Origin of the sequence: Bradyrhizobium sp. GCM10028915, assembly GCF_042666195.1 — a bacterium.
In the GTDB taxonomy this organism is placed as follows: domain Bacteria; phylum Pseudomonadota; class Alphaproteobacteria; order Rhizobiales; family Xanthobacteraceae; genus Bradyrhizobium; species Bradyrhizobium canariense_D.
In genome coordinates this window covers 1-57671 of the sequence record NZ_JBHTFN010000009.1, presented here as the reverse complement: position 1 = coordinate 57671, position 57671 = coordinate 1, and the positions used below count along the sequence as shown (strand labels likewise).

General features: G+C 64.6%; 48 protein-coding genes and 1 pseudogene (1 of these 49 running past the window's edge). 21 read left to right on the top strand and 28 right to left on the bottom strand.

The features are described from left to right. The 5 genes from hpnC to ACFQX9_RS08020 all read left to right on the top strand — a co-directional run. Positions 1-775, top strand: the 3' portion of a protein-coding gene (gene hpnC / locus ACFQX9_RS08040; protein WP_018456924.1) for a squalene synthase HpnC. Its footprint begins 110 nt before the window's first position; the window shows 775 of its 885 coding nt (coding positions 111-885); the start codon falls outside the window, past its left edge; its stop codon occupies positions 773-775. Next, positions 765-1604 (top strand): presqualene diphosphate synthase HpnD, encoded by an 840-nt coding sequence (hpnD, locus tag ACFQX9_RS08035; protein WP_018456923.1) that lies wholly within the window; start codon positions 765-767, stop codon positions 1602-1604. Before hpnC ends, hpnD begins: the two co-directional genes overlap by 11 nt. Next, positions 1604-2857, top strand: coding sequence for a hydroxysqualene dehydroxylase HpnE (hpnE, locus tag ACFQX9_RS08030; protein WP_085352235.1), 1254 nt, complete (start codon positions 1604-1606; stop codon positions 2855-2857). The genes hpnD and hpnE overlap by 1 nt, the downstream gene beginning before the upstream one ends. Positions 2858-2933: 76 nt before the next feature. Next, complete coding sequence (gene shc / locus ACFQX9_RS08025) at positions 2934-4901, top strand: squalene--hopene cyclase (protein WP_377787664.1); 1968 nt, start codon at positions 2934-2936, stop codon at positions 4899-4901. Then, on the top strand, positions 4898-5647 hold the full coding sequence (locus tag ACFQX9_RS08020; protein ID WP_377787661.1) for a phosphorylase: 750 nt from the start codon (positions 4898-4900) through the stop codon (positions 5645-5647). The genes shc and ACFQX9_RS08020 overlap by 4 nt, the downstream gene beginning before the upstream one ends. A gap of 81 nt (positions 5648-5728) precedes the next feature. On the opposite strand, the gene hpnH is transcribed toward ACFQX9_RS08020, so the two are convergent. Then, entirely contained in the window at positions 5729-6889 is a 1161-nt protein-coding gene (gene hpnH, locus ACFQX9_RS08015) for an adenosyl-hopene transferase HpnH (RefSeq protein ID WP_007593619.1), read from the bottom strand. A gap of 35 nt (positions 6890-6924) precedes the next feature. Then, on the bottom strand, positions 6925-7851 hold the full coding sequence (gene ispH / locus ACFQX9_RS08010; RefSeq protein ID WP_035993095.1) for a 4-hydroxy-3-methylbut-2-enyl diphosphate reductase: 927 nt from the start codon (positions 7849-7851) through the stop codon (positions 6925-6927). A gap of 461 nt (positions 7852-8312) precedes the next feature. Here ispH and ACFQX9_RS08005 point away from each other — a divergent pair, with 461 nt between their 5' ends. Further along, positions 8313-10901, top strand: coding sequence for an MMPL family transporter (locus ACFQX9_RS08005; RefSeq protein ID WP_377787657.1), 2589 nt, complete (start codon positions 8313-8315; stop codon positions 10899-10901). Here the strand turns inward: ACFQX9_RS08005 and ACFQX9_RS08000 are convergent. Beyond that, positions 10869-11501: a DUF2147 domain-containing protein gene (locus ACFQX9_RS08000; RefSeq protein WP_204510664.1), complete on the bottom strand. Its 633-nt coding sequence runs from the start codon at positions 11499-11501 to the stop codon at positions 10869-10871. The two genes, ACFQX9_RS08005 and ACFQX9_RS08000, sit on opposite strands and share 33 nt — an antisense overlap. A 141-nt stretch (positions 11502-11642) precedes the next feature. Here ACFQX9_RS08000 and hpnO point away from each other — a divergent pair, with 141 nt between their 5' ends. Both hpnO and ACFQX9_RS07990 read left to right on the top strand, forming a co-directional pair. Continuing rightward, positions 11643-13034, top strand: coding sequence for an aminobacteriohopanetriol synthase HpnO (hpnO, locus tag ACFQX9_RS07995; RefSeq protein ID WP_377787653.1), 1392 nt, complete (start codon positions 11643-11645; stop codon positions 13032-13034). A 115-nt stretch (positions 13035-13149) separates the two neighbouring features. Then, on the top strand, positions 13150-13554 hold the full coding sequence (locus ACFQX9_RS07990; RefSeq protein ID WP_377787650.1) for a GFA family protein: 405 nt from the start codon (positions 13150-13152) through the stop codon (positions 13552-13554). A gap of 15 nt (positions 13555-13569) precedes the next feature. Here the strand turns inward: ACFQX9_RS07990 and ACFQX9_RS07985 are convergent, their stop codons facing one another. The 5 genes from ACFQX9_RS07985 to ACFQX9_RS07965 form a co-directional block, all read right to left on the bottom strand. Beyond that, positions 13570-14325: an anti-sigma factor family protein gene (locus tag ACFQX9_RS07985; protein WP_377787647.1), complete on the bottom strand. Its 756-nt coding sequence runs from the start codon at positions 14323-14325 to the stop codon at positions 13570-13572. Further along, complete coding sequence (locus tag ACFQX9_RS07980) at positions 14322-14870, bottom strand: sigma-70 family RNA polymerase sigma factor (protein WP_018456913.1); 549 nt, start codon at positions 14868-14870, stop codon at positions 14322-14324. Before ACFQX9_RS07980 ends, ACFQX9_RS07985 begins: the two co-directional genes overlap by 4 nt. Before the next feature lie 157 nt (positions 14871-15027). After that, on the bottom strand, positions 15028-15363 hold the full coding sequence (locus ACFQX9_RS07975) for a cupredoxin family copper-binding protein (protein ID WP_085362349.1): 336 nt from the start codon (positions 15361-15363) through the stop codon (positions 15028-15030). 23 nt (positions 15364-15386) lie between these two features. After that, complete coding sequence (locus ACFQX9_RS07970; RefSeq protein WP_247371055.1) at positions 15387-16331, bottom strand: metallophosphoesterase; 945 nt, start codon at positions 16329-16331, stop codon at positions 15387-15389. A 187-nt stretch (positions 16332-16518) separates the two neighbouring features. Then, the gene (locus tag ACFQX9_RS07965; protein WP_377787643.1) at positions 16519-18138 is read right to left on the bottom strand and encodes a GMC family oxidoreductase; all 1620 of its coding nucleotides are present in this window, start codon (positions 18136-18138) and stop codon (positions 16519-16521) included. A 200-nt stretch (positions 18139-18338) separates the two neighbouring features. Here ACFQX9_RS07965 and ACFQX9_RS07960 point away from each other — a divergent pair, with 200 nt between their 5' ends. Continuing rightward, complete coding sequence (locus tag ACFQX9_RS07960) at positions 18339-19511, top strand: M20 aminoacylase family protein (protein WP_085352241.1); 1173 nt, start codon at positions 18339-18341, stop codon at positions 19509-19511. An 87-nt stretch (positions 19512-19598) separates the two neighbouring features. Here ACFQX9_RS07960 and ACFQX9_RS07955 read toward each other — a convergent pair whose 3' ends face one another. From ACFQX9_RS07955 to ACFQX9_RS07945, 3 genes are all read right to left on the bottom strand, one after another. Further along, positions 19599-21227 carry an inorganic phosphate transporter gene (locus ACFQX9_RS07955; RefSeq protein WP_247394000.1) on the bottom strand — a complete coding sequence of 543 codons (1629 nt, stop codon included), beginning with the start codon at positions 21225-21227 and terminating at the stop codon, positions 19599-19601. A 98-nt stretch (positions 21228-21325) separates the two neighbouring features. Next, complete coding sequence (locus ACFQX9_RS07950) at positions 21326-22768, bottom strand: UdgX family uracil-DNA binding protein (protein ID WP_377787640.1); 1443 nt, start codon at positions 22766-22768, stop codon at positions 21326-21328. Next, positions 22768-24003 carry a putative DNA modification/repair radical SAM protein gene (locus ACFQX9_RS07945; protein ID WP_085352244.1) on the bottom strand — a complete coding sequence of 412 codons (1236 nt, stop codon included), beginning with the start codon at positions 24001-24003 and terminating at the stop codon, positions 22768-22770. Before ACFQX9_RS07945 ends, ACFQX9_RS07950 begins: the two co-directional genes overlap by 1 nt. Before the next feature lie 162 nt (positions 24004-24165). Between ACFQX9_RS07945 and ACFQX9_RS07940 the strand changes: the two genes are divergently transcribed. The 3 genes from ACFQX9_RS07940 to ACFQX9_RS07930 are packed head-to-tail and all read left to right on the top strand — an operon-like array spanning position 24166 to position 29808. After that, positions 24166-24954: an ImuA family protein gene (locus tag ACFQX9_RS07940; protein ID WP_204510671.1), complete on the top strand. Its 789-nt coding sequence runs from the start codon at positions 24166-24168 to the stop codon at positions 24952-24954. Beyond that, positions 24851-26443, top strand: coding sequence for a Y-family DNA polymerase (locus ACFQX9_RS07935; protein ID WP_377787637.1), 1593 nt, complete (start codon positions 24851-24853; stop codon positions 26441-26443). The genes ACFQX9_RS07940 and ACFQX9_RS07935 overlap by 104 nt, the downstream gene beginning before the upstream one ends. Beyond that, the gene (locus ACFQX9_RS07930; RefSeq protein WP_377787634.1) at positions 26440-29808 is read left to right on the top strand and encodes an error-prone DNA polymerase; all 3369 of its coding nucleotides are present in this window, start codon (positions 26440-26442) and stop codon (positions 29806-29808) included. Before ACFQX9_RS07935 ends, ACFQX9_RS07930 begins: the two co-directional genes overlap by 4 nt. A 39-nt stretch (positions 29809-29847) precedes the next feature. Here the strand turns inward: ACFQX9_RS07930 and ACFQX9_RS07925 are convergent, their stop codons facing one another. Together ACFQX9_RS07925 and ACFQX9_RS07920 are read right to left on the bottom strand one after the other, a co-directional pair. Then, positions 29848-30618, bottom strand: a complete 771-nt coding sequence (locus tag ACFQX9_RS07925) for an SDR family NAD(P)-dependent oxidoreductase (protein WP_085385865.1) — start codon at positions 30616-30618, stop codon at positions 29848-29850. A gap of 176 nt (positions 30619-30794) precedes the next feature. Beyond that, positions 30795-31082: a hypothetical protein gene (locus tag ACFQX9_RS07920; protein WP_007593600.1), complete on the bottom strand. Its 288-nt coding sequence runs from the start codon at positions 31080-31082 to the stop codon at positions 30795-30797. Between the two features lie 54 nt (positions 31083-31136). Here ACFQX9_RS07920 and ACFQX9_RS07915 point away from each other — a divergent pair, with 54 nt between their 5' ends. The 3 genes from ACFQX9_RS07915 (at position 31137) to ACFQX9_RS07905 (ending at position 37096) form a co-directional block, all read left to right on the top strand. Then, positions 31137-32549, top strand: a complete 1413-nt coding sequence (locus tag ACFQX9_RS07915) for a CoA transferase (protein WP_377787631.1) — start codon at positions 31137-31139, stop codon at positions 32547-32549. A gap of 145 nt (positions 32550-32694) precedes the next feature. Continuing rightward, positions 32695-33945: an efflux RND transporter periplasmic adaptor subunit gene (locus tag ACFQX9_RS07910; RefSeq protein WP_377787628.1), complete on the top strand. Its 1251-nt coding sequence runs from the start codon at positions 32695-32697 to the stop codon at positions 33943-33945. Between the two features lie 34 nt (positions 33946-33979). Further along, the gene (locus ACFQX9_RS07905) at positions 33980-37096 is read left to right on the top strand and encodes an efflux RND transporter permease subunit (protein ID WP_085352250.1); all 3117 of its coding nucleotides are present in this window, start codon (positions 33980-33982) and stop codon (positions 37094-37096) included. Between the two features lie 9 nt (positions 37097-37105). Here the strand turns inward: ACFQX9_RS07905 and ACFQX9_RS07900 are convergent, their stop codons facing one another. From ACFQX9_RS07900 to ACFQX9_RS07875, 6 genes are all read right to left on the bottom strand, one after another. Next, positions 37106-37474, bottom strand: a complete 369-nt coding sequence (locus tag ACFQX9_RS07900) for a hypothetical protein (protein ID WP_247454627.1) — start codon at positions 37472-37474, stop codon at positions 37106-37108. A gap of 54 nt (positions 37475-37528) precedes the next feature. Further along, positions 37529-38491 (bottom strand): amidohydrolase family protein, encoded by a 963-nt coding sequence (locus ACFQX9_RS07895; RefSeq protein WP_085362356.1) that lies wholly within the window; start codon positions 38489-38491, stop codon positions 37529-37531. A 51-nt stretch (positions 38492-38542) separates the two neighbouring features. After that, entirely contained in the window at positions 38543-39100 is a 558-nt protein-coding gene (locus ACFQX9_RS07890) for a hypothetical protein (RefSeq protein ID WP_085362357.1), read from the bottom strand. A gap of 24 nt (positions 39101-39124) precedes the next feature. Next, positions 39125-40522, bottom strand: coding sequence for a TolC family outer membrane protein (locus ACFQX9_RS07885; protein ID WP_085385863.1), 1398 nt, complete (start codon positions 40520-40522; stop codon positions 39125-39127). Positions 40523-40744: 222 nt separating this feature from the next. Then, entirely contained in the window at positions 40745-41524 is a 780-nt protein-coding gene (locus tag ACFQX9_RS07880; protein ID WP_085362359.1) for an enoyl-CoA hydratase, read from the bottom strand. Positions 41525-41686: 162 nt separating this feature from the next. Continuing rightward, complete coding sequence (locus ACFQX9_RS07875) at positions 41687-42352, bottom strand: hypothetical protein (protein ID WP_085362360.1); 666 nt, start codon at positions 42350-42352, stop codon at positions 41687-41689. 293 nt (positions 42353-42645) lie between these two features. Between ACFQX9_RS07875 and ACFQX9_RS07870 the strand changes: the two genes are divergently transcribed. Further along, entirely contained in the window at positions 42646-43191 is a 546-nt protein-coding gene (locus tag ACFQX9_RS07870; protein WP_085352255.1) for a sigma-70 family RNA polymerase sigma factor, read from the top strand. 2 nt (positions 43192-43193) lie between these two features. Next, a complete protein-coding gene (locus ACFQX9_RS07865; protein ID WP_085352256.1) occupies positions 43194-43832 on the top strand; it encodes an NrsF family protein in 639 nt (212 codons plus the stop codon). 10 nt (positions 43833-43842) lie between these two features. On the opposite strand, the gene ACFQX9_RS07860 is transcribed toward ACFQX9_RS07865, so the two are convergent. Next, on the bottom strand, positions 43843-44946 hold the full coding sequence (locus ACFQX9_RS07860) for a DUF2336 domain-containing protein (RefSeq protein WP_085352257.1): 1104 nt from the start codon (positions 44944-44946) through the stop codon (positions 43843-43845). 63 nt (positions 44947-45009) lie between these two features. Beyond that, positions 45010-46167 (bottom strand): GGDEF domain-containing protein, encoded by a 1158-nt coding sequence (locus ACFQX9_RS07855; RefSeq protein ID WP_085352258.1) that lies wholly within the window; start codon positions 46165-46167, stop codon positions 45010-45012. 433 nt (positions 46168-46600) lie between these two features. Here ACFQX9_RS07855 and ACFQX9_RS07850 point away from each other — a divergent pair, with 433 nt between their 5' ends. From ACFQX9_RS07850 to ACFQX9_RS07835, 4 genes are all read left to right on the top strand, one after another. Then, the gene (locus ACFQX9_RS07850) at positions 46601-47170 is read left to right on the top strand and encodes a sigma-70 family RNA polymerase sigma factor (RefSeq protein ID WP_007593582.1); all 570 of its coding nucleotides are present in this window, start codon (positions 46601-46603) and stop codon (positions 47168-47170) included. After that, complete coding sequence (locus ACFQX9_RS07845; RefSeq protein ID WP_026233260.1) at positions 47167-47862, top strand: hypothetical protein; 696 nt, start codon at positions 47167-47169, stop codon at positions 47860-47862. The genes ACFQX9_RS07850 and ACFQX9_RS07845 overlap by 4 nt, the downstream gene beginning before the upstream one ends. Before the next feature lie 15 nt (positions 47863-47877). Beyond that, entirely contained in the window at positions 47878-49575 is a 1698-nt protein-coding gene (locus ACFQX9_RS07840; protein WP_085352259.1) for a S8 family serine peptidase, read from the top strand. Positions 49576-50083: 508 nt separating this feature from the next. After that, positions 50084-50725, top strand: a complete 642-nt coding sequence (locus tag ACFQX9_RS07835) for a TIGR03809 family protein (protein WP_018456886.1) — start codon at positions 50084-50086, stop codon at positions 50723-50725. Positions 50726-50752: 27 nt separating this feature from the next. Here ACFQX9_RS07835 and ACFQX9_RS07830 read toward each other — a convergent pair whose 3' ends face one another. From ACFQX9_RS07830 to ACFQX9_RS07800, 7 genes and pseudogenes are all read right to left on the bottom strand, one after another. After that, complete coding sequence (locus tag ACFQX9_RS07830) at positions 50753-52123, bottom strand: TIGR03808 family TAT-translocated repetitive protein (protein ID WP_377787621.1); 1371 nt, start codon at positions 52121-52123, stop codon at positions 50753-50755. 103 nt (positions 52124-52226) lie between these two features. Next, positions 52227-52880 carry a pyroglutamyl-peptidase I gene (locus tag ACFQX9_RS07825; RefSeq protein ID WP_018456884.1) on the bottom strand — a complete coding sequence of 218 codons (654 nt, stop codon included), beginning with the start codon at positions 52878-52880 and terminating at the stop codon, positions 52227-52229. Next, entirely contained in the window at positions 52877-53866 is a 990-nt protein-coding gene (meaB, locus tag ACFQX9_RS07820; protein WP_018456883.1) for a methylmalonyl Co-A mutase-associated GTPase MeaB, read from the bottom strand. The genes ACFQX9_RS07825 and meaB overlap by 4 nt, the downstream gene beginning before the upstream one ends. A 51-nt stretch (positions 53867-53917) precedes the next feature. Further along, on the bottom strand, positions 53918-55432 hold the full coding sequence (locus tag ACFQX9_RS07815) for a tripartite tricarboxylate transporter permease (protein ID WP_085352261.1): 1515 nt from the start codon (positions 55430-55432) through the stop codon (positions 53918-53920). 4 nt (positions 55433-55436) lie between these two features. Beyond that, entirely contained in the window at positions 55437-55931 is a 495-nt protein-coding gene (locus ACFQX9_RS07810) for a tripartite tricarboxylate transporter TctB family protein (RefSeq protein WP_007608177.1), read from the bottom strand. A gap of 174 nt (positions 55932-56105) precedes the next feature. Next, complete coding sequence (locus tag ACFQX9_RS07805) at positions 56106-57098, bottom strand: tripartite tricarboxylate transporter substrate binding protein (RefSeq protein ID WP_377787616.1); 993 nt, start codon at positions 57096-57098, stop codon at positions 56106-56108. A gap of 366 nt (positions 57099-57464) precedes the next feature. After that, positions 57465-57671 (bottom strand): annotated as a pseudogene (locus ACFQX9_RS07800) (hypothetical protein); the annotation flags it as partial.

Genomic DNA, 57671 nt, shown 5'->3' with positions numbered 1-57671 from the left:
CAATTTCGTCCGCACCGCCGACGACATCGCCGACCACGCCACGCTGCCGCCGGACGAGAAGCTCGCTTATCTCGACCTGCTCGAGGCGGAATTGCTCGGCAAAGGCGACACCCAGGCCGAGGCCGTCAGCCTGCGGCACGCACTGGCCGAACGCGGCATGGCGTCGCGCCACGCGCTCGACGTGCTCATCGCGTTCCGTATGGACGTGACCAAGTTGCGCTACGAGAATTGGGACGAGGTCATCCATTATTGCCGCTACTCGGCGATGCCGGTCGGCCGCTTCATGCTCGACGTCCATGGTGAGAGCACCTCGACCTGGGCCGCGTCAGATGCGCTCTGCGCAGCGCTGCAGATCAACAACCACCTCCAGGATTGCGGCAAGGATTTCCGCGAGCTCAACCGCGTCTATCTGCCGCGCGATGCGCTGGCCGCGAGTGGCGCCTCGGTCGAGCAGCTCGGACTGGCGCAGTCGCCACCGGCGATGCTGGCCTGCCTTCAGGCTCTCGCCGTCCGCAACGAAGCGCTGCTCGCCGAGGGCAGGTCGCTAGCTGCGGAGATCCGGGATTTCCGCCTCGGCGTCGAGGTCTCGGTGATCCAGGCCTATGCCGACCGCATCGTGCGCCTGTTGAAGGTGCGTGATCCCCTGCGCGAGCGCGTGCACCTGAACAAGCTCGAGCTCCTCACCTTCAGCCTCGCCGGCATGATCGGCGAAGTCGGCCGCCGCACGGTCGGACGCAAGGCCATTTCCAGACCGGGGACTGCACATGACGCTTGAGGCGACCTCGCCCGGCGCCAATTATGGCTCGACCGCATCCGGCAGTTCGTTCTACGCCGCGATGCGCATCCTGCCGCACGACCAGCGTGAAGCGATGTTCCAGATCTACAGCTTCTGCCGCCAGGTCGACGACATCGCCGATTCCGATGGCCCGCGCGACGAACGGCTCGCCGCCCTTCAGGCGTGGCGCAACGACATCGATGCGCTCTACCAGGGCAATCCGCCGCCGCGGCTGAAGGACTACGTCACCTCGGTGAAGACCTTCGGCCTCAAGCGCGAGGATTTCCTCGCCATCGTCGACGGCATGGAGATGGACGTGCCGCAGGACATCCGCGCGCCCGACATGGCGACGCTGGATCTCTACTGCGATCGCGTCGCGAGCGCCGTAGGGCGGCTGTCGGTCCGGGTCTTCGGCTTGCCAGAAGAAGACGGCATCGAGCTCGCCCATCATCTCGGCCGCGCGCTCCAGCTCACCAACATCCTGCGCGACATCGACGAGGACGCGGGCCTCGGCCGGCTCTATCTGCCGCGCGAAGCGCTGCTGCATGCCGGCATCACCTCCAACGATCCGGACCGCGTGATCGTCGAGCGCGCGCTGCCGAAGGTCTGCCTGCCACTGGCGCAGCGCGCAAAAGTGTATTTCGAGAAGTCGGACGAGATCATGAACCGCAACCGGCGCCGCGCGGTGCGCGCGCCGCGGATGATGTCGAAATACTATCATGCCATTCTGGATCTCCTGATCGCGCGCGGGTTCAACGCGCCGCGCGAGCCGGTGCGTGTGTCGAAGATCACACGTATCGCCATCCTGCTCCGATACGCTCTCATCTGATGCAAAAAACAGCTCACATCATTGGCGCTGGAATCTCCGGCCTCTCCGTCGCCGTGCGACTTGCCAATGCCGGCTTCAAGGTCGCCGTGCACGAAGCGACGCAGCAGGCCGGCGGCCGTTGCCGTTCCTATTTCGACGGCGCCACCAATCTCACCATCGACAACGGCAACCATCTGCTGCTGTCCGGCAATAGCCATGCGCGCGCCTATGCGCGTTCGATCGGGACCGAGGCGGGCCTCGTCGGTCCGGAGCGCGCGCAGTTTCCCTTCGTCGATCTCAAGACCGGGCAGCGCTGGCAGATCGACCTCGGCGACGGCCGGCTCCCGACCTGGGTGCTCGACGAGAGCCGCCGCGTCCCCGACACTGGGCTGACCGATTATCTGAAGCTGGCGCCGCTGATCTGGGCATCGGAAGAGACGCTGGTCGGCAAGTCAATTCCGTGCGAAGGCGTTCTCTATCAGCGCCTGGTGCAGCCTCTGCTGCTCGCGGCCCTCAACGTCGATCCACCCGAAGGCTCGGCGGGGCTTGCCGGCGCGATCGTGCGCGAAACGCTGCTCGCCGGCGGGCAGGCCTGCCGTCCCCTGATCGCGCGCGACGGGCTCAGCGCGGTACTGATCGAGCCCGCCGTGACGTTCCTGCAGGGGCGCGGGCACAGCGTTCAGCTCGGCCATGAGCTGCGCTCGTTTGCGACCCATGACGGCAAGGTCGGCGCGCTGAATTTCGGCGGCGAGGATGTGATCCAGATCAGCGAAGGCGACGTCGTCGTGATGGCGGTGCCGCCGCGCGCTGCCTCCAACCTGCTGCCGGGCCTGAAGACGCCGACCGAATTCCGCGCCATCGTGAATGCGCATTTCCGCGTCGAGCCGCCGGCGGGATCGGCACCGATCCTCGGCGTGATCGGCGGCGTCGTGGAATGGCTGTTTTCGTTCCCGAACCGGCTGTCCGTCACCATCAGCAACGGCGACCGTCTGGTCGACATGCCGCGCGAGGAACTCGCGCAGGCGATCTGGAACGACGTCTGCAAGGCGGGCGGTGTTTCCGGCGAGCTGCCCCCTTGGCAGATCGTGCGCGAGCGCCGTGCCACATTTGCGGCGACGCCGGCGCAGAATGCCCTGCGTCCAGGGCCGGTCACTGCGCTGAAAAACCTGTTTCTTGCAGGCGATTGGACTGCTACGGGATTGCCTGCAACCATCGAGGGATCGGTCCGATCCGGTGATCGCGCCGCCGATCTGGTTCTGGCCGCCAAGGGATAGTGACAGGCGGCCCTGACGGGCATTTGTCCCAGTCAATTTCGGCCCATTCAATCGACTATCGGAGCAATCGAGCGAGATGGATTCCGTGAACGCGACCAGCCGCGAAGCCCAAGAATTCAGGAACTTGGAATCGAGCATTGCGTCGGCCACCGAAGGCGTCCTCGGCTTCCAGCAACCCGACGGCCATTGGGTGTTCGAGCTCGAGGCAGATTGCACGATTCCGGCCGAATACGTCCTGCTGCGCCATTATCTCGCCGAGCCGGTCGATGCCGTGCTCGAAGCCAAGATCGCCAATTATCTTCGCCGCGTGCAGGGCGCCCATGGCGGCTGGCCGCTGGTGCATGACGGCGAGTTCGACATGAGCGCCAGCGTCAAGGCGTATTTCGCGCTGAAGATGATCGGGGATTCCATCGACGCGCCGCACATGGTGCGTGCGCGCGAGGCGATCCATTCCCGCGGCGGCGCCATTCACAGCAATGTCTTCACGCGCTTCATGCTTGCGATGTTTGGCGTCGTGACCTGGCGCGCGGTACCGGTGCTGCCGATCGAGATCGTGCTGCTGCCGTTCTGGTCGCCGTTCCACATCAACAAGATCTCCTACTGGGCGCGCACCACCATGGTGCCGCTGATGGTCATCGCCGCGCTGAAGCCACGGGCGAAGAATCCCAAGGGCGTCGGCATCGACGAGCTGTTCCTGCAGGATCCGCGCTCGATCGGCATGACCGCCAAGGCGCCGCACCAGAGCATGGCCTGGTTCGTGCTGTTCCGCGCGCTCGACGGCATTTTGCGCGTGGTCGAGCCGATGTTTCCCAAGAGCCTGCGCAAACGCGCCATCGACGCGGCGCTCGCCTTCACCGAGGAGCGGCTGAACGGCGAGGACGGCATGGGCGCGATCTATCCGCCGATGGCCAACATCGTCATGATGTACGACGCGCTCGGCAAGGACGAGACCTATCCGCCGCGTGCGATCACGCGCCGGGGCATCGACAAGCTGCTCGTGATCAAGGACGACGAAGCCTATTGCCAGCCCTGCGTCTCGCCGGTGTGGGACACGACGCTGACCGCCCACGCGCTGCTCGAAGCCGGCGGCGACAAGGCGGTGCCGGCCGCCAAGCAGGGTCTCGACTGGCTGATCCCGAAGCAGGAGCTCGAGGTGAAGGGCGACTGGGCGGTGAAGCGGCCCGACGTACGCCCGGGCGGCTGGGCCTTCCAGTACAACAATGCCCATTATCCCGATCTCGACGACACCGCGGTGGTCGTGATGTCGATGGACCGGATGCGCCGGGAGCACGGTGCGGCCGGCTATGACGCCGCGATCGACCGTGCCCGGGAGTGGATCGAGGGCATGCAGAGCAACGACGGCGGCTGGGCCGCCTTCGACGTCAACAATCTCGAATATTACCTGAACAACATCCCGTTCTCGGACCATGGCGCACTGCTCGATCCGCCGACCGAGGACGTCACCGCGCGCTGCGTCTCGATGCTGGCCCAGCTCGGCGAGACCGCGGAGACCAGCAAGCATGTCGCGGACGGGATCGCCTACCTGCGCAAGACCCAGCACTCCGAAGGGTCCTGGTACGGCCGCTGGGGCATGAACTTCATCTACGGAACCTGGTCGGTGCTGTGCGCCCTCAACATGGCCGGCGTCCGCCATGACGATCCCATGATCCGGAAAGCCGCCGGCTGGCTGGCCTCGATCCAGAACCAGGACGGCGGCTGGGGCGAGGATGCCGTCAGCTACCGGTTGGACTACCGGGGCTGGGAGGCCGCCCCCTCGACCGCCTCGCAAACGGCATGGGCCTTGCTTGCCTTGATGGCTGCTGGCGAGGTTGATCACCCGGCCGTCGCCCGCGGGGTGGAGTACCTGATTGCAACACAGAACGAAAAAGGACTGTGGGACGAACAGCGGTACACCGCCACGGGCTTTCCCCGTGTATTCTATCTACGGTACCATGGTTATCCGAAGTTCTTCCCGCTGTGGGCGTTGGCGCGGTATCGGAACTTGCGGAACACCAACAGCAGGGTGGTAGGGGTCGGAATGTGACTTTGGGGACGGGGGACTATCTTACCGCGGGTCAAACCGTTGATCCGCGGCCGATATTGATCGTGACTGGACTGGTTCAGGAGGCCCGCATCGCGGCCGGGCCTGGCATGGCGGTCATCTGTTCGTCGAGCAGCCCCACCCAGTTGCGGGCGCTGTTGACGGTGCTGGATCCCGAGACGATTCGCGGTGTGATCTCCTTCGGCGTGGCCGGCGGGCTCGACCCGACGCTGCGCTCCGGCGACGTCGTGCTGGCGACCGAGGTGCTCGCGGGCGATACCCGCTGGGCCGCTGGCCTCTCGCTCGGCGACGACCTCATCGACCGCCTGACGTCGGGGCGCCGCCGCGTTGTGCGCGGCAGCCTCGCGGGTGCCGACGAAGTGGTCACGGGGCGCTCCTGCAAGGCGGCGCTGCATTCGGAGACGGGAGCGGCCGCCGTCGACATGGAAAGCCACATCGCGGCGGCCTACGCCGCCGAGGCCGGCTTGCCGTTCGCCGCGGTCCGCGTCATCAGCGATCCCGCCCATCGCGCGCTGCCGGCGCTCGCCCGCGCCGCCATCAAGCCGAATGGCCAGATCGACGTGCTGGCCGTGCTGCGCGGCATCGCGCGCAACCCGACTGCGCTGCACGGACTGGTCTCGACCGGCCTCGACTTCAACCGCGCGCTACGCAGCCTGCGCGGCTGCCGCGACTTCCTGATCGGCACCGAACTGGTCGACAGCGAGGCGCTGGTCTCCGAGGCGGCCTGAGCGGGTTCTGCGATCACTAAAAACAAAAGGCCCGGTCGCCATTGGCGATCGGGCCTTTTCTTGTTGGTGGGACTAGCGCGCTTACGCGGCGGTCGACGCCTTCCGTGCGGCCTTCTCCTGTGCGGCGGCGGCCTCGTCCTTGCGGATCTCCGACAGGCGCTTCTGCACTTCCGCGGAGAAGATGTACTGCGCAGGACGCTGCTTGGACATGTCGATCTCCGGCGCCATCGGACCCGTGGTCCTGATGCCGCGCAGCGACACCCACATCGCCTTCAGCGGGTTGTTGATGGCGGCGGTCGCCGCCGTCGGCTCGTAGCCGCAATGGGCCATACAGTCGGCGCACTTCTCGTACTTGCCGGTGCCGTAGGTCTCCCAGTCGGTGGTGTCCATCAGCTCCTTGAAGGTTTTTGCATAGCCTTCACCGAGCAAATAGCAGGGCTTCTGCCAGCCGAAGATGTTGCGCGCGGGCATGCCCCAGGGCGTGCACTCGTATTCCTGGTTGCCGGCGAGGAAGTCCAGGAACAGGCCGGAATGCATGAAATTCCACTTCTTGCCCTTGCCCATCGCAAAGACGTCGCGGAACAGCTTCTTGGTCTTGGTGCGGTTGAGGAAGTGCTCCTGGTCCGGCGCGCGCTCATAGGCGTAGCCCGGCGACATCGAGACGCCGACGCCGAGCTCGACGGTCAGGTCGAGGAATTTGGCGATCTCTTCGGCCGGGTGGCCGTCGAAGATGGTGGCGTTGACGTTGACGGTGAAGCCGCGGGCCTTGGCCGCCTTGATCGCGGAGACGGCGCGGTCGAACACGCCCTTCTGCGACACGGCCTTGTCGTGGTGCTCCTTCAGGCCGTCGAGATGCACGGAGAAGAACAGGTAGGGCGAGGGCTCGAACAGATCGAGCTTCTTCTCGAGCAACAGCGCGTTGGTGCAGAGCGAGACGAACTTCTTGCGCGCGACGAGGCCGCGCACGATCTCGCCGATCTCCTTGTGGATCAGCGGCTCGCCGCCGGGAATGGCGACCATAGGCGCACCGCACTCGTCGGCCGCGTCCCAGCACTCCTGCGCCGTCATGCGGCGGTTGAGGATCGCATCCGGATAATCGATCTTGCCGCAGCCGACGCAGGCGAGGTTGCAACGAAACAGCGGTTCCAGCATCAGCACGAGCGGATAGCGCTTGCGGCCAAGCAGCTTCTGCTTGATCAAATAGCCGCCGATACGCATTTCCTTGAAGAAGGGGATAGCCATTACAAGTTTCTTTCTGGGCTTGAAATTCGGGTGGGTCAGCTCGCAGCCAGTTCGGCCGGAAGCCGGAATTCGATGTTTTCCTCGCGGCCCGGGAGCACCGAGACCTTGACCGGTCCGATCCGCCGCATTGCTTCGATCACGTCATCCACGAGTACCTCGGGCGCCGAAGCGCCAGCCGTGACACCGACGGTTCTGGCATCTTTCAACCACTCCGGATTGAGCGCGCTGCCGTCGGCAATCAGATAACTCGCGACACCGGCCTCAGTGCCGATTTCGCGGAGCCGGTTCGAATTCGAGCTATTGGCAGCGCCCACCACCAAGATCACGTCGACCAGCTTGCTCAAGTCCCTTACCGCAGATTGGCGGTTCTGTGTCGCATAGCAGATATCCCGGATATCCGGGCCTTGAATATCTGTAAAGCGGGCCTGCAGGGCCGAAATGATGTCCTTTGTGTCATCCACCGACAGGGTGGTCTGGGTGATATAGGCCACTGGCGTATCCGCCGGCAGCTCAAGGGCCTTAACCTCTTCAACGCTTTGGACCAGCAGTACGGGGGCGGGAACCTGGCCCATCGTACCCTCGACCTCGGGGTGGCCGGCATGGCCGATCAGGATCAGGGTGCGGCCCCTGGCGATGTAGCGCTTCCCCTGATTGTGAACTTTCGTGACCAAGGGGCAGGTGGCATTGAGCACCGGAAGGTCGCGCGCGGCCGCTTCTTCCTCGACGCTGCGGGCGACGCCATGAGCGCTGAAGACCGTCACCGCCTTCGGCGGCACCTCCGACAGTTCCTCGACGAAGATCGCGCCCTTGTTCTTCAGGCTCTCGACGACGTACTTGTTGTGCACGATCTCATGGCGCACGTAGACGGGCGGGCCGTACTTCTCCAGCGCCCGTTCCACGATCTCGATCGCACGCACTACCCCCGCGCAAAAGCCGCGCGGTTGCGCCAGATAAACTTCCATTGGACGGCCATCACGCAAGTTGCACCAATCCGCTCTCAAGTTCAGGGGACACCCCGATACGAACCAATGAGTTGCAATATCCGCACCATCGGTTCGGCGCACGCGGTAGCCGCCCACCCCTGCCGGGGCCCCGGTGCATGGAGGTGCAGTACTTTGTGTCAAAAAATCGGCAGTAAGGAAAGGTGGAATGAACTTTGGTTCCCTGCCGGATCAGTTTCGCGGTATTATAGTAGAGGGTGCCCGTGGCAGCAACGTGGCGACATTTGTGCGCACACTTCGTCACTTTCCCGCCTCAACTCCTCGGCTATACCGATGGCCCGCATGATTATGCCATGGTCTTCCGCCGTTTACCTCGAAGCTTCTGACGGCGATAACCACTCAAAACAGCAATAGGTTTCGGCCGGGAACTCCGTTAAACAGCGGGCGTTTCCGGCAAGCTGTTAACCGCAGAAAGAAAAGTAGTGCTGCAAAGCGTCGTCGTTGCCATCGTCAGGGCCTGCACCCGGTTTGCCTCCCTCGTCGTCGTTCTCGGGCTCCTGCTGGCGGTGGGGGCGGGCTATTACACGTCCCAGCATTTCGCCATCAACACCGACATCAACTCGCTGATTGCCCAAAATCTGGACTGGCGCCAACGCGACCAGCAGTTCGATCGCGCCTTCGACCGCGATGCGACGATTACGGCGGTGGTCGAAGCCAAGACGCCGGAGATGGCGACCGCGGCGTCGGACGCGCTCTATGCCAAGCTGAAGGACAACAAGACCGAATTCCAGTCGATGCAGCAGCTCGGCACCGGCGAGTTCTTCGAGAAGAATGGTCTGTTGTTCCTGCCGACAGAGGAAGTTGCCAAGGTCACCGGCCAGTTCGAATCCGCAGCACCCCTGATCGAGATCATGGCGGGCGATCCCTCGATCCGCGGCCTGACCGGCGCGCTCGAGACGGGACTTGCCGGCGTCAAGCGCGGGCAGGTCAAGCTCGACAACACCGAACGGCCCTTCAACCAGATCGCGCAAACGGTCGAGACCGTGCTCAACAAGGGCAATGCGACGTTCTCCTGGCGCCAGCTCGTCAGTGACGAGCCGCTGACGGATTCGGACAAGCGCGCCTTCATCGAGTTCAAGCCGATCCTCGACTACAACGCGCTTGAGCCCGGCAAGGGCGCAACCGACGCGATCCGCAAGGCCGCAGCCGATCTGGATTTTGCCACCAAATATCAGGCGCGAGTCCGGCTGACCGGGCCGGTCCCGATCGCCAACGAGGAATATGCAACCGTCCAGGAAGGCGCCGTCGTCAATGGCGTCGGCACGGTCCTCGTCGTGCTGCTCATCCTGTGGCTGGCGCTGCATTCGGCGAAGATCATCTTCGCGGTGTTCGTCAATCTCTTCGTCGGTCTTGCGCTGACCACCGCCGCCGGCCTGATGATGGTGGGCTCGCTCAATTTGCTGTCGATCGCATTCGCCGTGCTGTTCGTCGGCCTCGGCGTCGATTTCGGCATCCAGTACAGCGTCCGCTATCGCTCCGAGCGCTACAAGCACAACGATCTCTCGGGTGCGCTGATCCTGGCCGCCAAGCGCTCGGCAATTCCGTTGTCGCTGGCGGCAATGGCGACCGCGGCTGGCTTCCTCTGCTTCATCCCCACGGACTACAAGGGTATCGCCGAACTCGGCCAGATCGCCGGCGTCGGCATGCTGGTCGCGTTCCTCACTAGCATCACCGTGCTCCCGGCGATGCTGAAGCTGTTGAACCCGCCCGGTGAGAAAGAGCCGGTCGGCTATGCCTTCCTGGCGCCGCTCGATCACTTCCTGGAGAAGCACCGCGTGCTGGTCGTCGGTGGCACCATGTTTCTGGCGGTCGCCGGCCTGCCGCTGCTCTATTTCATGAAGTTCGACTTCAACCCGATGAATCTGCGCAACCCGAAGGCAGAGTCGATCGCGACCTTCCTCGACTTGCGCAAGGATCCCAACACGGGCGCCAATGCCATCAACGTGATGACCACGTCGGAAGAGCAGGCAAGGCAGGTGGAGGCGAAGCTGGAGAAGGTGCCGGAGGTGTTGCGGGTGATGTCGCTCAACAGCTTCGTTCCTGAAGACCAGCCGCCGAAGCTGAAGCTGCTCGCGCAGGGCGCCAAGGTGCTGAACCCCGCGCTCAATCCCGACCAGATCGACGCCGCGCCGTCGGACAAGGAAAACGTCGATGCGCTGAAATCGTCGGTCGACAATCTGCGCCGGACCGCAGGCGATGCGAAGGGCCCGGGTGCGGTTGCCTCGCGTCGGCTCGCGGATGCGCTGGAAAAGCTCGCCAATGCCGATGAAGCCACACGGAACAAGGCGCAGGACGTGTTCGTCGCGCCGATGAAGATCGTGTTCGACCAGCTCCGGAACGCGTTGCAGGCCGAGCCGGTCACCCTGAAGTCATTGCCGGCAGATCTCGTCAGCGCCTGGAAGAGCAAGGACGGTATCATCCGCGTCGAGGCGCTGCCGAAGGGTGATCCCAACGACAACGACACGCTACGCAAATTTGCGGCGGCGGTGCTCGTTGCCGAGCCGACCGCGATCGGCGGTCCGGTCTCGATCCTGAAATCCGGCGACACCGTGGTGAAGGCGTTCATCCATGCCGGAATCTATGCGCTGCTGGTGATCGGCCTGTTGCTGTGGATCACGCTGCGCCGGTTCGTCGACGTGTTGATGACGCTGGTGCCGCTGTTGGTGGCAGGCGCGGTCACGCTCGAGATCTGCGTGCTGATCGGCTTGCCGCTCAACTTCGCCAATATCGTCGCGTTCCCCCTGCTGCTCGGCGTCGGCGTGGCCTTCAAGATCTACTATGTCGTGGCCTGGCGCTCGGGCAGGACAAACCTGCTCCAGACCAGCCTGACGCGCGCGATCTTTTTCAGCGCGCTGACAACGGCCACCGCGTTCGGCAGCCTTTGGCTGTCGAGCCATCCCGGCACGTCCAGCATGGGCAAGCTGCTGGCGTTGTCGCTGGTGACGACGCTCGCCGCCGTGCTGCTGTTTCAGCCTGCCCTAATGGGCAAACCCCGCAATCTCAGGGAGTAGGCAGATGTCGCCGACCTGGTCGGCGGCGCCCTTCTGACCGGGTTTGGCGGTGCCGGCGGCCTTCGGGGCTGCGGGCGCAGGCTGCGCCACCGTAGCGCCGGTCGTTCCCGGGGCTTTCGGCGCCGCGCCGGTGGGCTTCGGCGCGCCCTTGGCCATGGCGTTGGCGGAGCTCAAGGGAATCGGGGGGCTGACCCGGGTCCAGGTCTCGCCACCGCACAGGAACCCCATCACGCAGCCCTTGATCTCGAGCTGGTCGGTGCCAACCGGCGTGATGGTTGCGCTGTAGAGCTGGCCGTCCTTGGCATTGTAGACCTGACCTTCCCATTGATCGGCGCCGGGCTTTTTCTTCATGTCGATCAGGGTCGCCATGCCCAGCGTGGGCCGGGTCTTTTTCGACGCGTCCGGATTGTTCTCGTCGCGGCCCCCGGGCTGTTTTTCCCAGGAAACCGCGCCCCACATGCTGCCATTGCATTGGGCGACACGAATGTTGGCGACGCCGTCGGCAACCCGCCAGTCGCCGGTCGGATCGGCCGCGAGCGCCGGGTTCAGGCAGGTGTAACCGCCAGCCAGTATTAGTCCGGTGTAAAGGGCTAAACGCATGATAGTTCCTTGGCAGTGCAACATGGTCTAAAGCTCTGCTTGCGAAGATGGTCCGAAAAAGGGCAAAAGGCCGCACAGACCGTTTTCAGCGACGTTCCGTTTTCAGTTGACGAGACGGCCCTCAACCGAAGTATGTAGCGGATGCACAGCCCAAATCCAGACATGTCTCAGCTGTTCGCGGACCGCCAGGCCCAGCGCAGCGCCCTGCATAATCGGCATCTGAACGAGCAGTTCGTTCGGGTTCTGAAGACCATCGGCTACGATGTCGGCTTCCAGAAGGGGCAGGGACAGTATCTCTACGACCGCGACGGGGCCTGCTATCTCGACCTCTTGTCCGGTTTTGGCGTGTTTGCGATCGGGCGCAATCATCCTGTCATGCGTGAGGCGCTCAAGAGCGTGCTCGATGCCGACCTGCCCAACCTCGTCCAGTTCGACGTCTCGGTGCTCGCCGGCGTGCTCGCCGAGCGGCTCCTGAAATACGTCCCCTATCTTGATAAGGCGTTCTTCGCCAATTCCGGCGCCGAATGCGTCGAAGCGGCGATCAAGTTCGCCCGCGGCGCCACCGGCCGTCCGGGGATCGTCTATTGTGCCCACGGCTATCATGGCCTGACCTATGGCGCGCTGTCGCTGACCGGTGATTCGAACTTCCGCACCGGCTTCGAGCCGCTGCTGCCGGGATGCACTTCGATCCCGTTCAACGATCTCGCCGCGCTCGAAAAGGCGCTGGCCTCGCGCGAGGTGGCGGCCTTCGTCGTCGAGCCAATCCAGGGCAAGGGCGTCAACATGCCCACCGACGAGTTCCTGCCGGGTGCAGCTGCGCTCTGCAAGAAATACGGCACGCTGTTCGTCGCCGACGAGATCCAGACCGGCATGGGCCGCACCGGCCGCTTCCTTGCGGTCGAGCACTGGAACGTCGAGCCCGACATGGTGCTGCTGTCCAAGTCGCTGTCCGGCGGCCACGTGCCGGTCGGCGCGGTGCTGACGCGCAAGAGCATCTTCGACAAGATCTTCAACCAGATGGACCGCGCCGTCGTGCACGGCTCAACTTTCTCCAAGAACGACCTGGCGATGGCCGCCGGCATTGCCACGCTTGACATCATGGAGTCCGAGAAACTGATCGAGTCCGCCGCCAAGCGCGGTGCCGAGCTGCGCCTCGCGCTCACGCGCATGGTGCCTGGCTACGAGCTGTTGAAGGAAGTCCGCGGCAAGGGCCTGATGATCGGCGTCGAGTTCGGCCCGCCGAAATCGCTGCGGCTGCGGGCGTCCTGGAACGTGCTGGAGGCGGCCAATAAGGGCCTGTTCTGCCAGCTCATCACCGTGCCGCTGTTCAAGGACCACAAGATCCTCACGCAAGTCGCCGGCCATGGCAGCCACACCATCAAGCTGTTGCCGCCGCTCACCATCACCGAGGAAGATTGCGGCTGGATCGAGCGCGCCTTCGACGACGTCATCGCCGGCAGCCACAAGGTCCCCGGCGCGATTTGGTCGCTCGGCAAGACGCTGGTGGACAATGCGGTGCGAAGGTCTGCGTAAGGCCTCTGCTGCGGCCTGATGTCGCGACGTGCGACCTGCTGAAGCAGTCCGTCTCCCGAAATTCCAAATCGACGCTTATTTCCCGGCATTGACCTGACCGGGAGAGGAGTGGGCGATGCCTTTGACGGGCGGCTGTCATTGCGGCGCCATCCGCTATGAAGTGAACGGCGACATGATGGTGCATGCGCTCTGCCATTGCGCGGATTGCCGTCGTCACTCCGGGGCACCGATGGTTGGCTGGGCGATGTATTCGCTCAAGGCGGTCAAAGTCGTGCGCGGTCAGCCGAAGATCTATCAATCATCCGAACATGGACGACGTCACTTCTGCGCCGATTGCGGCACGGGGCTGTTCTACATCAACGAAAACCTGATGCCCGATATCATCGATATCCAGAGCGGCACCTATGATGACCCTGATGCCGTTCCGGCGACGATGCACATTCAGGTCGCCGAGCGGATTGGCTGGATGGTGCGGGCTCACGAACTGCCCGTCTTCGAACGATTTCCTCCGCTCGAATGACGGCATGCGCAGAAGCTAACCGTTCATCGCCGCCTCGAACTTGTCGACGAATTCGGCAAGCTCGTCTGCGCCGAGATCGCTGACGGCCCAGAAGTTCAGGCCGCGATTGCCCCAGCGCCGGCAGCTGAAGCCCTGCATGGCTTCGGTCCTGGGTGCGCGGTATTCCGCGTTCGATGTCTGCGACACGAACAGATTGACCACGTGCTGCCGGCGCTTGTAGACGACCGCACCGATGGCACGTGCGTCGATATAGTCGAGCCTGCCGCCGACCAGCGTAAACCCTTGCGCGGTGAGGTCGACGACGGGCGGAGCGACGTCGAGCTTGCCGTTGAACCACGGCTTCACCGTGTGCTGGTCGGTCGAGACCACATCGATGAGATGGCCGGCCTGGAGCGAGCGCAGATGCGCGGAGACGACCTCCGACAGGATCCGCTGCTGGTCGTCCTGGCGCAGCACCAATGCGACGACGCCGGAGGCGGCGAGCGCGGAGACTGCCGAGCCCATCGCAAAGCCGCGCAGCACGGAGCGGCGGCTCGGCTGTTGATGCTGCGTCTGCGGCAGCGAGGCCTCGATAAGCGCACGCAGGCTCGCCGGTGCGGTGTAGCGCAAATCGGCGTCTGCGAGCACGCGCTGCATCTCGCGCTGCGCGGCGAACTCCGCATCGCAGGCCGGGCAGCCGGCGATATGGGCTTCGACCTCGCGCGCGTGGCCGGCATCGAGCTCGTTGTCGAGCAGCGCGTGAAGCAGGATTCTTGCTTCGTCGCAGGTCATCTTGCTTGCTCCTCATCCGCCGTCCAGGCCGCGCGCAGCATGGCACGGGCGCGGGCGAGGCGGGACATCACAGTGCCGACGGGCACGCCGGCGGCCTCGGCGATTTCACGATAGGATAGGTTGTTGATCTCCCGCAGCACGAACGTTTCCTTGAACGGCTCGGCGAGCGCGTCGATCAGCTTGCGGATCGCGCCCGCATCGCGGCTGCGCAGCACTTCGGTTTCGGGGCTGGCCTCGGTCTCCTGCCAGATCGGCGTCTGCTCGGCAGCGCCGGGCGTATCCTCGATCGCGCTGTGCCTGTGTGCGCGCCGTGCATATTCGGCATTGCAGACGTTACGCAGGATCGCGAATAGCCAAGGCTTTATCGCCGGCCCACGATAGCTGTCGAAATGCTTCAGCGCGCGCAGATAGCACTCCTGCACCGCGTCCTCGGCATCGGAGGGGTCACGCAAGAGATAGCGCGCGAGCGTGTAGACGTCGTCGAGATGGGGCAGCGCCGCCTCGCGGAAGCGTTGCGCCTTCTGCAAATCGTCGTTGGCGGGCATCGCTCCTCGCTTTGCCTCTTGTTCTGCTCGTTGCTTGGTTTCGTCGCTGTTCGTCTCGTCCCTATTCGTTTCGTCCCTGAGTGTGACCGAAGGCACACGGGCTCGGCCGGTGTGGGACCACCGGCCGGGCAAGACGTTGATGCCTTGGTTCGAGGTGTTACTCAACCTTGATCATCCCCGTCATGTGCGGGTGCAGAGAACAAAAATATTTGTAGTCGCCCGCATTGGTGAAGGTGAACGAGAACTTGTCGTCAGTGTCCAGGGTCTTGGACCTGAATTTGCCGGCCGACACCACGGTGTGGGGGATGTCGTCCCGGTTGGTCCAGGTCACGGTGGTGCCGACCTTGATCCTGAGCTCGGCCGGCTGGAAGACGAAGTTGTCGATATGCACCTCCATGTCCTCGGCACGGGCGGTTGTGACGGGTAATAGCATGGCCGCGGCCAGAGCGAGACCGAAGGCGACACCGAAGTCGCGGCGATTGAGAATCTTCATTGTCAGCTTCCGTTAGCCTTGCATCAACCCTGGAGCGGCGTGTCGATGATCGCGAGCCGCTGCTCGTTCTGCTTGAAGTTGATGCTGGCAACGCCAAGCATCGCGCGGAGCTTTGCGTCCTCGACCTTCATCGGTCCAGGCGAGGGGGCAGCTCCCGGCGCCGGCTGCGGGAAGGCGGTCGAGCGTGCGGTGTGGAAGGTGACGTTGCCCTCGACCTTCTGCATCACCTGGTGAATATGGCCGTTCAGCACGGTGACCGAACCAAAGCCTTTCACCTGGTCCAGCGCGCGAGCACCGTCCTCGGTGCCCCAGCCCCATTCGGGGTAGACGGTCCAGAGCGGAATGTGGGCGAACAGCACGATCGGCGTCGATTTCGACTTGCCGCGCAGATCGTCCTCGAGCCAGGCGAGCTGCTCGGCACCGAGATTGCCGAGGCCGCCGGCCTTGAGGTCGACGACATTGACGAGGCCGATGAAGTGCACGCCGCCGGCGTCGAACGAATACCAGCCTGCGCCCTTGGTACCGCGGCCGTAGCGCTCGCGATAAAACTTCACGTCCTCGTCGAGGAAATCATGCTCGCCGGGCACGTAGTGCACGTCGAGCTTGCTCTGCGAGATGATGCGATCGGCATTGTCGAACTCGGCGGCCTTGGAGAGATGCGTGATGTCGCCAGTGTGGATCATGAAGGACGGCTTGACCGGCATCGCGTTGATCTTGTTGACGGCTTCCTCCAGCGTGCCGAGCGCGTTGGGATTGGCCGGCTTGTCGAAGCCGACATGGCTGTCGCTGATCTGGAGGAAGGTCATTCCGGGCGCCGCCGCGGTCGCAGCCTGCGCGGAATCGATGATGCCGAGCGAGCGCGGGACGCCACCGGTGACGGTCCAGAGCACCCCGGTGCCCGCCCAGGTCATACATTCCAACACCTTGCGGCGGCTTAAGCCGTCCTCACCGTGATCGTGTCCGCTCATCGCGCAGCTCCACTCCGCCCGGAATTGGGCTTCGGAGATGTGATTGGGAGAGGAGGAGACTTATTCCCGGACGCGATGACGTTTTCGTGAGGTGGTTGGACGCGTAGCCCGTATGGAGCGTAGCGGAACACGGGACCAGACTTACAATACTCCCTGGATTTCGCTACGCCCGATCAAAGCTACGCATTCACTTTGCATCCTCCAAAATCATCGTCGCGCCTTTCTCGGCGATCATCGCGGTCGGCGTGTTGGTGTTGCCAGACGTGATGGTCGGCATGATCGAGGCATCGACAATGCGAAGGCTGCCGAGACCGTAGAAGCGCAGGCGTTCGTCGACCACCGCCATCGGATCATTTGCTGCGCCCATCTTCGCGGTACCGACGGGATGGAAGATGGTGGTGCCGATGTCGCCGGCGGCCTTGGCCAGAGAGGCATCGTCGTCGCCGACGGCGGGGCCGGGCAGATATTCGCTTGGGCGGTATTTTGCCAAGGCCTTCTGCTGCATCAGGCGGCGGGTGGTGCGGATGGCATCGGCGCCGACCTGACGGTCGTCGTCCGTTGAAAGATAATTCGGCGCGATGATGGGCTTCTCGTCCGGCGCCGCCGAACGCAGACGTACGGTGCCACGCGATGTCGGCTGGAGATTGCAGGCGCTCACCGTGATCGCGGGAAAGCGGTGCAGGGGATCGCCGAACTTGTCGAGCGACAGCGGTTGCACGTGGAACTGGATGTTGGCGCGTGCGCGCGTCGCATCGGAGCGGGTGAAGATGCCGAGCTGCGACGGCGCCATGGTCAACGGCCCGCGGCGGCGGAAGGCGTAGTCGAGGCCCATCAGGCCGCGTCGAACCAGGTTGTAATAGGTCTCGTTCAGTGTGCGCACGCCTTCGACCTTGTAGATCGCGCGCTGCTGCAGATGATCCTGCAGATTGCGGCCGACGCCGGGCTTGTCCATCACGATGTCGATGCCGAGCGGCGACAGCCAGTCGGCAGGTCCGATGCCGGAGCGATGCAGCACCTGTACCGAGCCAATCGCGCCTGCCGAGAGGACCACCTCGCGTTTCGCACGCGCCTCGATGATCTCGCCATTCTGGATGAAGCGCACGCCGACGGCGCGGCCCTGTTCGATGATCAGACGATCGACCAGCACATGCTTTTCGAGCCGCAGGTTCGGGCGGTTCAATACCGGCTTGAGAAAGCCGCGCGCCGACGACCAGCGCCGGCCGCGCTTCTGATTGACGTGGAAATAGCTGGTGCCTTCGTTGTCGCCGGTATTGAAATCCGGGATGCGCTTGATGCCCATCTCCTCGGCCGCATCGCCCACGGCATCGAGTATGTCCCAGGACAGCCGCGGCGCCTCGATGCGCCAGCCGCCGCCGGCGCCGTGATGCTCGCTTGCGCCGAGGAAGTGATCCTCGAGCCGTTTGAACAGCGGCAGCACGTCGTCATAACCCCAGCCGGTCATGCCGAGCTGGCGCCAGTGATCGTAATCGGCGGCCTGTCCACGCATCGAGATCATGGCGTTGATCGCCGAGGAGCCGCCGATCACCTTGCCACGGGGATAGGCGAGCGAGCGGCCGTTCAGGCCGGGCTCGGCCTCGGTCCTGAACATCCAGTCCGAGCGCGGATTGCCGATGGCGAAGAGATAGCCGACGGGAATGTGGAACCAGATCCAGTTGTCGTCGCCGCCGGCTTCGAGGAGGAGGACGCCATTGCTGGAATTGGCCGACAGCCGGTTGGCGACGATGCAGCCCGCCGTGCCGGCCCCAACGACAATATAGTCAAACTCACCTTCGAGCCGCCTTGGCATTCTGCTTCCACCCAATAGGCATTATGCCCAGGCTTGTCCCAGGCATCCACGCACTTTCCGTTCTAATAGTCAGACGTGGATGGCCGGGACAAGTCCGGCCATGACGGGAGGACAGAGCTACCCCAGATCCCCGCCAGTTGGGTGGACTGGTGCTTGCATGGTAGACAGGCCTGCATTTTCAACAAAGCTTGAGACCCTCCATGCCCATCGTGAACCGCGTCGCCGACCTTCAACCCGATATTCAGGCCTGGCGCCGGGACATCCACCAGCATCCGGAGCTGCTCTACGACGTCCACCGCACCGCAGCATTCGTCGCGGACCGCCTGCGCGAATTCGGCTGCGATGAGGTCGTGACGGGCATCGGCCAGACCGGCGTGGTCGGCGTGATCAAGGGCAGCAAGCCGGCCGGCGAGGGCCTCAAGGCCATCGGCCTGCGTGCCGACATGGATGCCCTGCCGGTCGAGGAACAGACCAACCTGCCTTACGCTTCGAAGACTCCCGGCAAGATGCACGCCTGCGGCCATGACGGCCACACCGCGATGCTGCTCGGTGCTGCGCGTTATCTCGCCGAGACCCGCAACTTCGCCGGCGATGCGGTGGTGATCTTCCAGCCGGCCGAGGAGGGCGGCGCGGGTGGCTTGGCCATGGTCAAGGACGGCATGATGGAGCGCTTCGGCATCGAGCAGGTCTACGGCATGCACAACGGTCCGGGCATTCCGGTGGGCTCGTTCGCGATCCGGCCGGGTCCGATCATGGCGGCGACCGATGAGGTCGATATCATGATCGAGGGCCTCGGCGGCCATGCCGCGCGGCCGCACAAATGTGTGGATTCCGTTCTGGTCGGTGCACAGGTGATCACGGCGCTGCAGTCGATCGTTGCGCGCAGCGTCGATCCGCTGGAATCGGCCGTGATTTCGATCTGCGAGTTCCACGCAGGCAATGCCCGTAACGTGATTCCACAAACCGCGACACTGAGGGGCACCATCCGCACGCTGTCGCCGGAGGTGCGCAAGCTGGTGGAGAAGCGCGTCCACGAGGTTGTGGCGGGCGTGGCGCAGATCACAGGCGCCAAGATCGATCTGCACTACAAGCGGAATTATCCCGTGGTGAACAATCACGCCGCGGAGACCGAGATCGCGCGTCGCATCGCCGGGCAAGTTGCGGGCGAGGCCAATGTGCTCGAGATGTCGCCGCTGATGGGTGGCGAGGATTTCGCCTATATGCTGGAGGCGCGCCCCGGCGCCTTCATCTTCTGCGGCAACGGCGACAGCGCCGGCCTGCATCACCCCGCCTACAATTTCGACGACGAGGCCATCGTTTACGGCACGTCGTACTGGGTCAAGCTGGTCGAGCAATCGCTCGCGGCATCGTAAGGCCAAGCGCAAGATCAAGCCGAAAGCACAAACGAAAAGGGCCCGCGCATCGCACGGGCCCTTTGTCTTCGAGTGAAGTGATCGGCTTCAGAAGATCCGCGAGAAGATCACGTACAGCGTGCCCGACAACAGGATCGCGACGGGCAAGGTCAGCACCCAGGCCATCACCATGTTCCTGATGGTGGCGACCTGGAGACCCGAACCGTTCGCGGCCATGGTGCCGGCGACGCCGGACGACAGCACGTGGGTGGTCGAGACCGGCAGCCCGAACACGTCGGCGGCGCCGATCGTGGCGGCGGCGACGAGCTCGGCGGAGGCACCCTGCGCGTAGGTGAGATGGGTCTTGCCGATCTTCTCGCCGACGGTGACGACGATGCGCTTCCAGCCGATCATGGTGCCGAGGCCGAGCGCGATCGCGACCGCGACCTTCACCCAGGTCGGGATGAACTTGGTCGCGCTGTCTAGCCCGCCCTTGTAGGCGTTCAAGGTCGCGACCTCTTCCTTGCTGAGGTCGTTTTCCTTGTCCTTCATCAGGAATCGGATCGCTTCCGAAGTCAGGTACATGTCGTTGCGGGTGTTGCCGACGACTTCCGCCGGCACCTTGTTCAGCGAACCGTATTTCGCGACCTGCTCGCCGACATCCTTCACCAGCACTGACAGCGAAGGGTAGGTGCCTTCGCTGATGTGATGCGAGGTGACGTACTGCGTCACCGCAGGACGGGGATCGCCGATGATCGCATGGCCGGCGCCCTTGGCCGCAACCACCTTGGAGGCGGCATCCGAGACCTTCGCGAACTGGGCGACCTGCGACTCCGGCAATGCGCGGTTGAGCGCATAGGCTGTGGGCACGGTGCCGATCAGGATCAACATGATCAGGCCCATGCCCTTCTGGCCGTCGTTCGAACCATGGGCGAAGCTGACGCCGGTGCAGGTCAGGATCAGCAGGCCGCGAATCCACATCGGTGGGGCTTTGTGACCCTCAGGGGCGGCATAGAGCGCCGGGTTCTTGATGATCAGCTTGAGCAGCAGCAGTAGGCCGGCGGCGCAGACGAAGCCGACCAGCGGCGACAACAACAGCGCATAGCCGATCTCCGTGGCCTTGCCCCAGTCCACGCCCGAGGTACCGTCGCGGCCGCGCATCAGCGCGTTGGCGACGCCGACGCCGATGATCGAGCCGATCAGCGTGTGCGAGGAAGAGGCCGGCAGGCCGAAATACCAGGTGCCGAGGTTCCAAAGGATCGCGGCGATCAGCAGCGCGAACACCATCGCGAAACCGGCGCTCGAGCCGACCTGCAGGATCAGCTCGACCGGCAGCAGCGAGACGATGCCGAAGGCCACCGCGCCGGACGAGAGCAGCACGCCGAGAAAGTTGAAGAAGCCCGACCACATCACCGCGATTTCGGCCGGCAGCGAATGGGTGTAGATCACGGTCGCTACCGCGTTGGCGGTGTCGTGGAAGCCGTTGACGAATTCGAAACCGAGCGCGATCAGGAGGGCAACGATAAGGAGGATGTAGGGCAGGTAGCTCGTGACCCGCGTGCCGGTCGCATCGACATCCGAATAGATGCTGTAGGCCACATAGAGCAGACCCGCGGCGAGGATGCCGAAGAACAGGATCATCGTCAGCGGATTGAAGCCCTTGTCGAGATTTGGCCGCGAGGCCGGCTGGATCGGCGGGGGATCTGCTACCGCGCGGTCGAATGCAACATCGGTCATGTCTGGACGCCCCTTAACTTTCTGTAGGGGCTATTGTCCGCGATTGATTTGAAGGCTGGATGACAGACGGCGCCTGAAAGGGGTTTTCCCGCCTGTATTCAGGCGGCGCGCGCGGCTTTCTTCTGCAAACCGGCGACGATCTTCAGGTCTTCAACAAAGCGCTGATATTCCAGCGCCTTGGCTTCCGGATCGGGCAGCCGCAGCAGATAGGACGGGTGCACGGTCACCAGCGCCTTGTGACCGTCGGGCAGGTCTATGAGCCGGCCGCGGTTCTTTCCGATCGGGGTGATCTTGCCGAACACGCTCTGCGCGGCGGTCGCGCCCATCGCGACGATGAGATCGGGCTGGATGACGGAGACTTCTCGTTCATACCACTGTCGGCAGGCCTTTATCTCCGGTGTATTCGGCTTCTGATGCAGGCGAATCTTGCCGCGCGGTACGAATTTGAAGTGTTTCACCGCGTTGGTGACATAGACCTTCTTGCGGTCGACGCCGGCCTCCTGCAGCGCCTTGTCGAGCATCTGGCCGGCTGGACCGACGAAGGGATGGCCGGCGAGGTCTTCCTTGTCGCCAGGTTGTTCGCCGACCAGCATGATATTGGCGGACTTCGGACCCTCGCCGAACACGGTCTGGGTGGCGTCCTTGTAGAGATGGCAGGCGCGGCAGTGGGCGGCCTCCTCGCGGAGCGCTTCGAGATCGTCGGCAGCGGTCTTGCGTTTCATCGGAGCCTCCGGCCGCTTTTGAGGCTTGTGCGGATCGGATGGGGCATTGACGATCATGGCGCCGGTCATGCGCTCGGCGTCCTCAATCAGGGGCTTAATGATCGAAGCCTCGGGCAGGTTCCTCCAATATTTCTTCGGCATCTCGGTCTGCATTGCCTTCACCTTCAGGCGGGCCGGATTGAAGATGCTGGCGTAGTAGCGCCGCCAGGTTTCCTCCAGCCGGTCTTCGCTCGGTGCCTCGCTCTTGCTGACGCCTGATGTGAACGAGAGCGCGTGGCCATCCCAATGCGCGCACAAATCCGGCGTCAGGATCGACCAGGGCATGTCGGCAAAGCGCTTGGCGAAGAACGGCGCGGCGAGCTCGACGATGTGATGCTCCGGCTCGAACCAGGCGACGTAGTGTGCTTCGCGTTCCCTACCGATCTCACGGAAGCGCACGAAGGCATGCATCTTGTGCTCGTCGCGGTAGACCGCCTTTGCCATGGCCGCGACTTGCGCCACGTCGTGATCGGTCGCGACCTCGATGAGGTCGTGATTGTCCTTCAGCCGAAACAGCAGGCGATAGAGGATCGCGAAACGCTCGGGATCGCGATGCAGGATCGCGGCCTTGGCGAGCTCGACGAATTTTGCTGGCACGTTGAAGGTGCTATCGCCACCGGCCGGCAGCGGAGACGGCGAGGGTGGCGCGAACAGCTCCGCTTCGCCGCCCTGCACAGTCCAGGTGACATCGACCGGTTTCATTTGGTGAAGCACGAGGCTACGCGCGGCTTTGCGCCAGCCGTCGAAATCGGTTTCGTTCTCGAGGGTGATGTACTGCATCAGAAGCCAAATCCCAGTTGTGTGGCCTTCGGCTTGAACCGTTCGATCAGCCGTGCCTCGTCGAGGCGGTGCGGCGCGGGCCGGTGATCGCTCAGCACGATGAACGGCAGCGCTTTGTTCCGGGGCACATGCAGCCGCGCGAGATCGGCGACGCGGATGGTGGTCGTGCGGCGCGCCGCGATGATGCGCTCGACCGCCTTGGTGCCGAAGCCCGGCACGCGCAACAATTCCTCGCGGCTGGCCCGGTTGACGTCGAGCGGGAAGCGGTCGCGGTGGCGCAGCGCCCAGGCGAGTTTTGGATCGATGTCGAGCGGCAGCATCGCACTGTCGTCGACGATCTCGCCGACGTCGAAGCCGTAGAACCGCATCAGCCAATCGGCCTGGTAGAGTCGGTGCTCGCGCAGCAAGGGCGGCGCGCGCAGAGGCAGCGCGCGGCTGGCATCGGGGATCGGGCTGAACGCGGAATAATAGACGCGCCTCAGCCTGTATGAACTGTAGAGATTGGCGCTGGTGTGGAGGATAGTGTGGTCGGAGGCCGCGTCGGCGCCGACGATCATCTGCGTGCTTTGGCCGGCCGGTGCGAAGCGCTGCGGCTTGGCTTTCGTCTTCGCGCTACGGCTTTCCTCGGCCTCGTCCAGCTTCAGCCGCAGTCGGCCCATTGTGCGGCGGATCGCGCGCACGTCCTTCTCGGGCGCGAATTGCTGCAGGCTCGTCTCCTGCGGCATCTCGATGTTGATGGAGAGACGGTCGGCATATTTGCCGGCCTCGGAGATCAATGCATCGTCGGCCTCGGGGATTGTTTTGAGATGGATGTAGCCACGGAAGTGATGCTCCTCGCGCAGTTTGCGCGCGACGCTTACCACCTGCTCCATGGTGTAGTCGGGGTTGCGGATGATGCCGGAGGAGAGAAACAGTCCTTCGATGTAATTGCGCCGGTAGAAGTCGAGCGTCAGCTTGACGACTTCGTCGATGGTGAAGCGGGCGCGTGGCACGTTGGAAGAGGCCCGGTTGACGCAATAGAGGCAGTCGTAATTGCAGGCGTTGGTCAGCAGCACCTTGAGCAGCGAGATACAGCGACCGTCCGGCGCGTAGGAATGGCAAATGCCCATGCCGGGCGCGGTCGATCCCATGCCCTTGCCGTCGCTGGAATCCCGCCTCTCGGTGCCGCTGGAGGCGCAGGACGCGTCGTACTTGGCGGCGTCCGCCAGGATTTCCAGCTTGCGTTGCACGTCCATATTGGAATCCCTTTGATTCAGCTCATGAATCCCAAGGCCCGCCAATTCGATTGACTCCCGGGGCGTCGTTAGCTTTATATTAGAACATATCATGAACAAATGAGCTAGCCGCTGGTTCTCTTTTTGAGAGCCATCGGCAATCACCCTTGAGGAGCGGCGTATATGAGCGGCGCACGAACAAGCGCGCTTGCAGCCTTGCGCGGCCAGATCGAGCGCATCGAGACGGCGGAGGTCGTGCATCATCGCGACCGTGTCGCGCTCGGCCATCGCGAGGCCGACAGCGCGCTGAAGGGCGGGCTCGCACGCGCGGCAATCCACGAGGTATTTTGCGAAGGACGTCAGGGCGCGGCCGCGACGGGCTTTGTCACCGGACTTGCGGGGCGCGTGACGGCACGCAAACCGCTGCTGTGGGTGCGGCAGGATTTTTCAGAAATTGAAACCGGTGCGCTGTCGATGAGCGGGCTCACCGAGATCGGTCTCGATCCGCGCCGCATGGTGATGGTGCGCGCCGCCGACGTGGAGAGTGCGTTGCGCACGGCGGCCGATGCGCTTGCCTGCGACGCGCTGGGTGCGATCGTGCTCGAGCTCTGGGGCGAGACGAGGCAGTTCGATCTGGTTGCGAGCCGCAAGCTGACGCTGGCTGCGCAGTCTTCTGGTGTCACCGGCTTGCTGCTGCGGATGGCCGCGCAACCTTTACCCTCAACCGCCGAGACCAGATGGATGCTGCGCGCGGCGCATTCGCCGCCGGGCGCGATGTGGAGTGCCTGGGGGGCGCCGCGCTTCGATGCCGAGCTCCTGCGCAATCGTCATGGCCCGTGCGGCCGGTGGATCATGGAATGGAAATGTGATGAGTGCCAGTTCTCTGAATCGTCGGCGTATCCTCAGCCTGTGGCTGCCGCGCCTGCCCATCGATCGGATCCAGCGGTTCTTCGGCAACGTCGGACTGCATGAAAATAATGCGCCCAGCATCGTCGTTGCCAAGGACAGCAACGCGCTGGTGATCCATGCGCTGGACGAGGCGGCCGAGCGCCTCGGTCTGCATATCGGCCAGCCTTTGGCCAATGCCCGGGCGATGTGTCCTGATTTAAAGGTGTTCGACGCCGATGCCGTGGCCGATGCCAAGACGATCGGCGACATCGCCGACTGGTGCGATCGTTTCACGCCGCTGGTGGCACTCGATCCGCCGCACGGGCTGTTCCTCGACATCACCGGCTGCGCGCATCTGTTCGGCGGCGAGGCTGCGCTGTTGCAAACCCTTGTCCGCGCCCTCGACCGCCAGGGCTTTGCCGTCAGCGCGGCGATCGCCGGCACCTCGGTCTGCGCGCGCACGCTGACGCGGCAATCTTCAGGGACCATCGTTGCCGATGGCGAGGAGGCGGCGGCAATCAGTCGGTTTCCGGTGTCCGCACTTGGCGCGGGTGAGGCCATTACCACCGGTCTGCGACGCGCCGGCCTGAAGACCATCGGCGATGTCGCCTCGCGCACGCCGAGCGAAATCACGGCGCGGTTCGGTGCGCGGTTCTCCACGCTGCTCGCGCATGCGCTGGGGCAGGGCGATGCGCCGATCAATCCACGAAAGCCGCCGCCTGATTACATCGTGGAGAAACGCTTTGCCGAGCCGATCGCGACCGACACCATGATCGCGATGACGCTGTCGCGCCTGGCGGATACGTTGATCGCGTCGATGGAGAAGCAGGGCAAGGGCGCGCGCCGCCTGGAAGCTGCCTTCTTCCGTACCGACGGCGCGGTGCGCGCCATCATGGTCGAAACCGGACGTCCCGTGACGCGGAGCGCGGTCGTCGACCGGCTGTTCCGCGAGCGTCTCGATGCACTCGCCGATCCCCTCGATCCCGGCTTCGGCTTCGACATGGTGCGGCTGTCGGCAAGCCGCACCGAGATCGTGGTGCAGGAGCAGCGCGATCTCGACGCCCATGTCCACGACAATGACGAGCTTGCCGCGCTGATCGACCGCATCGCCGCGCGCATCGGCGGAAAGCGCGTCGTCGTGCACCTGCCTGAGGATACCCATATCCCTGAATGTGCGGTGCTGGCGGCGCCTGCCCAGCATCATCTCGCCGTGGCCATGCAGGCCGAATGGCCCGCGCGCACCGAGGGTGAGCCGCCGCTGCGTCCGTTGCGGTTGTTCGACAAGCCTGAGCCGATCAATATGCCGTTCGCGACCGTGCCCGACGGGCCGCCGCATCAATTCACCTGGCGCCGCGCGCAGCATGCGGTGGTGCGGGTGGAGGGCCCCGAGCGCATCGCCATGGAATGGTGGCGGCAGGACGGCAAGCAACTGACACGGGATTATTTTCGTATCGAGGATGCCGAAGGCCTACGCTTCTGGATCTTTCGCGACGGTCTTTACGAGGGGGAGTGCTTCGACGACGACGGCAAGCCCGCTCCTCCCGGTTGGTATGTGCACGGTCTCTTCGCATGAACACGCCCGCTTATGCCGAGATCGGCATCACCACGAATTTCTCCTTCCTGCGCGGCGGCTCGGATCCGCGCGACTATGTACACCAGGCCGGCATCCTGGGCATTCCCGCGATCGGCATTGCCGATCACAACACGCTCGCCGGTGTGGTGCGTGCCTACAAGGAGCTCGACAATGACAAGGTGCTGCACAAGCCGAAGCTTCTGATCGGCACCCGCATCGTCTTCATCGACGGCACGCCGGATATCCTGGTCTATCCGTGTGACCGCGCCGCCTATGGCCGGCTGTGCCAGCTTCTCACCCGGGGCAAGCGCGGCGACGACATCACGCGGATCGCGAAGGGCGAATGCCATCTCACCTTCGCCGATCTCCTTGCGTTTTCCGAAGGCCAGCTCCTGATCCTGACGCTGCCGCATCGCTTCGATGCGGCGCAAGCGCAGGACATCCTCGCCAAGCTGAAGGCAAGTCGCGCCGAGGGCGTGTGGCTGGCGGCGAGTCTGGTCTATCGCGGCGACGATCGCCGTCGCCTCGCGCAGCTCGATGATCTCGCCGCAAAAGCAAAAGTGCCGCTGCTTGCGACCAACGAGGTGCTCTATCACCACCCCGCGCGCCGTCCCCTCCAGGACGTGCTGACCTGCATCCGGGAAAAGACCACGATCGAGGCGATCGGCCGGAAGCTGGAAGCCAATGCCGAGCGGTTTCTGAAGACGCCCAGGGAGATGGCGCGGCTGTTCCGCGATTTCCCTGACGCTGTCGCGGAGACCATGCGCTTTGCGGACAAGATCACCTTCTCGCTCGATCAGCTCAAATACCAGTATCCGGACGAGCCGGTACCGCGGGGCAAGACCGCGCAAGGGCATCTGGAGGATCTGACCTGGGCCGGTGTCGACAAATATTTCGGCGGCAAGATCGACGACAAGCTGCGCGCCACCCTGAAGAAAGAACTCGCACTGATCGCCGATCTGAAATACGCGCATTACTTCCTCACCGTGCACGACATCGTGCATTACGCCCGCAGCCAGAACATTTTGTGCCAGGGGCGGGGATCGGCGGCGAATTCGGCGGTCTGCTACGTGCTCGGCATCACCTCGGTCGACCCGACCAAGGTCGATCTGCTGTTCGAGCGCTTCATCTCCAAGGAGCGGCTGGAGCCGCCCGACATCGACGTCGATTTCGAGCATTCGCGGCGCGAGGAGGTGATGCAGTATGTCTATCGGCGTTACGGCCGTCATCGCGCCGCGATCATCGCCACCGTCATCCATTATCGCCCGCGCAGCGCCATCCGCGACGTCGGCAAGGCGCTGGGCCTGACCGAGGACGTCACCGCCGCACTCGCCGACACCGTCTGGGGCAGCTGGGGCAAGGGTCTCAACGACATGCAGGTCAGGCAGGCCGGCCTCGATCCGCAAAATTCCATGATCAACCTCGCTGTCGAGCTCGCGACCGAGTTGATCGAATTCCCGCGTCATCTGTCTCAGCATGTCGGCGGCTATGTGCTCACGCAGGACCGGCTCGATACCTATGTGCCGATCGGCAACGCCGCGATGGACGATCGCACCTTCATCGAATGGGACAAGGACGACGTCGACGCGCTCAACATGATGAAGGTCGACGTGCTCGCGCTGGGCATGCTGACCTGCATCCGCAAATGCTTTGATTTGATCGAGCAGCACAAGGGCGAACGCTGGATGCTGGCGAGCGTCCCGCAGGATGATTCCAGGGTTTACGACATGCTGTGCGACGGGGAATCGCTCGGCGTGTTCCAAGTCGAGAGCCGCGCGCAGATGAACATGTTGCCGCGGCTGAGGCCGCGGACCTTCTACGATCTCGTGATCGAGGTCGCGATCGTGCGGCCTGGTCCGATCCAGGGCGACATGGTGCATCCTTATCTGCGGCGGCGGAACGGCCTGGAAAAGGTGAGCTATCCGTCTCCGTCGCCGGATCATGGCGACAAGGACGAGCTTTACAGGGTGCTGCACAAGACGCTCGGCGTGCCCTTGTTCCAGGAGCAGGCGATGCGGATCGCGATCGAAGCCGCGAAGTTCACGGCCGAGGAGGCCAACGGCCTGCGCCGTGCGATGGCAACGTTCCGCAATGTCGGTACCATCGACAAGTTCGAAGACAAGATGATCGGCAACATGATCGCGCGCGGTTATGCGCCTGATTTTGCCAGAAACTGTTTCGAACAGATCAAGGGGTTTGGCAGTTACGGTTTTCCGGAGAGCCATGCCGCAAGCTTCGCGCAGCTTGTCTATATCTCCTCATGGCTGAAGCATTATCACCCTGATGCATTCTGCTGCGGCCTCCTGAACTCGCAGCCGATGGGCTTTTACGCCCCGGCGCAGATCGTCAGCGACGCCCGCAAGAACGGGGTCGAGGTGCGCGAGATCGATGTGTCCTACAGTTTTGCGCAGAGCACGCTGGAGCAGGGAAACGGCGGATATTGCGCGGTACGTCTCGGCTTCCGCCAGATCGACGGTTTCCACTGGCTGGACGAGGATGAGGAAAGGCTGAAAAGAGGCGCGTCCCGGAATGACCATGTGGAGAGAGCGCCCGACTGGGCCGACCGCATCGTCGCCGCCCGCAACCGCCGGCCCTTCACATCGCTGGAAGACTTCGCCCGCGACACCGGCCTGCCCAAGCGCGCGTTGATCCTGCTCGCCGATGCCGACGCGTTCCGCTCGCTCGGGCTCGACCGCCGCGAGGCGCTGTGGCAGGTGCGGCGCCTGCCCGACGATGTGCCGCTGCCGCTGTTCGAGGTGGCCACCGCACGCGAGCAGCCGGACGAGCACGCCAGGCCGTTGCCGGTGATGCCGCGCGCCGAACAGGTGGTCGCGGACTACCAGACCATTCGCCTTTCGCTCAAAGGCCATCCGATTGAATTTTTGCGGGAGATGTTTACGCGCGAGCGCATCGTCGCCTGCAAGGACATCAATCACGACAACGAGCGGCGCCGTGTCCGCTGTGCCGGCGTCGTGCTGGTACGGCAGCGGCCGGGCAGCGCCAGCGGCGTCGTGTTCATGACACTGGAGGACGAAACCGGCATCGCCAATGTCGTGGTGTGGCCGAAGATCATGGAGCAGTACCGGAAGGAGGTGATGGGCGCACGCCTCATCCTCGTCGAGGGCTACATCCAGAGCAGTCCCGAAAAGGTGACGCATCTGATCGCCCAGCGGATGATCGACCGCTCGCACGATCTGGTCGGCCTCGCCAACGACGCCCTCGGCCGCAAGCATCCGGTGCCGGCAGGCGTCGCCCCGATCGAGCCGCTCAACGACGATCCCCGCGCCCACACGGATGCGCCCGCGCAAAAACTTCGCCACCCCCGCAACGTCCGCATCCTGCCGCCGTCGCGGGATTTTCATTGAGGGTGGGGCCGCGTCTCGCTCGCAATGACGAGTTTGTTCTTAAAAATTCACCCGGTTCGAGATCGCCCCGTCCACCACCAGATTGGAGCCCGTGGTGAACCCCGACACCGGGCTTGCCAGAAATACCGCTGCGCTCGCGATCTCCTGTGGCGTGGCCATGCGGCCGGTGGGGTTGCGCTTCATCGCATCATTGTAGCGCTCGGGCATGTTCTGCTCGATCGTATTCCAGACGCCGCCCTTGAAATAGACCGTGCCTGGCGAGACCACGTTGACGCGGATCTTCTTCTTCGCGTACTGCCGTGCCAGCCCCTTGGCCATGTGGATCAACGCAGCCTTGATCGGGCCGTAGGAACTCGCCGTGTCCGCTTGCGCCGCGGAGATCGATGAGATGATCACGAAGGCGGCGTCGCCGCCCTTGTCGCCACTAGCCTCGAGGAACGGCCGCGCGGCGTCGAACGCGTGCACGGCGCCGAGCAGGTCGAGTCGAAAATTCTGCTCCCACGACGCGGCATCATGGCCTTGTGCCATTGCGCCCGCGTTAGAGAACAGCATGTCGATGCCGCCAAGCTCCTTTGCAGCATTCTCGATCCAGGATTTCAGTGCCGCGCCGTCCGTGACATCCACCGGACCGCCGGTCGCGCGGATCCCGCTGGCCTTCAACTCCGTAACCGTGGCGGCAACCTGGTCCGCGTTGCGTGCACACACCGCGACATTGCTGCCTTCGCCGGCCAGCGTCGCCGCAATCGCCCGCCCGATGCCGCGCGTCCCGCCAAGTACGATGGCGTTCTTCCCTTTGAGACCGAGATCCATTGGTTGGTTTTCCTTTTTTGTTGGTCGCAGCGAGTGTAACTGTTTCGAGAGATGCCCAAAAGCCTCCACATCGTCATTGCGAGGAGCTCTTGCGACGAAGCAATCCAGACTGCCACCGCGGAAAGATTCTGGATTGCTTCGCTTCGCTCGCAATGACGTTGTGGAAACAGCGGCCCTCACTCCGGTGCCGCTCCCACCGGCGGGCCGCCAGGCGGGCGGTGCAGGAATGTCAGTGAGACGTAGGCGCCGGCCCAGGAGCCGATCGCCGCGAAAGCCACATAGAAAGCGTTTTCGGTGTAGCTGATCACCGCATAGGAGGAGAGCATGTACCAGACCGCGCTCCAGTTCGCCGCGGGCACGCGCTTGCGCGCGATCACGGCCGAGGTGAACATGACATAGACCGCGTCGGTGGCCGCCGTTGCGATGAACACGGCGCCTGCGGTGAGGGGATCGATGGCGGCCATTGCATGTCCTTGTGTGCTAATGCGATGGTCGCAAACTAAAGGGAGAGAAGGGTCATGCAAAGCACCACCGAGATTCTCAGCAACATCTGGACCTCCGCCGGCGGTGACGCCGCCGCGCTCGCGCGCGTGCGGCTGACGGGCGAGGAGCCGCAGATCCCGTCCTCGTTTCGCGTCGCAATTGCCGGCCAGACAACGATCGCCGCCGCCGGCCTTGCCGCCGCCGAAATCTGGAGATTGCGCAGCGGCGAAGCGCAGGACGTCAGCGTCGACCTGCGCCATGCCGTCGCCGAATGCCGCTCCGAGCGCTACTTGCGCGTCGACGACAAGCCGCCGCCGCCCGCTTGGGACGCCATCGCCGGCGTCTACAGAACCGGCGACAACCGCTTCGTCCGCTGCCACACCAATTTCCCGCATCATCGCGACGCCGTCTGCAAGGTGCTCGGCTGCGAACCCGAGCGCGAGAAGGTGCAGGCCGCATTGATGCAATGGAAGAGCGAGGATTTCGAGACTGCGACCTACGCCGCGGGCGGCGTCGTTGCCCTGATGCGTTCGTACGACGAATGGTCGGCGCTGCCGCAGGCCCGCGCGCTCGCCGAATTGCCGCTGGTCTCGATCGAGAAGATCGGCGAGGCCCCGCCGAAGCCATGGCCGCAACGATTGCCAAAAGGCGATCGCCCGCTCGCAGGCCTGCGCGTGCTCGATCTCTCTCGCGTCATCGCGGGGCCCGTCGCCGGCCGCACGCTCGCCGCGCACGGCGCGGATGTGCTGCTCGTGTCAGGCCCCGAACTGCCGGCCATTCCGTGGCTGACCATCGACACCGGGCGCGGCAAGCTCACCACCTTCATCGAGCTGAAAAGCGAGGCCGGGCGTGCGCAGTTGCGCGAGCTCTTGAGAGACGCCGATATCTTCTCGCAAGGCTATCGCCCGCGCGCGCTTGCCGCTCTCGGCTTCACGCCGGAGGACGCAGCGACAATCAACCCCGGCATCGTCTACGTAACGCTGTCAGCCTATGGCCATGCCGGTCCCTGGGCTGAACGGCGCGGCTTCGATTCGCTGGTGCAGACCACGACCGGGTTCAACCATGCCGAAGGACAGGCTGCCGGCATCGATGGACCGAAGGAATTGCCGGCGCAGATGCTCGACCACGCCACTGGCTATCTGATGGCGTTCGGCGCGATGATGGCCAAGGCGCGCCAGGCTCGCGAAGGTGGCAGCTGGCACGTGCGCGTATCGCTGGCGCAGACCGGGCGCTGGCTGTGGAATCTCGGACGGCTCGAAAAGGGCCTGAATACCCCGGATATTACCGGTGAGGCCGTACATGCTGCATTCATCGAGGGCATGCCATCTGGCTTCGGCACGTTGAAGGCGGTGCGCCATTCGGCACTGCTGTCGAAGACGCCGGCGCAATGGAGCCGTCCGGCGATGCCGCTCGGCAGTCATCCGGCAGAGTGGCCTGCGATAAGCTGACGTGAAGCTGACGTGTCGCAAATTTTTAACGCAAACCGAAAGGCGCCCGGCGTTTTTTAGGTTGTTTGAAATTACAATTCGGCACTATTAGCGCGACCGATGACGCAGGCATCCGCCGGTATCATCGCAGACATGACCGGGCCCCATGGTAGTTGAAAATACCAAGCGATTGCAGGTGCTTACAAAACAACGGGTAATTACATCCGTAGTTTTACTAGCTCTTGCCGGTGCCGGTGCCGGGGCCTACGGCTTCCTCTATGCGGGAGCCAAGGAGAAGAGCCACTCCGAGATCTCCAGCCAATCGCGCAGAAATGCGCAGAACTTCACGCCGACGCCGTCGGAATGGGCGACGCTGACGATCGAGCCGGTCAAGGCCAAGACCTTCCGCGCCGAGTATGTCACCGAGGGCAAGGTCGCAGTCGACGAGGACCGTTCGACGCCGGTGTTTTCACCCTATGCAGGCCGGGTGACCAAGCTGCTCGCCAAGCCAGGCGAGGTGCTGAAGCAAGGCCAACCGCTGTTCACGATCGAGGCCGCCGACACCGTGCAGGCCCAGAACGATTTCATTGCAGCGATGAGCTCGCAGAACAAGGCCAAGTCGGCGATCGATCTTGCCGATATCCAGTTCAAGCGCGCCAAGGACCTCTACGAGGGCCATGCCATCCCACTGAAGGACTATCAGCAGGCGGAAGCGACTCAGGTTCAGGCGCAGAACGACATGCGCTCCTCGGCGACGGCGCTGGAAGCCGCGCGCAACAAGCTGCGTATCCTCGGCTTCACCGACGAGACCATCAAGGCGTTCCAGGACAAGGGCGTCATCAATCCGGAAGTCACGATCTATTCGCCGATCGCGGGCACGGTCGTGCAGCGTAAGATCGGCCCCGGCCAGTATGTCAATTCCGGCGCCAGCGATCCGGTCTTCGTGGTCGGCGACCTCTCCACGGTCTGGCTCACCGCCTTCGTGCGCGAGAGCGATGCGGCTGCCGTGTGCATCGGGCAGGACATCACCGTCAACGTGATGGCGCTCCCGGGCCGCCCCTTGACCGCCAAGGTCAACTACGTCGCCGCCGCGATCGATCCGAACACCCGTCGCCTGCTGGTCCGCGCCACCATCGACAACAAGGACGGTCTGCTGAAGCCGGAGATGTTCGCCAACGTAACGATCTATTCGTCCGGCGACCGCGCCGCGCCGGCGGTACCGAAGCAGGCCTTGATCTACGAAGCCGACAAGGTCCGCCTCTGGGTGGCACGCGAGGACAAGTCGGTCGAGCTGCGCGAGATCAAGATCGGTCTCATCAATGGCAATCTCGTCGAGGTCACCAGCAATCTGAAGCCCGGCGAGCAGGTGGTCACCAAAGGCAGCCTGTTCATCGACCGCGCCGCGTCCGGCAGCTGATCGACGGGCGGGAAAAGACAAGCTGAAGACCTGAATGGATCGCCTCGTCGCCCTTGCCGTCAACCGGCGCTTCCTGATGGTCGGGATGTTCGTCGCCGTCCTCATCGGCGGCCTGATCGCGTTCAACCAGCTCAACATCGAGGCTTACCCCGATCCGACTCCGCCGATGGTCGACATCGTGACGCAGAGCCCGGGCCTGTCGGCGGAGGAGATCGAGCGCTACATCACCATTCCGATCGAGACCCAGGTCGCGGGTCTGAAGAACGTGACGACCATTCGCACCATCTCGCTCTACGGCCTTTCCGACGTCAAACTGCAGTTCTCTTTCGCCTACACCTATGACGAGGCGTTGCAGCAGGTCTTGAACCGCCTGGCGCAGCTCGCGCCGCTGCCCGGCAATGTGCAGCCGCAGATCTCGCCGCTCAGTCCAATTGGCGAAATCTTCCGCTACCGTCTCGTCGGCCCGCCGAACTACAGCGTGCTCGACCTCAAGACCATCCAGGACTGGATTCTCCAGCGGCGCTTCCGTGCCGTGCCCGGCGTGATCGACGTCACCGGATGGGGCGGCAAGAGCAAGACCTACGAGCTCCAGGTCGACTTCAACAAGCTGGTCGCCAACGGCCTGACGCTGCCGCAATTGCTCCAGGCGGTCGGCAATTCCAACGTCAATGTCGGCGGCAACACCGTCAATATCGGTCAGCAATCGGCCGTGGTGCGCGGCGTCGGCCTGATCCGCTCGATCGACGACCTCGCCAACACCATGGTCTCGCAGACCAACGGCAATCCGGTGCTGGTCAAGGACGTCGCCACCGTCACCGTCGGCCAGAAGCCCCGTCTCGGCATCGCCGGCCTCGATGAGTCCGACGACATCGTGCAAGGCATCGTCCTGATGCGCCGCGGCGAGCAGAGCTCGCCAACCATCAAGCGCGTCCACCAACTCGTTCAAACCATCAACGACTCCAGCATCCTGCCGCCCGGCGTGCGCATCGAGCGCATCTATGACCGCGGCGACCTGATCGACCTCACGACCCACACCGTGCTCCACAACATGGTGATCGGCATTCTGCTGATCGTGTTGCTGCAGTGGATATTCCTCGGCGATCTCCGCAGTGCGCTGATCGTCGGCGCCACCATTCCGTTCGCGCTGTTCTTCGCGGTGATCATCCTGGTGCTACGGGGGGAATCGGCGAACCTGTTGTCGGTCGGCGCGATCGATTTCGGCCTGATCGTCGATGCCACCGTCATCATGGTGGAGGCGATCTTCCGGCGCCTGACGCAGACGACGCCGATGTCGGAATCCGAGCAGATGTCGTCCGAGACGCTGTTCGGCATGAAAAGCCACGCCATCCTCAGCGCGGCGGCCGATGTCTCTCGTTCGATCTTCTTCGCCGCGGCCATCATCATCGCGGCCTTCCTGCCGCTGTTCACGCTCTCCGGCGTCGAGGGCAACATCTTCGGACCGATGGCCCGGACCTATGCCTACGCGCTGGCCGGCGGTCTGCTTGCGACGTTCACCGTCACTCCTGCGCTGTCGGCGATCATTCTGCCGGCGCATGTTCATGAGACCGAGACCAGGGTGATGCTGATCCTGCATCGGATCTACATGCCGGTGCTGCATTGGGCGGTCGCCAACCGCGGCATCATGCTCGGTGGCGCATTCGGCCTCGTACTGATGACGGTTGCGCTCAGCCGCTTGCTTGGCCTCGAATTCCTGCCGAAGCTGGAGGAGGGCAATCTCTGGATCCGCGCCACGCTGCCGCCGACCATCTCGCTTCAGGAAGGCAACTCCTACGTCAACGAAATGCGCAAGGTGATCCGCGCGCGGCCTGAAGTGGAATCCGTGGTGTCGCAGCACGGCCGCCCCGATGACGGCACCGACGCCGCCGGCTTCTTCAACGCCGAGTTCTTCGCGCCGCTCAAGCCCGCCAGCCAATGGCCCGGCACCCGCGACAAGGAAGAGCTGACCGCGCAACTGCTCAAGCAGCTTGACGATCGCTTCCCCGGCGTCGAGTTCAACTTCTCGCAATATCTCCAGGACAATGTCTCCGAAGCCGTTTCCGGCGTGAAGGGCGAGAACTCGATCAAGCTGTTCGGCAGCGATCTCCAGGCGCTGACCGACACCGCCAACAAGATCAAGTCGGTGCTATCAACCGTGCAGGGCGTCACCGACCTTGCCGTGTTCACCTCACTGGGGCAGCCGACGATCCAGATCGATATCAACCGTGCCAAGGCCGCGCGCTATGGCCTCGCGCCGGGCGACATCAACGCCACCATCAAGGTCGCGATCGGCGGCGACACCGCCGGTGACATCTACGAGGCAGGAAGCGACCGCCACTTCCCGATCATCGTTCGTCTTGCGCCGGAATTCCGCAGGAGCGCCGAGGCGATCCAGAATTTGCGGATCGGTGCGCCCGGACCGAACGGCACCGTCACGCAGATCCCCCTGAGCGAGGTCGCCACCATCAGCCTCGTCTCGGGTGCGGCCTACATTTATCGCGAGCAGCAGGAGCGCTATCTGCCGATCAAGTTCTCGGTACGTGAACGCGACCTCGGCAGCGCCATCCGCGAGGCGCAGCAGAAGATCGCCGCTCAGGTGCAACTGCCGCCCGGCGCGCACATGGACTGGGTCGGCGAATTCGGCAATCTCCAGGACGCGATCCGGCGATTGTCGATCGTAGTGCCGATCTCGCTGGCGCTGATCGGCGTCCTGCTCTGGTTCAATTTCGGCTCGATGACCGACACGCTGCTTGCCATGAGCGTGATCCCGATGGCCATCTTCGGCGGCGTGCTCGGTCTCTTGATCACAGGTACCGCCTTCAGTGTCTCGGCGGCGATCGGCTTCATCGCGCTGTTCGGCATCGCCGTGATGGACGGCATCATCATCCTGTCGCAGTTCAACCAACTCATCGAAGAGGGCATGGACCGCATGAGCGCGGTGATACGCACCGGCGAATTGCAGCTTCGGCCGGTGCTGATGACCTGCGTCGTCGCCGGCATCGGCCTGTTGCCGGCCGCGCTGTCGGAAGGCATCGGCTCGCAGGTGCAGAAGCCGCTTGCGGTGGTCGTGGTGACAGGCATGATGCTCGCCCCTATCGTGATCCTGGTGACGCTGCCGGTGTTGATCTCCTTCTTCTCCCGCCGCGCACGCTGACGCCGCCAATCACAGCATCCGCTGCGCGATCCGCACCAGCATCATGGTGCCGAGGCCCAGCAGCATCAAGCTGGCCAACCGACTGCTCATCGACAGCATGCACGGCGTCAGCCGTGACCGCGCCATTGCCACGATCGTGCTGAGCACGGTCCACCAGATCGCGGAACCGACGAAGACACCGGCGATCAGCGGGGCTGCCGCGGTCTGCATTGAAAAGGCGTGCAGCGCAGCCAGAAACAGGATGACGGTCAGCGGATTGGTGAACCCAAGCGCGATGGCGCTGAGCGCCGCCTCAACCAGAAGGGTGAGAAACGGACGAGAGCACAAACACGTTCGTGTAAGTCCAACGAGTTTGTGCCTTCGCGACAACAGTTCCACGCCTCATTGTGGAACCGTGTCGCGGTCGTTGAACCGAATTGCGCTTGGCGCGACTCAGAACCCGTAGAGTTGCGCCGGGTTGTCGACCAGGATCTTCTTGCGCACATCCGCATCCGGCGCCCACACCGGAAGCTGGTTGAGCAGGCGGCCGTCGTCGATCTGGTAGAGCGGCGCGATGTCGGTGGCTTTGCGTCCCTCGACACGGCTCGAATCCGGATGCGGCCAGTCCGTGCCCCAGACGATGCGGTCCGCATTCGCCGCGATCAGTGCGCGGGCATAGGGCACCATGTCCTGATAATCGGGCGCGAGCTTCGAGGAGCGATAGGCGCCGGAAATCTTGACATAGGCCTTGCCGGATTTCACCAGCGCGACCAGGTCGGAAAATCCCGGCTGCTCCAGCCCAAGCGAGGCCTCAAGGCCGCCGAAATGGTCGAATACAACGGGTAGTGGCGCCGTCTCGACGAGGTCCTTGATCGCCGAGATCATGGGAAGCGTCGTGTAGAGCTGCACGTGCCAACCGCGCGCCTTCATGCGCTCGACTGCGGCGGTGAAGCGCGGCCGGCCGACATTGGGGTCGTTGACGCCGCGGGTCGCGAGATTGAGGCGGACACCGCGAAAGCCGTCTGCCTGCATCGTGTCAAGCTGGGCCTCGGTCGTTTTGTCGTCGATCACGGCCACCCCGCGCGCGGCCGCGCCACGCGCTTTCATGCCGAACAGCGTCGACGAGTTGTCGGTGCCGTAGACGCTCGGCGTCACGATCACCACGCGCTCGATATGCAGCGCCTTGTGCAGCGCGGCCATCTCCTCCGGCGAAGCCGGTTCCGGCGTGTAGACGCGGCCCGCGAAGAACGGAAATTTTTCGACATCGCCATGGATGTGGGTGTGACAGTCGCAGGCATGGGCCGGGAGGTCGAAATTGACCGGAGTGGCGGGCTGCGCGGCACGTGCGTGGGCTTTGTTCGACATGGCAACTCCGGCGGCAAGGGAGGCAAGCAGGACGCTGCGTCGGCTGAGCATGGTTTCTCTCCCTGTATTATTATTTGGCAGTGGCATCGTGACAGTATCACATCAGCCCGGCAGCCGCTGCGCTTCGCTGCATAGCTGCTCGACGAGGTCCGCAAGCGGGCGTGAGCCGTCGACGCGCACGACCGGGCAGGGCAGCTTCGCGAGCCACGCCTCATCTCTTGCGAGACTGCGACCCTCGCGATCGCCGGCTTCGTAGTGCGAGGCCCAGTCGACGAACGACTCCGCCTCCTCATGACGCCAGCCGCCCTGTGCGACGGCATCCGCTCCGAAATGCGTAGCCTCGCGGTCACGCAGGCGCTGCAAGCGAAGCTCGCGCGGCGTCGTCACAAAGACGACGAAATCGAAGAATGGGATGAACTCGTCGCCCCAGCCGGTGACCGTTCCGCTCAGCACCCAATCGAGCCGCGGCAGAAACATCTCGCGCATCAGGCGCAGACGCTCGGCAGCGGGGCGCGTGGTCTGGTAGGGCGGCGCCGTCGGCAGCCAGAAATAATCATCGCTGTCGTGATGCGGCAGCGCAAGCCGGCTCGCGAGCGCGCGGCCGATCGTCGTCACGCCGGAGCCGGAGGCTCCCATCAGATGGATGCGGCGGCTTTTCATCGGCACCAAGCCAGACGATTGAAACTACTGCCCCGATGGCGTGCGCAGGCCGTGCCAGGCGTCGCGGACCTGCTGGTAGTGCACCTCGGGCAGATAGTCCGGCGTGTTCAGGCTCAAGGTCTTGACGTCGAGATGGCCGACGGCGCTGAGCAGCGTGTAGGAAGCGATCACGCGGTCGCGATTGGCGCCGATCAGGCGGGCCTTGGCCTGGATCAGATCGGCCTGCGAGTTCAGCACATCCACCGTCGTGCGCTGTCCGCCGGCGGCCTCGCGCTGCACGCCCTGGAGCGCGACGGTCGCCGCCTTCACTTCGGACTCCGAGGCCGAGACCGCGATCTTGGCGCCTTCATTGGCAACCCAGGCGCTGACCGCCGCCGTGCGCGCCTGGTTGCGCACCTGATCGAGCACGAGCCGGCTCTGCGCCGTGATTTCCTTGGCCTGCCGGGTCTGTGCGGCGGCCTGGCCGCCGTCGTAGATCGGCACGGTGACATTGGCGACGATCGAGGCCTGATCTTCGGCGAAGGTGCCGAGCGTCGGGTCGTTGTTGCGGCTCTTGCTGGCGCTGCCCTGGACGCTGGCGCTCGGCAGCAGCGCGCCTTCGGCGACGCGGATGTTGGTGGAGGCGACATCGACATCGAAGCCGGCGGCCATCACCGCTGGGTGCTGACGGATCGCCATCGTCAGCGCGTCCTCGCGGCTCTTCGGCAGATAGCGGTCGACGACTTCGGCGGCCCGAAGCTGCGATGGCGCATTGCCGATCACTTGCGCGTAGATCGCCTGGCTCACCGCCAGCGCGACTTCCGCGGCGTTCAGATCGGAAAGCCCGCGGTTGAGCCGCGCCTCGGCCTGGGCGCTGTCGGTCGGCGTGACGTCGCCAGCGTTGAGGCGCCGCTGGGTGACCGAGAGCGTTTCGCGCAGGAAGGCGACGTTGGAGCGCTGCGCCTCGACCAGTGACTGGTTGGCGAGCACGTTGGTGTAGGCGGTGACCGCGTCGAGCAGCACGCCCTGGCCGACGTTGCGCAGCGCCTCGCGGCCCGACTGTACCTGGAGTTCGGCGGCGCGCACGTTGTTGGCGGTGCGGAAACCGTTGAACAGGGTCTGCGACACGGTGACACCGATGATCCATGGCTTCAGATTGGCGGTCTGGATGGTGTTGTCGGGCAGCAGGTTGCGCACCGATTGCAACCCGGCGCTGAGGCTTGCCACGATCTGTGGCCGGTAGCCGGCGAGCGCCTGCGGCACGTTCTCGTCGGTGGCGCGCTGCCGCGCACGCTCGGCATTGAGTTGCGGATTGGTCTGGTAGGCCTTGGCGAGCGCCTCCGGCAGCGCTTCCGCCCGTGCGGCGGAGGGCAGGGCGCAACACAGCGCCAGCGTGGTCCATGTCGCGAGCACAGGAGCCACGCCCGATCGATGCCGCGTCATCACGCGACCAGCTCTGGCGGCATGCCCAATCATGTAATCCCGCAAATCCCGGCTGTCCGCCCCCGCCGACGGCGGCTCTCTTAGCTGTTTAACCAGCCGAGGTCCCGCAGGCAAACTGCCGCGGGGGAAACCCCCATGTATTCCGTGCTTGTTGCAGGCACGTCACAGGGATTCTGCGGGAAAGCGGCAGAGCCTTACACCAGCCTGACCGCTCGCCTGCCTTTACCTGTTCTTGTTCACCGGCTTCCGCTTCTCGATGAACGCCGCCATGCCCTCGGAGCGGTCCTCCAGTGCGAAGGTCGAGTGGAACAGGTTGCGCTCGACGCTCATGCCCTCGGCGAGCGCGGTCTCGAAGGCGCGGTTGACCGCTTCCTTGGCCATCGCGACCGCGGGTCGCGACATCGCGGCGATCTTCTCGGCCGCGGCCATCACCTCGTCCATCAGCTTGTCGGCGGGAACGATGCGGCTGACCAGGCCGCTGCGCTCGGCTTCGGCCGCATCCATCATGCGGCCGGTGAGGCAAAGGTCCATCGCCTTGGACTTGCCGATCGCACGGGTCAGGCGCTGGGTGCCGCCGATGCCGGGGATGGTGCCGAGCGTGATTTCGGGTTGACCAAATTTGGCGGTGTCGGCGGCGATGATGAAGTCGCACATCATCGCGAGCTCGCAGCCGCCGCCGAGCGCATAGCCTGCGACCGCGGCGATCGTCGGCTTGCGGCAGCGCGCGACCCGATCGCCGCCGATCGCGGCAAAATCCTCCGAGAACATGTCGATGAAGCTTTTCGGCTGCATCTCCTTGATGTCGGCGCCGGCAGCAAACGCCTTCTCGCTGCCGGTCACGACGATGCAGCCGATGGCGTTATCGGCTTCGAGATCGTCGACGGCCGCGGCGATCTCGCGGAAGACGCCGAAGGAGAGTGCGTTGAGCAGCTTCGGCCGGTTCAGCTTGATGATGCCGACCGCGCCTTTGCTTTCGACGATGATGTGTTCGAACGTGCTCATGCTCCACCCACGCTTTTGGTTGAGCGGGCAATGTGCCCGCTGGCGCGGTGGGCTTCAAGAGGCCGCAAAGCCATCGGCGCAAGGACGGCCGGAACACGCGGCCAGATGCGCGTTCCGGACCAGGTCCCGCGGGCCGGCGATCAGGCCAAAATCAAGCCAAAGTCACGCCATGAACATGCGCGCGGCTGAGGCCAGCGTCAGCAGCGTGCCGACGCCGATGAAGATTTTTCCGATCAGGGAGCTCTGGTCCCAGGCCGAGCTCTGCTGGCTGCTTGCCATCACCGGCGCCGGACGCGGCTGCGCGTCGGTTGCGGCGATCACCGCCCTCTGCGCCGGCGTGTTGTCCTGTTGCAAGGCGCGGTCGATGTCGTTGAGCTGATCGGGTGCGACGACCTGGCCCTCGGCGTTCGGGGCGGCGGTATTATCGGCCGCGGCCTGGACGTTGTCGTTGGCCCGGCCCGTCATTGCGGAAGCGGCAGCCGCGGTCGGCGTATCGGCGGCGGCGAGTTGCGCATTGGCGTTGGCGACTTCCGGCGGCATCTGGCTCGAGGTCGGCGCGTCACGATTGTCGGCCTTCGTCTCATCGGCCGTTGCCGCGGCGTCCTTCTTGTCGGCCTTGTCGTCGGATTTTTCTGCCGTCTTGGTGTTGTCGCGGTGACGCGACGTGTGATGCCGCTGCTTGGTCGGCTTGACCGTGTCGGCCTGTTTGCCCGCGCTGTCCGACTTGCTGCTTGCGGCTGAATTCGGCGCCGCCTGTGCAACGCCCCCGAACAGCAAGAAAAGCCCGGCCAGGACAATCAGGGCCGCGCGCCCGCTGGCTTTCATCATGTTGACGATCTCCCCAAATTCCGCCCGTCCCGGGACTGAACAGAGACCCTGGGGCGTGACCACAGCGGGGCAGAAAATGGGAATCTTCGGGCCACACCCGGCAAAAGCGCGGCAAAACCGCTGCCTTCGCAGCCGGCCGCGGGGTGCGGACTGGACCGATCGGTGTTATGAGCCGTCGCAGATCCTGACGGCCGCATCGGTCGCGTGGCCAAGCCAGATCACGAATTCGTGATCTGGCTGATGCCAGCGTAACAAACTGAAAGAGCGGCCGAATTGCATGGTGAGGGGCGCGCGTGCGCGGACGTGAGGACGAGTGGACCGGCCTGATGCGGTCGGCCATGGCAGGCGATGACGCGGCGTATCATCGCCTGTTGAAGGCGGTCACGCCTGTGCTGCGCGCTGCCGCGAGGCGCGGCCTGGCTCGGGCCGGGCAGCCTCCCGACCAGGCCGAGGATATCGTGCAGGAGATTTTGTTGGCGGTGCATCTGAAGCGGCACACTTGGGACAGCGAAGCCCCCTTCGCCCCGTGGCTGTTTGCGATCGGCCGCAACAAGCTGATCGACATGCTGCGGCGACGGGGCAGGCGGATCTTCGTCAACATCGACGATTTCGCCGAGACCCTGCCGGGCGAGGCGCCGCAGGAGACGGTCTCGGCCGGCGAAGTCGCCAGCCAGCTCAATACGCTGCCGCAGCGCCAGCGCGACGTGTTGCAGTCGATCGCGGTCGACAGCACGTCGATCAAGGACACGGCGGTGAAATATTCGATGAGCGAGGGCGCGGTGCGGGTCGCGCTACATCGCGGACTTGCCGCGCTGACTGCCAAACTGCGGGACCAGTAGTCATGGACACCGATCAACTCATTCGCTCGCTCGCGGCCGACAACGCCCATCGTCCGCCGCGCGTCGGCGCGGTGCTGACCATGGCGCTGCTGGTCGCTGCGCCGCTGTCGATCCTGATCTTCGCCACCTTTCTCGGTGTGCGTCACGACGTGATGAGCGCGATGCACAACCCGTTCTTCGACATGAAGTTCGCGGTCACGCTGTCGCTCGCGATCCCGGCGATCATCGTCAGCCTGCATCTGTCGCGTCCCGAGGCCTTGCTGCGTGGCTGGGGCTGGCTACTGCTGCTGCCGGTCGGGCTGCTCGCGGTGGCGATCGGCAGCGAGGCGATGATGGCGCCGGCCATGCCGATGACGATGCGACTGATGGGCAAGAATTCCAGGGTATGCCTGTTCGCAATCCCTGCGATGTCGCTGCCGCTGCTTGCTGGGGCCCTGTTCGGCCTTCGCCACGGTGCGCCGTCCCATCCCGCACTCGCCGGGGCGCTCGCTGGCCTGGTGTCGGCGGGCCTTGCCGCGACGCTGTACGCTTCACACTGTACCGACGACTCGCCGCTGTTCGTCGCGACCTGGTACACGCTCGCGACCGCGTTGGTGGCGGCAATTGGCGCGCTGGCGGGGGCGAAGGTCCTACGCTACTAGCTTGCCGGCTTCACGCCGCCGGCGTCGCGCCCTGCTGCATGCGGTGGAAGCGCAGCACTTGCTGCGCCGTCGAGCTGCGCAGCGCCTCGTAAGCGTCGCGCAGCGTCAGCATGTCGGTCTGCGAGCCGCCTGAGAGCTTCTCGCGCAGGGCAATGATGGCGCGGACGCTCGACCATTGCATGGCCGCGACCTTGGCGAGGATCATCACGCCCTCGACCCGGCTTTCGATCATCATGGTCTCGGCGGTCTCGACTGCGACGCCCGCAAGCGCCGCGAGCCCCGCATTGGTCTCATCGAACTTGCCTTGCTCCGCGAAGGTGGCGACCTGGAGCTCGGTGAGGCGGCCGTCCTCGTGCAGCGACTTCACCAGCGCGCGCGCCCTCTCGGTCTGCCTGGTCATGCTGGCGGCGCGGATTCGCTGGGCCGCTTCCTGGACCACGCTGGACACGTCGTCCGCGAACTCCGGGTGCGCGGCCTCCAGCTTCCTGCGCACGGCCAAGGAGGCCTTTGCGACCAGCTTCAAATAATGATGGCGGGGCAAGTCGGGCCGCAGGCCGATGCAACTGGCGAGGTCGTCGTCACGCTCGGCGCGGGTCACGAGGTCGGCGAGACTTCCCTCCGACAGTTGGGCACCCGGATTGCTGACGGTCGATTGCACCACGTCCTCGTCGCCGCGGGTCACCAGCACGTCCGTCAGCGCTTCCGACAGCACCCGCCGCAGCGAGATCGCCTTGAGATGGGCTTGACCCCTGGTGCGTGCGATCTCGATCAGGATCTCCTCTGCCAACCGTTCGGATTTCGACAGCACCGGGCCGGAAACCTCAATCACCTCGTCGAGCGCGAGCGTGCGGATGATCTTCGGCGGCGCAGCCGCGATCGGTGCGAGGCGGTCGGCGAGCAGCGCCTTGGCGGACGTCTCGATCTGCTCGATCAGGCATTGGAACACGTCATCGAACACACGAACGTGGTCGTCGGAATAGTCCGAGGCGTTGCCCACGAAGAGATCGGTGACGCGGCGCAGCGTCTCGACCCGGTGCGCGACGGTGCCGTGCGAGAGCGCGGTTTGCAATTCCTCGAGCAGATTCTCGGATGATTTGGCGGATTTGGATCTCATTGCCCTGTCCTGGAGCGTTCGGCCCGGCAGCGGCTTCGGTCGCGCCGGGAGAAAATGGATTGATCAGCTGGTTGCAATGCGGTTGCGCCCTTGTGCCTTGGCGGAATAGAGCGCGCTGTCGGCGCGCACGAGAAACGTGTCGGCGGTATCGTTGTCGCGCAGCGTCACGACGCCCGCGGAAATGGTCACGCGCATGCCCGGGGAGAATGCGCTCCAGTCCAGATCGGCGACGATGCCGCGCAGCCGATCGAGCGTGCGCGATGCCGCATCGACGTCCGTCCCCGGCAGCAGCAGCAAGAATTCCTCGCCGCCGTAGCGGCCGAAGCAGTCGGCCGGGCGGATGTTGGCGAAAATGGTGATTGCGAAGGTGCGCAGCACCTCGTCGCCGACGGGATGGCCATGGGCGTCGTTGATGCGCTTGAACCAGTCGAGATCGATCAGTGCGATCGCGCAAGGGGTCGATGTCTGCCGCGATTTTTCGATCTCGGCGTCGAGAAGCCGCATGATGCAGCGGCGGTTGTAGGAGCCGGTGAGCTCGTCGAGCTCCGCCAGCTCCTCGATGCGCTGATAGGCGGCCTTCAGCTCGATGCTGCGCCGGTACAGGATCTTGCGCAGCGTGGCGCCGAACAGGCCGAGGAAGGCGCACTGGCCAATCACCAGCACGAAGCACAGCATCGAGGCGGCCCGTTGCAGCTGGGTCGTAACCGGCAGTCCGATTGGCAAGTCCGAGGCGAGGAAGACCAAGGCGAGCCCGCAAGTGGCGAGGCCCCAGGTGAGCATCGCCTGGCTCGGTGTCATACGAAGCGTGCCGAAGGCGAAGATCAGAAACAGCACGGCAAGGAACGCAACTCCGACTGTCGGCACCGCGAGCAGGAACAGCAGCTGCAGCGACATATGCGCCGAGATCTGGAAGACGGTGAGGTAATGATCCTCGAACCGGTCGCCCAAGCCCGCTTCCGATAGCACGGTGAAGGTTCCGATGGTCAGAAGGCCGCCGAGCCAGAACAGTGACGGAACACCCATGGAGATGACGCCGTCATAGGCGTAGAGCAGCAGGACGGAGGCGCCGAGCGAGTAGCTCGCCACCTGGCCGACATACATCTGGCGCCGCTGCCGGATCCGGCGCGCCAGGACCTCGGGTGCCGCTGCAGCGGTCGTCAGGGCGAGATCCGCGGCCTCAGCGGCATTCCTCTCGGGAAAGGACGTCGCAGCCGTGCTCATGGTCCCGCCCAATGGTGGATGTCAGCCCAAAAATCTACGTGGCAAGCCTTTAGGTTTGGTATCCTTCGAAACCGAATCCACGCTGTGCAGCGCAGGAGCGGGGACGTCGAGCGGCCGAGGAATTTGCCGGCCATGAGGCGTCGTGTGCGACGCGGTCGAGCCAAAGCAGGGCTTCGGAAGACATATGTCGTGCTAGGCTGCTAAGGTTCCATGCACGTCGGCCCCTCTATGCTGGACGGCATTGCTCAGGAAAGTGCTTCATTACTATGTTACCGTTCTTGAGCGCGGCGCCCAGCCGCGGGTGGCAAAAGGAAATTTCGCGTATGTGGGGTAGATCACACAGCCTCCCGTATGACTGCGGTAGGGTGAACAATTTTACCCCTCCCGTCGAACCGTCTGCCGCATCGACCCGACCAATCTTGCGAGACGGCCTTTGAGCGTGACACAAGCGGCTTCGGACGAGATCCTGATCGCCAGGATCGCTCAAGGCGACCGGCTCGCCATGCAGGTGCTGTACGGGCGGCACCATGTCAGGGTGTATCGGTTCGGCCTTCGGCTCGTGCGGGACGAGCAGGCGGCGGAAGACCTCATCAGTGAGGTATTTCTCGACGTCTGGCGTCAAGCCGGCAAGTTCGAGGGCCGATCCGCCGTTTCCACCTGGCTGCTGGCCATTACCCGATTCAAGGCCCTGTCTGCGCTTCGGCGCAGGAAGGATTTTGAGTTGGACGACGACGCCGCGAACGCGATCGAGGACACGTCCGACAATCCGGAAACGGCGGTGCAGAAGAAGGATACCAGTGAAGCGTTGCGGGAGTGTCTGACGGGCCTCTCGCCGGATCATCGGGAAATCGTCGATCTCGTCTACTACCACGAGAAATCCGTGGAAGAGGTGGCCGAAATCGTTGGCATCCCGGAGAACACTGTGAAGACGCGCTTGTTCTATGCGCGCAAGAAATTGGCCGAACTGCTGAAGGCAGCCGGCATTGAGCGAGGCTGGCCATGATGGCTTTGAGCAAGAAGATGCTGGAGCAAGAGCCCGGTGAAATTGAACTGCTGCTGCCGTGGCACGCCGCCGGCACGCTGAACCCGCGCGATGCGCGCCGCGTCGACGAGGCGCTAGCGCGCGATCCCGAGCTCGCGAAGCAATATGCCGCGATCCGCGGCGAGTATGAAGAGACCATTCATCTGAACGAGAGCCTGGGTGCTCCGTCGGCGCGCGCGATGCAGAAGCTGTTCGCGGCGATCGACGCCGAGCCCGCGCGGGCGGCCGGTTCGCTGCCGCTGTCGGCGCGCATCGCCACCTTCTTTGCGAGCCTGTCGCCGCGCACTCTCGCCTGGTCGGCGAGCCTTGGCGCCATGGCCCTCGTGCTGCAAGCCGGAATCATCGGCGCGGTGTTGACGCAGACCCAGACTGCGACCTTCCAGACTGCTTCGCTCTCGACCAGCGCTCCGATCACACGCGACCTCGGCACGACCGTCCCGCCAGCGCGCGCGCTGGTACGCTTCACGCCCGAGGCGCGCGTCGCCGACATCACCGCATTGCTCGACGGCTACCAGGCTTCGATCATCGGTGATGCCAAGGGCGGCATGTTCCGCCTCCAGTTCGACAAGGCGATGAGCCGTGACGAACTCAACTCGCTGCTTGGCAAGATGCAGCGCGAGAAGTTCGTCAACCTCGCCGTCGCGGCGCCGTAAGGCGCTTCCAAGCTGATGACGCGCAAGTCCGAAAGTGGAGTAAGAGCCGGGGTCTGCGCTTCGTCGGTCGCAGCCGCGCTTTTGCTCGCCGCCTGTCTCGGCGTCGAGGTTGCGCAGGCGCAGGCGATCATGCGCACGCCGACGATCAGCGTCCCCTCCCGAATGCCAACCATTTCTCCTGGCATCGCCGCACGCGTCGGTCCCGGTGTTGCGGTGGCTGTTGGCCGTAGTCCCGGTCCGATCGTGACGACGAGGATTTCGGCGCGGATGGGACCGACGCCGGTGTTGCCTTATGCGCGCTACTCCCCGAACCTCTATCCCGCCTGTACCGCGCCCGATCGCGACGCCGCCGGCGAATGCCTGGCGCAGCAGAACGCAGGCGGCGATGGCTCGGGCAAATCGGGCAAGAAGACCGCCGGAAAGCGGCGCGGCAACAACGCGCCCGTCGCCGCGGATTTGCGTACCTTCGCCGACGAATTCGTCGCCGAGATCGATGGCGGGCTGTCGTCGACCGAGGCCGACGAGCTTGCGCGTCGCCATGGCCTGACTCGCGTGACTTCCGAGAATTTTCCGCTGATCGGGGCAACGTTCGGACTGTTCCGCATCACCGACGGCCGGCCCTCCGCGACGGTGCGGCGTGAATTCGCGGCCGACGGCAGCGTGCGCTCGGTCCAGCCGAACTTCCGCTACCTGCTCCAGGACCAGAAATCGTCGGTGCCGACCGAGGGAGATCCCGCGCAATATGCGCTGGCCAAGCTCCGCCTGCCGCAGGCACATACTCTCGCGCATGGCGCGAATGTGACGGTTGCTGTGATCGACTCCGGCATCGACGCCCGACATCCGGAACTTGCCAATTCCATTGCCGACAATTTCGATGCGCTCGGTAGCGCCGAAGGCCCGCACATTCATGGCACCGGCATTGCAGGCGCCATCGTGGCGCATGCCAAGCTGATGGGCAGCGCGCCCGAGGCGCGCATCATCGCCATCCGCGCCTTCGGCGGCACCACCGGCGGGGCCGAGAGCTCGTCCTACATCATCCTGCGCTCTCTGAACTATGCCGCCGAGCACGGCGCGCAGATCGTCAACATGAGCTTTGCCGGTCCCAAAGACGCGGTGATCGAGCGGGCCATCGCGGCGACCGCCGCGCGTGGCCTGGTGCTGATCGCAGCCGCCGGCAATGCCGGCGCGAAGTCGCCGCCGCTCTATCCGGCCGCCAATCCCAACGTGATCGCGGTCAGCGCAACCGACCAGCAGGACCGGCTGTTCACCGCCTCCAACCGTGGCAACTACATCGCGGTCGCGGCCCCCGGCGTCGATATCTTCCTGCCGGCGCCTGACGGCAAATACCAGATGACGTCGGGCACCTCGTTCTCGGCCGCCTATGTCTCCGGCGTCGCGGCGCTGCTGCTCGAGCGCAACTCCGCCTTGAAGCCGGAAGCGCTGCGCACGACGCTGGCGAAGACGGCGCGTGACCTCGGTTCACCCGGGCGTGATGATCTGTTCGGCGATGGCGAGGCCGACGCGTTTGCCGCGGTCATGGCCGTTCCCGCCGCCGGCGCGACGCCGGTCGCGGCCGCATCCGGTACAACAAAACGTGAAGATATCGAGAAGCGTCGCGACGAGCCTGGCATCCGCGCATTAGAGCAACCCTCGTTGTCGAGCACCGAGGATAAAGCCACGGTTTCTCAGGCGGATAGGCCGGCGACGCGATAGCGGCTCCGACAACTTTGCGCGCGGCGCGAAGGTTGAAAAATCAAACGCCGCATTGAACGTTCGGCCCGCTGCCACGACCAAATTATGTGGGAGCGGTTATCCCTCCCCATAAGTCATATCAGGCGCGAGCGCCCATCCACCCCAAGCGCCCATATGGCTCGACCCGTCCGGTTGTCCCCCCGGACGGGTCTTTTCTTTTTGGGCGTCCAATCCCTCGAAGCCTGCGCGAGATCAGCTTCCGGTTGAGAGATCGTGGCTCACTCATCGCCACTGCTCCGCCGGCACGCCGCAAGCGCGCTATGCTTGTGCGAAGCTTGACTCCAAAACCGCTTGAATCTCCGCACGACTACGGAGTTTGGCGACGAAAACATCGTCGTTGCTGGACAAGTCAAAACTTTTCCACAAAATATTCACGTCGCGTCTAAATTGATTCGTGTGCGTTGCGTCGCGTCCGTATTTTCTCCTGACGGGCTGATTTATGACACATCGCCAAGAGGCTATTCGCGACGTGGCTATTGGCCGCGACATTGCGGCACGCTGGTGCGCTCTCGCCGAGCAGCGGCTGGTGCATCTCTCCGAGATGTTCGAGACCGGGCGCTGGCGCCGCTATCACTCCGAGATCGCATTTCTCGAAAACATCCAGGAAGCGAAGCTCGCCGTCCAGACCTGGCGCGCCCTTGCCACCGGCGCTGACGTCGCCACGGCGGCCGCGAGCGTGTCGCCCGCATTCGGCTGGTCGCCGGCGACCATGCCCCGCATGTTTCCGCGCGAGCAGCAGGCGCAGACAGTGCAACCGAAGGCCGTGCACATCGTCCCGGAGACCGCAGTGCCGGTCAGGCTCGATCCCAAGCCGGGCGTTCTCGCCGACATCTCCGAAGCCCCGGCCGCGCGGGTCGCCGCGCCTGCCCCGATGGCACCGCTCCAAGTGCCGGCTGCCATGGCGCCGCCCACCGCGCCCGTCGCGATGACGGGGCCCAAGGTGCCGGCCGCGACGGCAGCGCCCAAGGCGCTGGCTGCGATGGCGGCGCTTCTGCCGCAGTTCTCTCCGCCGGCAGCCGAAATTGTCGCAGCCCCCGAGCGCCTGGTTGAGTTCACCTTCAGCCTCGACGGGCTCGAAGCGAAGTATCCACTGCTGCGGAACGCGTTCTAGCGTTCGGGAGGAGGCGAGCAGCGGCAGCTATCGCCGCACCGCATTCCCGCCGACCACCAATTGCGCAAACCGCTGGGCGCCGTCCACCGACAGATCGGACGTCACGGCGCGCGCATGATCGAGCCCGACCACGGCGCCGCGCGGGGTTTCCGAGATCATGTTGTTGTTGACGAGCGCGGTGCCGGCGCCGGGCACGACGGACACCCCGACGCCGGCCAGTGCCTTGCGGATCACGTTGCCCGTGATCGCGACGTCGCGGAGATATTTGCCCCAGCCGGCGACGATGCCGTAGGACGGCGCGTTCTCGATCACGTTGCCGGTGACAGATGAATCCGCCTCGATGTAGATGCCGATGCCGGCATCGTCATCCGGCGCGGTGCCGATCGGCCGCTTCGGGATCAGATTGCGGATGATGTTGCCCTGGACCACGGCGATGCGGCCGCCTTCGTTGAAATTGCAGACGGAGACGCCGACCGCGGCGCCGTCCACAATGTTGTTGGCGATCACCGCGGCCTCGAAAGCGAATTCCGAATAGAGCGCGACCTCGCGCACATCGCTGACGCTGTTGCCGGTGACGTGGATGTTCGAGGCCGAGTTGCCGCGCACGGCGGAGTAATCGCAGTTCTTGATGCGATTGCCGCGCACGATGACGTTGCCGGCGCGGAACGTGTTGATGGCGTTGCCGTACTGGCCGGAGCCGCCGGGGCCGGCCTTGATGTCCTCGATGCGGTTATCGGTGACCAGCGTGCCGTCATCGCCGATGGCCGTGCGCAGGATCTCGATGCCGTTGTCGTTGGTGCCGGTGATGGTGTTGTGGGAGACGCTGAGACCCCTGGCGTCGAACGACACCACTGCCGTCACCGCGATGTTGGTAAAGATGTTGCCCGAGATGTCGCCGGAGACCTGCTCGAGCCAGATGCCGCTGCCGCCGGAGCCGGTGATCGCGCAATCGGTGATGCGGACGTCGCGTCCGCCGAGGATCTGGATCAGCCCGCGCCGCGTCGGCAGCGGAATGCCGCCGCCGTCAAAGGTGATGCCGGAAAGGCCGATTGCATCGGAGCCGTCGCTCTGGATCGCCGAGGCCCCGCCGGTGAAGACGAATTTTGTCGCGCCGCGCACGCCGATCAGTTGCGCGCCATTTGGCAAGCGTAGCAACCCACTGCGGTAGATGCCGGGTGGCAGCGCTAGCGGCATCTGCGCCCGCGCAGCCTCGTCGATCGCCCGCTGGAGCGCGCGGGTCTGATCCTCGCTGCTGCCGGGCCGCACGCCATATTGCGTGGCATCGCGGCCGAGCAGCGACGTCAGCGGCGCCGCACGCGCGGCGTCGGCTGGTATCGCGAGCGCGCCGGCGAGGCCTGCGGTCGATGCTCCAATGAGATGGCGGCGATTGAGGTCCATGACGCGTCCTCCGGCGGACGCGGGGGTCCGCAGCGGTTAGGTAGCGCAAAAACGGGACCGCGCGGCTGGGGCCGTGAGGATTGTTCGCGGTAGGGTTAAATGTTTACACAGTCGTGTTCCGAGCCTTCCGTGCCAACTGTACCATCTCCATCAGCATCGCTTCCCCGGCGTCCACCAGTTCCTCCAGCGTGATCCGCGGCGCGCCCTTGCGGCGCACGGCGCCACTGCGCGCGAGCAGGGGAATATGGATAAATGCGGCGAGCTTTGGCCCGCCGCCCCTGACGTTTTCGATCGCGCGCCAGCTCAGGTAATTGCAGAGATAGGCGCCGGCGTCGCGCGAGGGCCGCGCGTCGATGCCGGTGAGGCGGGCGGCGCGCAGCAGCCTTGCGGTGTGTGGGCCGAAAATCAGCGCGTCCGCATTACCGGCGATGCCGCGCTTGCTCGAGCGGGTGTTGGCGGCATCGGGCCAGAGCATGGTGACGGCGTTGCGCGCGCGGCTCTCGATGCGCAGATAGGGCGTGCGTGCGGCGAGGCCGAACATCAGCAGCGCGTCGGGCTTCTCTTTCGCGAGCACCTCCGGCAATTGCCGGTCCACCGCGGCATAGGTGACTGGGAAGATGTGGCTGGAGATCGCGGCATCGTCGAGTGCGGGACGGCGCAATTGCACCAGCCGGGCGACCAGCGGCTGGGTCGGATTGTAGGGCGCGCCGGGGAACGGGCCGAAGGCGGTGAGGAGAACGCGGAGCTTGTCGCTCATTGCAGCAACTCCAGGATCTTTTCGGCGGCGAGCGCCGGCGTGAGATGGCCGTCGGCCACCTCGGTCTCGATCTTCCGGACCTTGGTTCGCACCGACGCCTCGCTGCGCAACCGCGCCAGCATGCGTTGCTCCAGCATCGACCACATCCATTTCACCTGCTGCTCGCGCCGCCGTGCGGCGAAGTCGCCGGAGGCATTCATCGCCTTGCGGTGATCGAGGACTTTCTGCCAGATCTTCGCAATGCCGTCGCCAGTCAGCGCCGAATAGGTCTCGACCGGCGGATGCCAGTGCTCGGAGCGTGGCGTCAGGATATGCAGCGCGCCGCGATAATCGGCGGCGGTGATGTTGGCGCGCTTGAGATTGTCGCCGTCGGCCTTGTTGATCGCGATCATGTCGGCGAGCTCGACCAGGCCCTTCTTGATGCCCTGCAATTCGTCGCCGCCGCCTGGCAGCATCAAGGCCAGGAAGAAATCGGTCATGTCGCAGACCGCGGTCTCGGACTGGCCGATGCCGACGGTCTCGACCAGCACGACGTCGAAGCCGGCCGCCTCGCACAGCAGCATCGCCTCGCGTGTCTTGGCCGCGACGCCGCCGAGCGTGCCCGAGGACGGCGAGGGTCGGATGAAGGCATCGTCGGAAGCCGACAGCCGGGCCATCCGCGTCTTGTCGCCGAGGATCGAGCCGCCGCTGCGGGCTGAGGACGGATCGACTGCGAGCACCGCGATCTTGTGACCCTGTTCGATCAGATGGATGCCGAGCGCGTCGATGGTGGTGGATTTGCCGACGCCGGGCGAGCCGGTGATGCCGACGCGTAGCGCTCTGCCGGTGTCAGGCAAGAGCATCTGCACCAGCTCGCGCGCCAGCGCCTGATGGTCGCTGCGCCGGCTCTCGACCAGCGTGATGGCCCGCGCCAGCGCCGCGCGGCTGCCGGCGCGAAGGTCATGGGCGAGGGATTTGATGTCCAGTGAAGGCTTTTTCTCAACCATGCCCTGCTTTACAACGCCCGCGTGGGGCAGGCGAGGGCCGCCCGCCCGATATCACCGGGATGTCGCCGCCACTCCGGTCCGCACCGGTTTCAGCTTTCGCCACACCCAGACCATCACCGGCCACAGCAGCGCCCCGATCGCCATGGCGGCGAGGATCGCGGCCACGGGGCGCTCGAAAAACGGCAAAATGCTGCCGTCCGACTTGATCAGCGAAGTGACAAAGGCCTGCTCGACCATGGTGCCCATGACGATGCCGAGCACCATCGCGGCGACGGGATAACCGTTGGCTTCCATGACATAGCCGATCACGCCGAAGGCGGCGACGGTGACGACGCCGAACATGTTGTTGCCGATAGCGAACGAGCCGACTGCGCAGCACAGCATGATGATGGGCATGATGGCGGAGCGCGGTGCCAGCAGGATGTAGGCGGCAACCCGGATCATGGCGATGCCGAGCGGGATCATCAAAATGTTCGCGATGATGAACATCAGATAGATCGCGTACATGCTCGACGCTTTCTCGGTGAACAGCGTCGGTCCGGGGTTGAGCCCCTTCATGTAGAGCACGCCGATCGCGATCGCAGCGATGGTGTCGCCGGGAATGCCGAACAGTAATGATGGCACCCAGCCCGAGGCGATGCTGGCATTGTTGCTGGCGCCGGCCTCGACCAGGCCCTCGACATGGCCGGTACCGAATTTCTCCGGTTCCTTGGAGAAGCGCTTCGACATCGCATAGGACACCCAGGCGGCCATGTCGGCGCCGGCTCCGGGCAGCACGCCGATGATGATGCCGACGATGTTCCCGCGCGTCATCTGCCAATGGTATTTCTTGGTCAGCTTCCACTGACCGGCCATGATGCTTCCGAATTTGCGCCGCGGCAGCGGCGGCGGCTCGGGCGTCAGCATCGCGCGCATCACCTGGGCGACCGCGAACACGCCGACCAGCGCGGGGATCGGCTCGATGCCGCCGAACAGATCGGTGAGGCCGAAGGTGAAGCGCGGCACGCCGCCGGGATTTTCGATGCCGACGCAGGAGACCAGCAGACCGAGGAACATGCCGGCGATCGCCTTCACCGGCGAGGAGCGCGCCACCAGCGTCGCGCACATCAGGCCGAGCAGCGCCAGCCAGAAATACTCGAAGGTCGAGAACGAGAGCGCGATCTCGGCTAGCGGAGGCGCCAGAATCATCAGCGACAGCACGCCGGCGATGCCGCCCACGGCCGAGAACCACACGCCGGCCCCGAGCGCCAACTCGGCCTGTCCCTTCCGGGTCATGGCGTAAGCCTCGTCGGCATAGGCGGCGGAGGCGGGCGTGCCGGGGATGCGCAGCAGCGCACCGGGGATGTCGCCGGAGAAGATCGCCATCGAGGAGGCCGCCACGATGGTCGCAATCGCCGCGATCGGCGAGAGATAGAAGGTGACGGGGACGAGCAGGGCGGTTGCCATCGTCGCCGACAGGCCCGGCAGCGAGCCGATCACGAGCCCGTACACCGAGGCTGCGAACATCGCGATGATGACCTCCCAGGTGGAGATCAGTGCGAACGCTTCAATCAGGGTTTTCAGCATGGGGTCACCAGGGTGTCGGCAACAGGCCGGCGGGAAGCGGCACGCGCAGCAGCTTGCCGAAGATGAGGTGGATGGCGAACGGCGCCAGCGCTGCGAGCGGCAGCGCCAGCTTCCACTTTGCCCCCAACGCGGTCGAGGTGACGTAGACCATGATCGCCGCGGTGATGATGAAGCCGAGCCGGTCGGCCGCGACCACGTAGAACAGCAACAGCGCCGGCGGCAGCAGCGCGCGCAGGCCGTACAACTTTCCCTGAGGCGGCGGGGCAGCCGCTGCCTGGCCATCCTCGAGCGGGATCAGCTCTTCCGCCTCTTCGAAGGTGTGACCGATCCCGAACACGATCGCGAGTCCGCACAGCGCAAGCCCAATGCCGATCACGAGCGGAAATACGTTGGGGCCGACCGGCTGCCCGGGCACCGGCGGCAGCAGCCAGCCGCCATAGGCGGCTGCTGTGCCGAGCACGACGAGAAACGATCCCGTGACGGAGTCGGGAAGGCGCATGGGAGGATCCTATGAGATTTCTTATCCCTCACCCCGTTCTTACGGAGAGAGGGTGGAGTCCGGGGCTGCGTCCGCGTTGGCGGTGAAAGCTGGACTTGGAGAGACTCCCCCTCACCCGAATTTGGGCTGCGCTCAAATTCGACCTCTCCCCGCAAGCGGGGAGAGGTGACAAGATCACGCCTTGCTCAGACCCGCCGCCTTCATCGCTTCGCCCATCTGGGCGTCGCCCTTGTCCATGAAGCTTGCGAACTGGCCGGCATCGCCCCACACGGTGCCGAAGCCGCGATTGCTCATGAAGTCCTTGAACTCGGCGGAGTCGTAGACCTTCTGCAGCGCCGCGGTGAGCTTCGTTGCGATCTCCGGCGGCAGGTTCTTCGGCCCGGCGATGCCGCGCCAGGCGCCGGTCGCGTAGTCGATGCCCATCGCCTCCTTCAGCGTCGGCACGTCCTTGAAGATGGGATTGCGCGCCGGCGCCATGATAGCAAGGCTCCTGGCCTTGCCGGCCTCGATGATGGCGCGGGCTTCCGGCACCGAGCAGGTGGTGAGGTCGAGGCCGCCGGCGGCGAGGTCCTGCATCGCGGGTGCGGCGCCGTTGGACGGCACCCAGGCGACCTGGTTGGCAGGCAGGCCCATCGCCTGCATCCAGCCGACCAGCGCCAGATGCCAGATGCCGCCCTGGCCGGTGCCGGAGGCCTTGAACTTGCCGGGAGGGGCCGCCTTGATGGCTTCCGCGAGCTCCTTCACCGTCTTGTAGGGCGAGGAGGAGGAGACCTGGATGCCCGGGGGGTCTTCGTTCATCAGCGCCAGCGGGGTGTAGCTCTTCGGCGCCAGCTCCGTCAGCCCTTGCCAGTGCATCATCGAGATTTCGACGGTGAGCATGCCGATGGTGTAGCCATCGGGTTGCGCGGTCGCGATCGCGGTATGGCCGACGACGCCGGAGCCGCCGGTGCGATTGACCACGTTGAAGGGCTGGCCGAGATCCTTCTCCAGAAGCGCTGCGACAATGCGCGCGGTCGCGTCAGTGCCGCCGCCCGCGCCCCAGGGCACGATCACGGTGACGGGCCGCGCTGGATAGGTTTGCGCGCGTACGGGTGTGAGACCGAATGCGGCGGATGCCGCGACTGCGGCAGATGAAGCCGCAAAGCTGCGGCGCGTAATCTTGGACATCAATGCCTCCCAGCGGCGCCCACGACGTCGGGCGCTCTTGTCTATGGCGACATTCTAGTCGGCTTTGCGGCGCGGCTGCAAGGTAGCGCTACCAGCGCTCTGCGGGCAACGCGGCCCTCATGCGTGGAATAGTGGAAGGCGAGGCCGGGAGTCTTGCCCGCCTCGGTTGAGGACGCAAACGTCACCGCGCCCATCTGAGCAGGCTCCGCTTCAATTCCGCGAACCAGTCGTCGCAGTCGCGCTCGCATCGCGCTTCATCTTTGCGACCATGAGCGATGCAGTCACCCCCTTCACCATTGCGGTCATGGCCGCGTCGTTGTCGGCGGTCTCGGTGAAGAATGGGCGGATTGCCGAGCGGCGGCCGAATTACTCTGCCGCCTCGCTATGCCCGAGCCGGGCGTTCAGCTTGCGGATCAGCTCCTCGGCCGCGTCCGCGATCACCGTGCCCGGCGGGAAGATGGCTTCCGCGCCGGCCGCGTAGAGCGCATCGTAATCCTGTGGCGGCACCACGCCGCCGACGATGATCATGATGTCGTCGCGGCCCTGCTTCTTCAGCGCGGCCTTGAGCTCCGG

Excerpts from the sequence above, each read along its gene's own strand:
- ACFQX9_RS07985 (WP_377787647.1), bottom strand. The coding sequence starts at position 14,325 with ATGACCTGCGACGAAGCAAGAATCCTGCTTCACGCGCTGCTCGACAAC.
- ACFQX9_RS07895 (WP_085362356.1), bottom strand. The coding sequence starts at position 38,491 with ATGCTCAGCCGACGCAGCGTCCTGCTTGCCTCCCTTGCCGCCGGAGTT.
- ACFQX9_RS07960 (WP_085352241.1), top strand. The coding sequence starts at position 18,339 with ATGCCCATCGTGAACCGCGTCGCCGACCTTCAACCCGATATTCAGGCC.
- ACFQX9_RS07890 (WP_085362357.1), bottom strand. The coding sequence starts at position 39,100 with ATGAAAAGCCGCCGCATCCATCTGATGGGAGCCTCCGGCTCCGGCGTG.
- ACFQX9_RS07980 (WP_018456913.1), bottom strand. The coding sequence starts at position 14,870 with ATGCCCGCCAACGACGATTTGCAGAAGGCGCAACGCTTCCGCGAGGCG.
- ACFQX9_RS07975 (WP_085362349.1), bottom strand. The coding sequence starts at position 15,363 with ATGAAGATTCTCAATCGCCGCGACTTCGGTGTCGCCTTCGGTCTCGCT.
- ACFQX9_RS07815 (WP_085352261.1), bottom strand. The coding sequence starts at position 55,432 with ATGCTGAAAACCCTGATTGAAGCGTTCGCACTGATCTCCACCTGGGAG.
- ACFQX9_RS07875 (WP_085362360.1), bottom strand. The coding sequence starts at position 42,352 with ATGATGAAAGCCAGCGGGCGCGCGGCCCTGATTGTCCTGGCCGGGCTT.
- hpnH (WP_007593619.1), bottom strand. The coding sequence starts at position 6,889 with ATGGCTATCCCCTTCTTCAAGGAAATGCGTATCGGCGGCTATTTGATC.
- hpnE (WP_085352235.1), top strand. The coding sequence starts at position 1,604 with ATGCAAAAAACAGCTCACATCATTGGCGCTGGAATCTCCGGCCTCTCC.
- ACFQX9_RS07990 (WP_377787650.1), top strand. The coding sequence starts at position 13,150 with ATGCCTTTGACGGGCGGCTGTCATTGCGGCGCCATCCGCTATGAAGTG.
- ACFQX9_RS07920 (WP_007593600.1), bottom strand. The coding sequence starts at position 31,082 with ATGGCCGCCATCGATCCCCTCACCGCAGGCGCCGTGTTCATCGCAACG.
- ACFQX9_RS07930 (WP_377787634.1), top strand. The coding sequence starts at position 26,440 with ATGAACACGCCCGCTTATGCCGAGATCGGCATCACCACGAATTTCTCC.
- ACFQX9_RS07925 (WP_085385865.1), bottom strand. The coding sequence starts at position 30,618 with ATGGATCTCGGTCTCAAAGGGAAGAACGCCATCGTACTTGGCGGGACG.
- ACFQX9_RS07965 (WP_377787643.1), bottom strand. The coding sequence starts at position 18,138 with ATGCCAAGGCGGCTCGAAGGTGAGTTTGACTATATTGTCGTTGGGGCC.
- ACFQX9_RS07955 (WP_247394000.1), bottom strand. The coding sequence starts at position 21,227 with ATGACCGATGTTGCATTCGACCGCGCGGTAGCAGATCCCCCGCCGATC.
- ACFQX9_RS07880 (WP_085362359.1), bottom strand. The coding sequence starts at position 41,524 with ATGAGCACGTTCGAACACATCATCGTCGAAAGCAAAGGCGCGGTCGGC.
- ACFQX9_RS07915 (WP_377787631.1), top strand. The coding sequence starts at position 31,137 with ATGCAAAGCACCACCGAGATTCTCAGCAACATCTGGACCTCCGCCGGC.
- ACFQX9_RS07825 (WP_018456884.1), bottom strand. The coding sequence starts at position 52,880 with ATGAGCGACAAGCTCCGCGTTCTCCTCACCGCCTTCGGCCCGTTCCCC.
- ACFQX9_RS07840 (WP_085352259.1), top strand. The coding sequence starts at position 47,878 with ATGACGCGCAAGTCCGAAAGTGGAGTAAGAGCCGGGGTCTGCGCTTCG.
- shc (WP_377787664.1), top strand. The coding sequence starts at position 2,934 with ATGGATTCCGTGAACGCGACCAGCCGCGAAGCCCAAGAATTCAGGAAC.
- ACFQX9_RS07940 (WP_204510671.1), top strand. The coding sequence starts at position 24,166 with ATGAGCGGCGCACGAACAAGCGCGCTTGCAGCCTTGCGCGGCCAGATC.
- ACFQX9_RS07845 (WP_026233260.1), top strand. The coding sequence starts at position 47,167 with ATGATGGCTTTGAGCAAGAAGATGCTGGAGCAAGAGCCCGGTGAAATT.
- hpnO (WP_377787653.1), top strand. The coding sequence starts at position 11,643 with ATGCACAGCCCAAATCCAGACATGTCTCAGCTGTTCGCGGACCGCCAG.
- ACFQX9_RS07830 (WP_377787621.1), bottom strand. The coding sequence starts at position 52,123 with ATGGACCTCAATCGCCGCCATCTCATTGGAGCATCGACCGCAGGCCTC.
- ACFQX9_RS07865 (WP_085352256.1), top strand. The coding sequence starts at position 43,194 with ATGGACACCGATCAACTCATTCGCTCGCTCGCGGCCGACAACGCCCAT.
- ACFQX9_RS07970 (WP_247371055.1), bottom strand. The coding sequence starts at position 16,331 with ATGAGCGGACACGATCACGGTGAGGACGGCTTAAGCCGCCGCAAGGTG.
- ACFQX9_RS07810 (WP_007608177.1), bottom strand. The coding sequence starts at position 55,931 with ATGCGCCTTCCCGACTCCGTCACGGGATCGTTTCTCGTCGTGCTCGGC.
- ACFQX9_RS07945 (WP_085352244.1), bottom strand. The coding sequence starts at position 24,003 with ATGGACGTGCAACGCAAGCTGGAAATCCTGGCGGACGCCGCCAAGTAC.
- ACFQX9_RS07860 (WP_085352257.1), bottom strand. The coding sequence starts at position 44,946 with ATGAGATCCAAATCCGCCAAATCATCCGAGAATCTGCTCGAGGAATTG.
- ACFQX9_RS07855 (WP_085352258.1), bottom strand. The coding sequence starts at position 46,167 with ATGAGCACGGCTGCGACGTCCTTTCCCGAGAGGAATGCCGCTGAGGCC.
- ACFQX9_RS07935 (WP_377787637.1), top strand. The coding sequence starts at position 24,851 with ATGAGTGCCAGTTCTCTGAATCGTCGGCGTATCCTCAGCCTGTGGCTG.
- ACFQX9_RS07910 (WP_377787628.1), top strand. The coding sequence starts at position 32,695 with ATGGTAGTTGAAAATACCAAGCGATTGCAGGTGCTTACAAAACAACGG.
- ACFQX9_RS07950 (WP_377787640.1), bottom strand. The coding sequence starts at position 22,768 with ATGCAGTACATCACCCTCGAGAACGAAACCGATTTCGACGGCTGGCGC.
- meaB (WP_018456883.1), bottom strand. The coding sequence starts at position 53,866 with ATGGTTGAGAAAAAGCCTTCACTGGACATCAAATCCCTCGCCCATGAC.
- ACFQX9_RS07805 (WP_377787616.1), bottom strand. The coding sequence starts at position 57,098 with ATGTCCAAGATTACGCGCCGCAGCTTTGCGGCTTCATCTGCCGCAGTC.
- ispH (WP_035993095.1), bottom strand. The coding sequence starts at position 7,851 with ATGGAAGTTTATCTGGCGCAACCGCGCGGCTTTTGCGCGGGGGTAGTG.
- ACFQX9_RS08000 (WP_204510664.1), bottom strand. The coding sequence starts at position 11,501 with ATGCGTTTAGCCCTTTACACCGGACTAATACTGGCTGGCGGTTACACC.
- ACFQX9_RS07885 (WP_085385863.1), bottom strand. The coding sequence starts at position 40,522 with ATGACGCGGCATCGATCGGGCGTGGCTCCTGTGCTCGCGACATGGACC.
- ACFQX9_RS07905 (WP_085352250.1), top strand. The coding sequence starts at position 33,980 with ATGGATCGCCTCGTCGCCCTTGCCGTCAACCGGCGCTTCCTGATGGTC.
- hpnD (WP_018456923.1), top strand. The coding sequence starts at position 765 with ATGACGCTTGAGGCGACCTCGCCCGGCGCCAATTATGGCTCGACCGCA.